This window comes from Enterobacter cloacae complex sp. 394I7 (assembly GCF_057320345.1).
Map to the genome: position 1 here is coordinate 57,672 of NZ_JBXWCR010000005.1, position 55,897 is coordinate 113,568.

Below are 55,897 nucleotides of genomic sequence, written 5' to 3' on the forward strand. Positions count from 1 at the left end.
GCATGGGCATTCACTATAACAAGGGCGCGGAACTGCTCGACTTTGTGAAAAACAAAGATGATTTCAGCATGGAAGGCGGTTTCTTTAAACCGTTAACGAAGCCGGGCCTTGGCGTGGATATCGACGAAGCCAAAGTCATTGAGCTGAGTAAAAACGCGCCTGACTGGCGCAACCCGTTATGGCGTCATGAAGATGGCTCTGTCGCTGAGTGGTAATTCAGCCTAAGCACATCGCCACTAAAAAGTAATTTCAACAATAACAAACACACCCTCTGTAAATTACAGGGCATGGTGAGCGGCTTCGCTATGCCCAAAATCTGGAGACAGATTGCGATGGATATTCCTGTTACTGCTGCAAAAACCGGGCGTCGGCGCTACCTGACGCTGGTCATGATTTTTATTACTGTGGTCATCTGTTACGTTGACCGCGCCAACCTTGCCGTGGCTTCAGCCCATATTCAGGAGGAGTTTGGGATCAGCAAAGCGGAAATGGGCTACGTCTTTTCGGCGTTTGCCTGGCTGTATACGCTGTGCCAGATCCCCGGCGGCTGGTTCCTTGACCGCGTCGGCTCGCGCCTGACCTATTTCATTGCCATCTTCGGCTGGTCGGTGGCGACCCTGTTCCAGGGCTTTGCCACCGGGCTGATGTCGCTGATTGGCCTGCGTGCGATCACCGGGATTTTCGAAGCCCCGGCGTTTCCGACCAATAACCGCATGGTGACCAGCTGGTTCCCGGAGCATGAACGCGCCTCGGCCGTTGGGTTCTACACCTCCGGGCAGTTTGTCGGCCTGGCATTCCTGACGCCGCTGCTGATCTGGATCCAGGAACTGCTGAGCTGGCACTGGGTCTTTATTGTGACCGGGGGGATCGGCATTATCTGGTCGTTGATCTGGTTCAAGGTCTATCAACCGCCGCGTCTCACCAAAAGTATCAGCAACGCTGAACTGGACTATATCCGCGACGGTGGCGGTCTGGTGGATGGCGATGCGCCGGTGAAAAAAGAGGCGCGTCAGCCGCTGACCAAAGCCGACTGGAAGCTGGTTTTCCACCGCAAGCTGGTGGGGGTTTATCTGGGGCAGTTCGCGGTGACCTCCACGCTGTGGTTCTTCCTGACCTGGTTCCCGAACTATCTGACCCAGGAAAAAGGCATCACCGCGCTGAAGGCGGGCTTTATGACCACCGTACCGTTCCTGGCGGCCTTCTTTGGTGTGCTGCTTTCCGGCTGGCTGGCGGACAGGCTGGTGAAAAAAGGGTTCTCGCTGGGTGTCGCGCGTAAAACGCCTATTATCTGCGGGCTGCTGATCTCCACCTGCATCATGGGTGCAAACTACACCAACGATCCGGTCTGGATTATGACGCTGATGGCGATTGCGTTCTTCGGGAACGGTTTTGCCTCCATCACCTGGTCGCTGGTCTCCTCGCTGGCCCCGATGCGCCTGATTGGTCTGACCGGTGGCGTGTTCAACTTTGTCGGCGGCCTGGGGGGGATCACGGTTCCGCTGGTCATCGGTTATCTGGCTCAGGACTATGGCTTTGGCCCGGCACTGATCTATATCTCCGCAGTGGCCTTGCTCGGTGCGCTCTCCTACATCCTGCTGGTGGGTGACGTCAAACGTGTAGGCTAATTCCCCGCAATGTTTTACCCTGATGCGATAACTGCGCATCAGGGTAACGCCATGAAACAAATCACCTTCGCCTCCCGTCATCACCAGCTTACCAATATCAATACCTGGACGCCGGACAGCCAGTGGCTGGCCTACGATGTGCGTCCGTCCGGCGCATCGTTCACCGGTGAAACCATTGAGCGGGTCAATGTTATTACGGGTGACGTCGAGGTGATCTATCGCGCCAGTCACGGTGCGCATGTTGGCGTGGTGACCGTTCATCCGCAGCAGGACAAATATGTCTTTATCCACGGCCCGGAAAACCCGGATGCAGACTGGCACTACGATTTTCATCATCGTCAGGGCGTGGTTGTACACAACGGTCAGGTGAGTAACCTGGATGCCATGGATATCACGCCGCCTTATACCGCAGGCGCGCTGCGTGGCGGCAGCCACGTGCACGTTTTTAGCCCTGACGGACAGTTCGTGAGCTTTACCTACAACGACCATGTATTGCATGAGCGTGACCCGAAGCTCGATTTACGCAACGTCGGCGTCGCAGCGCCTTTTGGCCCGGTGACGCCGCAAGGGACGCATCCACGTGAATATTCCGGCACCTTCTGGAGCGTGCTGGTGAGCCGCACGACGCCCGCGCCTCAGCCCGGCAGCGATGAGATCAACCGAGCCTATGAAGAGGGCTGGGTGGGCAATGACAGGCTGGCGTTTATCGGCAATACCGTGTCTGCGACAGGCGAGAAAGTGCCAGAACTGTTTATTGTGGATCTGCCCAACGACGAGCAGGGATGGAAACGCGCGGGCGATGCGCCGCTGCAGGGGACTCCTGAGACGCTGCCTGCGCCCCCGGCGGGTGTCATGCAGCGCCGGCTGACCTTTACCCACCAGCGGGCTTTCCCGGGGCTGGTAAACGTGCCGCGTCACTGGGTGCGCTGTAACCCGCAGGGGACGCAGATTGCGTTTCTGATGCGTGATGATAAGGGCATTGTGCAGCTGTGGCTTATCGCTCCAGAAGGCGGTGAACCACGCCAGTTGACGCATAACGAAAGTGACATTCAGTCGGCATTTACCTGGCACCCAGCCGGTCACCGTCTTGGATTTGTGCTGGAAGAGCGGATTGCCTGCTGTGATGCGCAAACCGGAGAGGTGACGTTTTTGACGTCCGATCACGGCAATCCACCGTCTGGTGATGCGGTCGTGTTTTCCCCGGACGGGCGTTTTATTGCATGGATGGAAGAGACAGAAGGTTTCCGTCAGCTTTGGCTAACGGAAACCGGGCAGCGTTAACGCGTTGGCGTTAAGCGGGCGGAATGACGGAATTGGTGGCCAGATTTTGCTGCTCGCTTTTCTCTACCCGCGAGCGCACGGAGCTGTCCTTACGGAACATATCCCACGGCAGCAAAAGCGTATCGGCCACAGCCGTAAACGGCATATCCAGGATGACCAGGGATTTTGTGCCCCAGTTGGTATCGTCATCGGAGATCATCTCAGCGCTGGCACGCGTCCCCGGATATGTTCCTTCTTTACCGCCGGTGTGAGACATCACGCTCGAACACCCGCAAAGTAAAACAACCCCGCTGAACGTCGTCAGCTTTATCAGAACATTTTTCATCATCACTCAGTCATCGTTAATGGCACTGCATAAACCTGCAACTCAGGGTTATAGCGAGCCTCGTTCAAAATGGATAGCCCGATAACCCCGCACTGTGGCAGCCATCGCAATTTAACCCTTTGTGCTGTTGTCCCAGTCTAAGCGAGATGCACGAAAGTGCAAAAAAAAGTGCGCCTGCTGCGCTTGAAAAGACCGGTTCTAGACCCATTTTAAGAATGTAACCCGATAACGAACACGCCTGAGGGGTGTTCAGGGGCACACTGGCCTGTCCATGGTGGAAGGCTACAATTTCTCGCTGATTTCAGGAGCTTTTATTTATGCGTAACTTCGATCTTTCCCCGCTATACCGTTCTGCAATTGGTTTTGACCGCCTGTTTAACCATTTAGAAAATAACCAAAGCCAGAGCAACGGCTACCCTCCATACAATGTTGAACTGGTTGATGAAAACCACTACCGCATCGCCATTGCCGTCGCCGGTTTTGCAGAGAACGAACTGGAGATCACCGCGCAGGACAACCTGCTGGTGGTGAAAGGTTCACATACGGCCGAGCAGAAAGAACGCACCTACCTTTATCAGGGTATCGCCGAGCGCAACTTTGAACGCAAGTTCCAGTTAGCCGAGAACATTCACGTGAAAGGCGCGAACCTGGTCAACGGCCTGCTGTTTATCGAACTGGAACGTGTGATTCCGGAAGAGAAAAAACCGCGCCGTATCGAGATCAACTGATTATGCGGGTCGCGCGAGCGGCCCACCCAGAATTGCTTGCCGTAATGGGAGCATATGTGAATCCATGAGGATTTGCAGGAACAACTGCGCACAAAAATAAACTGTGCCGAACTCGCTTCTCAGAAGGAGATTTAGTATGCGTAACTACGATTTATCCCCCCTGCTGCGTCAGTGGATTGGTTTTGACAAACTGGCTAATGCCCTGCAAAGCACCACCGAGCAACAGACGTTTCCGCCGTACAACATCGAAAAAAGCGATGACAACCACTATCGCATCACCCTTGCGCTGGCCGGGTTCCGCCAGGACGATCTGGATATTCAGCTCGAAGGCACGCGCCTGACCGTGAAAGGTACGCCGGAAAAACAAGAAACCGAGACCAAATGGCTGCACCAGGGCCTGGTTAATCAGCCGTTTAGCCTGAGCTTTACTCTGGCTGACCATATGGAAGTGTCCGGCGCGACATTTACCAACGGGCTGCTGCATATCGACCTGACCCGCAACGTGCCGGAAGCCATTGCACCGCAGCGTATCGCCATTAGCGAGCGTCCTGCGCTGAACAGTTAACCCTCTGCGGGTTGTTGCCTCTCCCACAGGGAGAGGATGAAAAGATAACGCCCTGCCCCGGCAGGGCTTTTTTGTGCGCCATCACCCATACAACCGCGTGCGGCTCTGAGAGAATCCGTAGCATAACTAAGGTTATGCACAGGAAGTGGATCATGAGTGATATCGCGTTAACCGTTAGCGTGTTGGCCCTGGTCGCAGTGGTGGGTCTGTGGATTGGCAATGTTAAAATCCGCGGCGTCGGATTTGGGATAGGCGGGGTGCTGTTCGGCGGGATTTTTGTCGGCCATTTTGCCGACCAGCTTGGGCTGGTGCTCAGCGCCGAAATGCTCCATTTCATCCAGGAATTCGGTCTGATCCTCTTCGTCTACACCATCGGTATTCAGGTGGGGCCTGGCTTTTTCGCTTCCCTTCGGGTCTCCGGATTACGGCTGAACCTGTTTGCCTTCGGCATTGTGGTGATGGGAGGGCTGGTCACCGCCATTCTGCATAAGCTCTTCGATATTCCGCTGCCGGTGGTGCTGGGTATTTTCTCCGGGGCGGTCACCAATACGCCTGCACTGGGTGCGGGTCAGCAAATTCTGCGCGATCTTGGCATCTCTCCCGGTATTGTCGACCAGATGGGGATGAGCTACGCCATGGCCTATCCGTTTGGGATTTGCGGCATTCTGCTCTCCATGTGGCTGGTGCGGGTACTCTTTCGCATTAACGTCGAAAACGAGGCGAAAGACCACGAAAACACGCTCACCAACGGCCATATGCCGATCAAAACCATCAACATTCGCGTCGATAACCCCAACCTCAACAATATGGCGATTCAGGATGTGCCGATCCTGAACAGCGCCAATATTATCTGCTCGCGCCTTAAACGTGACGATATGCTGATGGTACCCGCGCCCGGGACCATTATTCAGCAGGGTGACCTGCTGCACCTGGTCGGACAGCCCGGGGATTTAAACAACGCGCGGCTGGTGATTGGCCAGGAGGTGGAGACCTCACTTTCCACACGCGGCACCGATATGCGCGTAGAGCGCGTCGTGGTGACCAACGAGCACGTGCTTGGCAAGAAAATACGCGATTTGCAGGTTAAAGAGCGCTATGACGTCGTGATCTCCCGTCTTAACCGTGCTGGGGTGGAACTGGTCGCCAGCCCGGAAGCCAGCCTGCAGTTCGGCGATATCCTGAACCTGGTTGGGCGCCCGTCATCCATTGATGCGGTAGCGGACATGGTGGGTAACGCCCAGCAAAAACTGCAGCAGGTGCAGATGTTGCCGGTCTTTATCGGTATCGGGCTGGGAGTGCTGCTTGGCTCTATTCCGCTGTATGTCCCGGGTTTTCCGGTTGCGCTCAAGCTGGGCCTGGCGGGTGGACCGCTGATTATGGCACTGATCCTCGGGCGTATCGGCTGTATCGGTAAGCTCTACTGGTTTATGCCGCCAAGCGCCAACCTGGCGCTGCGCGAGCTGGGGATTGTGCTGTTTCTGGCGGTGGTCGGCCTGAAATCCGGGGGCGATTTTATCGATACCCTGGTGAAGGGCGAGGGGATGAGCTGGGTCGGCTACGGGATATTTATCACGGCGATTCCGCTCCTGACGATGGGGATCCTGGCGCGGATGTTCGCCAAAATGAACTATCTGACGCTCTGCGGCATGCTCGCCGGATCAATGACTGACCCACCCGCACTGGCCTTTGCCAACAACCTGCACGCCACCAGCGGCGCGGCGGCGCTGTCATACGCCACGGTCTACCCGCTGGTGATGTTCCTGCGTATTATTACCCCGCAGCTACTGGCGGTGCTGTTCTGGGGGATGAGTTAGCAGATCGTCCGGGTGGATGCGCCGCAGATGGTAGTCCACCTGGTAATCACGGGTATTACGGAACATCACGGAATAATTGAGAAATTCGCCGCTGTCGCTGTAGGAGAGAGACGTTATCCGCAGCAGCGGCGTCTGTTCCGGCAGGTTCAGGTAACCGGCGAGCTGTTTATCTGCCAGCACCGGCGTCAGGCTCTCGTAGTTGCCGCTGATGGTTATTCCGCACTCCTTCTCGATGTAATCAAACTTCGACCCCTCCAGATGTGCCAGTGAAAGCGTGCGGAACAGCTTCACGGGCATAAAGCTGTCCTCCAGCATCAGGGGCTTTCCGTCGACATAACGCACCCGGCGCGAGAAGTAGATACGCTCATCCACCTGAATGCGGAGCTGGCTGGCGATAGCGGGCGGGGCGGGCATCACTTCGAACTGTAGCACCTTGCTCTGCACCTCTTTTCCCTGCTGGCGCAGCACCTCCACCAGCCCGGTCAGATTGGTGGTTTCGTGGTGGACATCTTTACGCGCCACGAATGTCCCGCTACCGTGTCGGCGTTCAACCAGCCCCCAGTTCACCAGCAGATCCAGCGCCTTTCGAATGGTCATCCGCGCCACGCCAAACTCCTGCGCCAGCGCTTTCTCACCCGGCAGCGGACTCCCGATATTGTAGTCCGACGAATTCAGCCGCAGCCGCAACCTGTCAGCGATAGATTTGTAGATCACCAGTAGACCTCTCTGCCCGTATTAACGCGTGGATTGCGTCCTGACATGTCCATATTAACAACGAAAAGTAGACCTGACTGGTCAAAATAAAACCATGAATGCGATCACGAATCGCAGCGGCATGCCATGTTCGCCCATGGGTAAATTCTTATGCTCACTTCAGGCCCAGCAAAAAATCATAAAGGCCTCTACCCCCTACAGGTTGTCACGTGAGGATTTAAAAATGCTCAGTCAAATACAACGTTTTGGCGGCGCCATGTTTACCCCGGTGTTGTTATTTCCCTTTGCCGGGATCGTGGTCGGGATCGCCATCATGCTTCGCAACCCGCTGTTTGTGGGCGAGGCCTTAACCGCCCCCGATAATCTGTTCGCGCAAATTGTTCACATCATTGAAGAGGGCGGCTGGGCGGTGTTTCGCAATATGCCGCTGATTTTTGCCGTGGGTTTACCGATTGGTCTGGCGAAGCAGGCGCAGGGCCGCGCCTGCCTGGCGGTGCTGATCAGTTTTCTGACCTGGAACTACTTTATCAATGCGATGGGGATGACATGGGGTCATTTCTTTGGCGTCGACTTCGCCGCTGAGCCCACTGCCGGCAGCGGACTGGCCATGATTGCCGGTATCAAAACGCTCGATACCAGCATCATTGGGGCGATTGTGATTTCGGGGATTGTCACCGCTATCCACAACCGCTATTTCGACAAGCAGTTGCCTGTTTTCCTGGGGATTTTTCAGGGCACCTCGTTTGTCGTTATCCTCGCCTTCTTTGTGATGATCCCCTGCGCCTGGCTGACGTTGATGGGCTGGCCGAAAGTGCAGCTCGGCATTGAGTCCCTGCAGGCCTTTTTACGCTCTGCCGGTGCGCTGGGGGTGTGGGTTTATACCTTCCTGGAACGCATTCTGATCCCTACCGGATTACACCACTTTGTCTACGGTCCGTTTATCTTTGGCCCGGCAGCGGTCGAGGGCGGCATCCAGGTTTATTGGGCGCAGCATCTTCAGGAATTTAGCCAAAGCACGTTGCCGCTGAAAACCCTGTTCCCGGAAGGCGGTTTTGCGCTTCACGGCAACGCCAAAGTGTTTGGCTCTGTCGGGATTGCGCTGGCGCTCTGGTACACCGCATCACCGGAAAACCGCGTCAAAGTGGCAGGCCTGCTGATCCCGGCCACGCTGACCGCCGTGCTGGTGGGCATTACCGAGCCGCTGGAATTCACCTTCCTGTTCATTTCGCCGCTGCTGTTTGCCGTCCACGCTGTTCTGGCCGCCACGATGGCGACGGTGATGTACATCTTCGGCGTCGTGGGCAACATGGGCGGCGGACTGCTGGACCAGTTTCTGCCGCAAAACTGGATCCCCATGTTCCACAACCACGCCTCGACGGTATTCACCCAGATGGGTATCGGTCTTTGCTTCACCGGCCTCTATTTCGTGGTCTTCAAAACGCTGATTGAACGGCTGAACCTTAAAACCCCGGGCCGTGAAGAGAGCGAAGTCAAACTTTACAGCAAGGCGGATTATAAAGCGGCGCGCGGGCAAACCACCGCACCGGCTGCCGCCAGCCAGCAGGTTGGGCAAGCCGCCGGATTCCTGCAGGCGCTGGGCGGCGCGGCCAATATCGAAAGCATTAATAACTGCGCCACCCGCTTACGTATCGCGCTGGTCGACATGGCGCAAACCCAAAGCGACGACGTCTTTAAGGCCCTGGGCGCACACGGTGTGGTGCGACGCGGCAACGGCATTCAGGTGATTGTTGGACTGCACGTCCCTCAGGTGCGAGACCAGCTTGAATCGCTGATGAAAACCCCTTCAACAAACGAACAAACTACCCTGACAGAGGCTATATCATGAAAAAATTCTCAGTTGTCATTGCAGGCGGCGGCAGTACCTTCACGCCGGGGATCGTCCTGATGCTGTTAGCCAACCGCGACCGTTTTCCGCTGCGCGTGCTGAAATTCTATGACAACGACGGCGCACGTCAGGAGACCATCGCCGAGGCGTGCAAGATCATCCTTAAAGAGCAGGCTCCGGAGATTGAGTTTAGCTACACCACCGATCCTGAAGCGGCCTTTACCGACGTCGATTTTGTGATGGCACATATCCGCGTGGGGAAATACCCGATGCGTGAAAAAGACGAGAAAATCCCCCTGCGTCACGGTGTGCTGGGTCAGGAGACCTGCGGACCCGGCGGGATCGCCTACGGCATGCGCTCTATTGGCGGCGTGCTGGAGCTGGTCGATTACATGACGCAATACTCCCCGAATGCGTGGATGCTGAACTACTCCAACCCGGCGGCTATCGTGGCTGAAGCGACCCGTCGCCTGCGACCCAACGCCAAAATCCTCAACATCTGCGATATGCCCATCGGCATTGAAGGGCGTATGGCGCAGATAGTCGGCCTTAAAGACCGTAAAGAGATGCGCGTGCGTTACTACGGGCTGAACCACTTCGGATGGTGGACATCCATTGAAGATTCAAACGGCAATGATTTAATGCCGAAACTGCGCGAATATGTCGCGAAAAACGGCTATGTGCCGCCCTCTGACAATGCCCATACCGAAGCCAGCTGGAACGACACGTTCGCGAAGGCAAAAGATGTGCAGGCGCTGGATCCGAACACCATGCCAAACACCTATCTGAAATATTACCTGTTCCCGGACTACGTGGTCGCGCACTCCAATCCGGAACGCACGCGCGCTAACGAGGTGATGGATCACCGTGAGAAGCATGTGTTCAGCGCCTGCCGGGCGATTATCGAAGCCGGTGTATCGTCCGCCGGGGAGCTGGAAATCGACGAACATGCGTCGTACATCGTCGATCTGGCGACTGCGATTGCCTTCAACACTCAGGAGCGCATGCTGCTGATTGTGCCCAACAACGGTGCCATTCATAACTTTGATGCCGACGCGATGGTAGAAATTCCGTGCCTGGTTGGTCATAACGGGCCGGAGCCGTTAACGGTGGGCGATATTCCACACTTCCAGAAAGGGTTGATGAGCCAACAGGTAGCGGTGGAAAAACTGGTAGTGGATGCCTGGGAGCAGCGCTCGTACCAGAAATTGTGGCAGGCGATTACGCTGTCGAAAACGGTGCCGAGCGCCTCCGTTGCGAAAGCGATTCTGGATGATCTGATCGAGGCCAACAAAGCGTACTGGCCAGCGCTGCATTAATTGTCCTGACCGGCATCGCCCGATGCCGGTCTCCTTGTCCTTGTCGATTTACGCTATGCTGGAACCTGCCTGTAGCAGACAAGGAATCTTCATGAAAATTTCTCGCCTCGGTGAAGCCCCTGACTACCGCTTCTCGCTGGCTAATGAGCGTACGTTCCTCGCATGGATCCGCACCGCGTTGGGCTTTCTCGCCGCGGGTGTGGGGCTTGACCAGCTCGCGCCTGATTTTGCCACGCCGCTGATCCGCGAAGTGCTGGCGTTGCTGCTGTGCCTGTTTGCCGGTGTGCTGGCCATTTACGGCTACCTGCGCTGGCTGCGTAACGAAAAGGCGATGCGGCTCAAGCAGGATCTCCCGTATACGCGTGGGTTACTCATCATCAGCATGATTTTGCTGGCGGTAGCGGGTGTGATGATGGTGCTGGTGTTGTATGGTGGATAACCGCAAAGCGCGACGCGAAGCCGACCCCGGCCTGCAGCCGGAGCGGACGTCGCTGGCCTGGCTGCGTACGTTACTGGGGTATGGCGCGCTGATTGCCCTCGCCATCAAGCACAACTGGCATCGCACAGGCGTGCCATTCTGGATCTCACTGGTCGTGCTGGCGCTTGTGGCGATCGTTTTGTGGCGCTATACCCGCAGTCGCAACGTAATGGATGTGACGCAGGACGATTTTGTACAGCCGAAGGCGGTGCGCGATAAGTTCCTGATCGCCCTCGCGGTGCTGTCGTTGTCACTGCTGTTTGCGGTCACCCATCTGCAGTTTATTTTTTCCCTTTAGCCAGGTACTTCGCCATCTCGTCTTCCGGCACCATTCCGCCGCCGGTTGCCCAGACCAGATGGGTCGCGTTCGCGGATGCGACAGGAACACGCAGCGGCCCGGCCATGCCCGCCAGCGCCGACGGCTCAAGGCGAATGCCTTCTTCCTGCGCCAGCCAGCCGAGCATGTCGTACATGCTCTGATCGGAAAGGGTATAGAACCCGTCAAGCAGCCGCTCCATCGCCCGGCCCACAAAGCCAGACGCGCGTCCAACCGCCAGCCCGTCGGCGGCCGTCACGTTGTCGATACCCAGATCCTGCACGGCGATGGCATCATGCAGCCCGGTGTAGACGCCCAGCAGCATGCACGGGGAGTGCGTCGGCTCGGCGAAGAAACAGTGTACGTTGTCGCCAAAGGCCAGCTTCAGGCCAAACGCCACGCCGCCAGGGCCGCCACCGACGCCACAGGGCAAATAGACGTACAGCGGATGTTCTGCATCCACCACGCGGCCCTGCGCGGCAAACTGCGCTTTTAGCCGCTCGCCTGCCACCGCATAGCCGAGGAACAGCGTGCGGGAGTTCTCATCGTCGATAAAGAAACAGTTCGGATCGCTCTCCGCGGCCTTACGTCCTTGCTCCACCGCCACGCCGTAATCCTGCTCATATTCCACAACGATCACACCGTGGCTACGCAGTTTGGCTTTTTTCCACTCACGGGCATCGGCAGACATGTGCACCGTAACCTGAAAGCCGATGCGTGCGCTCATGATGCCAATGGACATCCCAAGGTTGCCGGTGGATCCCACCGCGATACTGTACTGGCTGAAGAACGCTTTAAAACGCGGCTCCAGCAGGATGCTGTAATCGTCTTCGACGCTCAGCAACCCTGCTTCCAGCGCCAGTTTCTCGGCGTGAGTCAGCACTTCATAGATGCCCCCGCGCGCTTTGATGGAGCCAGAGATAGGCAGATGACTGTCTTTTTTCAGCAGCAGCGTGCCGGGAATGGCCACCCCCGATTCGTTCTCCAGCCTTTTCTGCATCGCCGGAATAGCCACCAGTTCGGACTCGATAATCCCCTGCGTGGCCGCCGTTTCGGGGAACGCTTTTGCCAGATACGGCGCAAAGCGGCTAAGGCGTGCATGCGCGTCGTCCACATCGGCTTTGCTCAGCCCGACATACGGTAACCCTTCAGCAAGCGAGGTGGTGCGCGGGTTTAGCCAGGTGGTCTCTTTCAGGGCAATCAGATCCTCAATCAGAGGGAACTGTGCGGTTAAGGTGCTGATAGTTGCGTTTTCCATAGTACGTCTCTTCGCGCTCAGATAATGAAAGAAAGCAGGAATGTGCTGCCAAGTGCAAGTACCGAGGCGATAAACGTCGCCGTCGTATAGTACTTCAGGGTCTCGTTCAGGCTGGCACCGCAGTACTGCTTCACCAGCCAGAAGAGGGAATCGGTCACGATCGTGCAGCCAATGGCACCGGAACCGATGGCAATGGTGATGATCTCCGGACTGACGTTAGGATAGAGCGGCAGCATGGGGGCGACGATGGCGGTTGCGCCCATCATCGCCACCGTGGCCGACCCCACCGCCGCGTGCAGAACCAGCGCCACCAGCCACGCGAGCAGGATCGGGTGCATATTCAGGTTCGACAGAATGTGCGCCAGGGTATCGGCCAGGCCGCTGGTTTTGAGGATGGCGTTAAACGCGCCGCCCGCGCCGATTATCAACAGAATGTTGGCGATGGCGCCAAAGCCATGCTCGGTATGGGTCAGCATCGTACCCATCCCCATATGCTGGCGCAGCCCCAGCAGGTAATAGGCGACGAACACGGCGATGAACATGGCGGTGATCGGGTTACCGATAAATTCCAGCAGCGTATACAGCGTGCCTTCTCTTGCCATATTCAGCTCGGCGAGGGTCTTCACCAGCATCAGGCCGATGGGCAGCAGCACGGTAAACAGCGTGGCTCCCAGCGAGGGCAGCGTATGTTCTTCACGAACATTGAGGTCAGAAAATTCAGCCGGGACGGCTTTGAAGGGCAGGCGATCGCCCAGCAATTTCAGGAACAGCGGGCCGCCAACCAGCGAGGCCAGCAGGCCAACCATCAGACCGTAGACGATAACCGTCCCCACGTCCGCCCCCAGCTTATTCGTGACAAACAGGGCCGCCGGGTGCGGCGGAACCACGCAGTGCACCGCCATCAGCGCGGTACAGAGGGGAATGGCCAGCTTCAGCAGCGAGGTATGGGTCTTTTTGGCGATGGAGAAGGCCAGCGGGATCAGCAGGACGACGCCGACTTCAACAAACAGCGTAATGCCGCAGATAAGCCCCACCAGTACCATGATGACATCGGCTGACAGCCAGCGGCAACGCTGAAGCGCTATCCCAATGCGTTCTGCCGCACCGGACACTTCCATCATCTTGCCGAGGATGGTGCCAAGCCCGATCACCGCCGCCAGGAAGCCGAGCGTGCCGCCAATACCGCTTTCAATGGCATTTACCATGTCCAGCGGGCGCATTCCCATCATGGCACCGACAAAAAAGCTCGCCAGCAGCAACGCCAGGAACGGGTGAAACTTCAGTTTTACGATAGTTAATACGATTAACGCGATGCTGATGAGCAGCGTCGCCACAACCCAGACCTGAGCACCCATATCTCCCCTCACCCTTATGTTATTTACGGGTATTGGACGAAAAATCAGCGGGTGCTGACAAACGATATAAATTGCCTTTCAGATGAGCCAGATTGGATCAAACACGTGACTGGACTCAAAAAAGCGCACTTAATGCGTATTTGGTTCACATAAATTCAACTTTGAGCGGTATTCTGAGCAGCAAAAGTCCGTGTGAGAAGTGCGATGAATGACGCAAATGAAGGCCGAAACCGGCTGTTAAACGGCTGGCAGCTGTCAAAAATGTATACGTTTGAAGTGGCCGCCCGCCACGAGTCCTTCGCGCTGGCGGCGGAGGAGCTGTCGCTCAGCCCCAGTGCGGTGAGTCACCGTATCAACCTGCTGGAAGAGGAGTTAGGGATAGCGCTGTTTGTCCGCTCCCACCGTAAAGTGGAGCTGACGCAGGAGGGGAAACGCGTCTACTGGACGCTGAAATCGTCGCTGGATACGTTGAACCAGGAGATCCTGGATATCAAGAACCAGGCGCTGTCCGGCACGTTGACGGTTTACTCTCGCCCGTCGATTGCCCAGTGCTGGCTGGTGCCTATGCTCGGGGATTTCACCCGGCGTTATCCCGCGATCTCGCTGACCATCCTGACCGGCAATGAAAACGTCAATATGCAGCGAACCGGTATCGATCTGGCGCTCTATTTCGACGATACGCCGCCAGCCAATTTGACGCATCACTTCCTGATGGACGAGGCGATTTTACCCGTCTGCTCGCCGGCGTATGCCCGGGAACATGACCTGCTGAAAAATCCCGCCCACCTCAGCCACTGTACGCTCCTGCACGATCGCCAGGCCTGGAGTAACGATTCCGGTATCGACGAATGGCTCAGCTGGGCGGCACATTTTGCAGTGAACATGCCATCATCATCGGGCATTGGCTTCGATCGTTCTGATTTAGCGATTGTCGCGGCAATGAACCATGTCGGGGTCGCGATGGGGCGAAAACGGCTGGTACAAAAGCGGCTCGAACGCGGTGAGTTGATTGCACCGTTTGGGGAGAAAACGCTTAAATGCCATCAGCATTACTACATGTCGACCCTGCCAGGACGACAGTGGCCGAAAATTGATGCCTTTATTAGCTGGCTGAGAGAACTGGCTGGCTGAAGAATTATTACGCTTTGGCGCTACACCAAATGTGAAAAAGCGTGCTAAATACAGGTAATGCTTTTGATTTCTCGCAAGGTACACCGTGTTAAAGCCTTTGATTGCCACTGCGTTACTGTTCTCTTCCGGCTGGGTGATTGCCGCTGAGCCCCCGCTGACGGCTGCGCTTTATGCGCAAAAGCTGGGCGTGGGGATGGACGTAGACTGGGCGCGCACCGAGCGCGGCATTCGGGAGTTCGATCCGCTGGTGGTTCGCGATTTTCGTGCGAAGGGTATCAGCCACGTGCGTATCCGCGTGGCCGATGAACCGACGGAGGCGCGGCTGATTCATCTGCGTAAGCTGGTGGAAGCCTGCGAGCAATACGGGGTGATCCCGATTATCGCTTATCAGGCCGATGAATATAAAAACGACCCGAAAGCCGAGACGGAAAAAGAGGTGATTAACTGGTGGATTGCCGTGGCGCACTACTTCGGCCAAAGCTATCCCCTGCTGGGTTTTGACCTGATTTATGAACCGGCGGACAAGCTCAACCATAACGCCGCGTCGCTTAACCGGGTTTACGAGAAAACTGTCAAAGACATTCATGCAATTGATGCTAATCGCATGATCTTCATCGCGCCACGTCTGCGGGCTGCGCCAGAGGACCTCTCCAGCCTGAAACTCCCGGCGCACAGCCAAAATTATCTGCTGGCGGAGTGGCACATTTTCCCGTGGGGTCCGCTAAAGAGTAACGGTAAATATCCGTGGACGTCCGGGACGGCGGCGGAGAAAGCGGCTATCCATAATCGCATTGCGACCGCGCTGCACTGGCAGCAAAAAACCGGTCACGTCAGCTGGGTGGGCGGCTGGGGCGTGGGTGAATCAAATCACTTCACCCCAACCGCATCGCAAATGGCGTTTGCCTCGTTTATGGCCTGCGAACTGCAAAAGGCCAACATTCCCTACGCTATCAACGCGGATATTCAGTTTTACGACGGGGAAGAGGGCGCCTGGCGTCCTGCGCCAGAGCCGCTGCTGCAGGCCATGATCGCGCCTGTTTGTGAAAAGCCCGGCGAGAAGCCGGGCCATCATGCGGTTAAACCGGCTGCTCGTGATGGGGAACACGCGACGCCAGCGGCAGCCAGCACAGTAAAATCAGCAGCCCCATCAGCGTCATCAGCAAACCCAGACTAGCCTGGCCAGTTTGCGGCATCATCGCCGAAAGCCAGGCCAGCGCGCCGGAACCGATGTTCTGCAGTCCCCCCACCAGTGCGCCCGCCGTGCCTGCGAGGAACGGGAACGGCTCCATTGCGCCGCTGGTGGCGAGCGGGAACAGCATCCCCGCGCCGAAGAAGAACAGCGCCGCCGGGATCAGCAGCGTCCAGACGGTCATCACGCCAAACAGCCCCGGGATCCACATCATCAGACCTGCCAGCAGGCAGCTGATCACCGACTGCCACATCAGCGTTGAGAAACGCTTGTTCTGACGGCCGGCAAACCAGGCACCAAAGAACGCGGCCGGGATGGGCAGAATAAACAGGATACTGACCACCATGCTGCTCAGGCCAAGCCCGGCACCCAGCAGCACGCCGGAGCAGGCTTCAAACACGGCAATACCCGCCAGGCCACCAACCAGCATCAGCAGATAACAGGTAAACGCACCGTTGCCGAACAGCGTTTTATAGCTGGTGATAAGGCGGGTGCGTGGCGCGTCCGTTGGCCGGGTTTCCGGCATCCACCGCGCCATGCTGAAGGTCACAATCACGCACAGCACCAGCAGGAAAGCGTAGCAGGCACGCCAGGACCACATCGTATCGAGCAGGCCACCAATCAGCGGCGCCAGCAGCGGGCTCACCAGAATCCCCATATTTAACAAACTGTTGGCATGGCGGAGCTGGGTGCCCTGATAGAGATCGCGTGGCAGGGTTCGCGCCATCACCCCTCCGACGCCGGTGCCGACACCCTGCAGGGCGCTGGCGGCAATCAATATGGTCAGGTTATGGGTGGTAATGGCAATCACCGTCGCCACCATGAAAATGGACATACCCACCAGAATCACCGGGCGACGCCCGACGCGGTCAGACAGCGGTCCATAGAACAGCTGCGAAACGCCATAGGTCAGCAGATAAGCTGCCATTACGCTCTGTACTGCGCCCTCGCGGACGTTAAGTTCCTTTGCCATATCGGCGATCGCCGGAATGTAGATGGTTTGCGCCATCTGACCGACGGCCACCAGTAACACCAGCATCAACAATAAGTTAACGTTCCTGTGTTTTTTCATGTCGCTGAATACTTTTGCCAAAAGAGAGAAATAAAGAATAAGTGACTACGCATTCCCATAAATGCGCGAGGAATCTACCACAGAGAGATGACAAATTAAGCATTCCTGTGATGAATGTCAGAAGGGGTAAAGGCAGGATTTGTAAACAAGATCGGCAACTAATGTTGCCAGTGATTTATGCCAGGCGCAGCAGGATCGCCCCGCCCGCAATTCCCACTGCGGCCGCGATACGCAGGCCCGCAACCTTCTCTTTTAACAGCACAAATGCGATCAGCGCCCCGAAGAGGATGGATGTTTCACGCAGGGCGGCGACCACGGCCAGCGGAGCCTGGGTCATCGCCCAGAGCGCCAGCCCGTAAGAGCCCATGGTGCCGATACCCCCGATCAGCCCTTTTTTCCAGTGCGTACGCAGGTATCTGGAAGCTTCGCGTCGGCGTGCCATCATCGCCCAGAAGAGCAGGCAGAAGCCATTCATAAAGAAGGTCCACAGCGTATAGCCCAGCGCGGTGTCTGATAACCGCACGCCGGTGCCATCGACCAGCGTATACCCGGCGATAAAGCAGGCATTGAGCAGTGCAAGCCAGACCCCCTTACGCGACGTCATGCGGCCGTTCATGGCCATAGCCAGAATCGACAGGCAGATCACGGCGATGCCGGACCACGCGAGCCATGACAGGCTATCTCCCAGCACCAGCACGCTTATCAATGCCACCAGCAGCGGTGCCGTACCGCGCATCAGCGGATAGGTCTGGCTCATATCGGAGACCTGGTAGGTCTTTGCAACCAGCACCGTGTACACCACCTGCAGCGCGCAGGAGCCCCCTAAAAACGGCCAGCTGGCAGCAGACGGCTGTGGGGAGAAGGGCAGTAATACCAGGGCGATAAACGCGGCGGAACCGCTAACGCTGATTGCTGAATAGAGCTTGTCTGTACCGGCTTTAACAATGGCGTTCCAGCTGGCATGCAGCAGCGCGGCGAACAGTAAAATGCAGAAGACGGTAATGGTCATGGCGTATCTGGCGGTGAATTGTCACTCAACTGTAACATTCACAACCTGATGCTGCCAGCCGGTCACACCGCGCAAAACAGACGGTGTGTGACCCGTGGTTCATCCGAGACCAGCGTAAAGCCCGCCTGATGATAAAACCCGTATGCAGCGTCCGGCGCGTGGGTATTGAGAAAATCAAACCAGATGCTGGCATCGGCCATTACCACGGTCAGAAGCTGCTTACCAATGCCCAGCCCGCGGCACTTCTCGCTGACGTAGAGATGACGAATGCGGCCGGCGCGCGGTTGCTGGCTGAAGGGATCGCGGTTAAGACCGCATACGCCCACCAGCTTGCCGTTCAAAAAGGCGCCCAGCAGCTTTTCGCCCGGTGCGTTAAAACGGTTTTCACCGCGCTGCCAGTTCTCTTCCAGCCGGCGCAGCATGTTGAAATTCGATGCGATACTTTCGGCCTTTAAGGCGATATAGCCTGGTTCTTCTGGCGTGACAGGCTCAATTAACAGACGCGACATAGCATTCCCTCGTTATTAAAGAGGGGCGGTTGCCCGCCCCTCTCAGGTGCGACTTGAACCTGAATCACCGAAGGTATTTCAGGACAGCATCAAGTAGTTGCAGTACAGCAACAATGAGTTTGAGGATAAGTATCACCATATCCACTACGCTCATACGCGTCTCCTTTTGGTTAAAAGGAGCACGATGCTGGCGTACCTTTCCGCCGCCTGTGACCAGCACCTGGATTGACGTAACACAGTGTGCTCACTTCAGGGGGTTAAGGCACTGACGGCACCACCCGTTTCAGCCAGGACTTCGTTGCGCCGGTAGAACTGCGGCCCCCTCGCTCACTGCGAACACCCTCAGTATAGATAAATACTGTATGCATGAACAGTATTTTTTGGACAAAATTCAGAAGGCGGTCCATACTCAAAAACGTCAAAATCCGTGCCTGAATTGCGCGTTCGTCTTCGATCGCGTATACTTTTTGCGTTGACGTAACACAGTGTGTTCTGCGGCAACCAACCGCAAAACCTCTGAAAAAAAACCTCGCTCAGGCGAGGTTTTTTGTTTTCTGCACGCAACAAACGAAACGTGATCTTCGACGCATTTTTGCGCAGATGAAAATATTTCCATTGTCATGCCCGAAAAGCTGTGTTTGTATAAATTCTATCAATAGATTCCAAACACAGGTCCCCAATGACAGCATCCATGTTCACCTCGACCCTACTAGCAACTGCGCAACCAGCCGCAGTGGTCGTCGTGCGTGTGGTGGTGGTCGTCGGCAATGCGCCGTAGGGACTGGATCAACACACGAATCCAAAACCCCGCCGGCGCAAACCGGGCGGGGTTTTTCGTTTAAGGACCCTCCCCGGAAAGTCGGCTCAGAAGAAAAGGACTGGAGCATGGCAAGTTCGGGCACAACATCCACCAAAACGCGTTTCACGGGCGCGCAGTTAATCGTTCATTTGCTGGAACGACAGGGCATCACCACGGTTGCGGGGATCCCGGGCGGCACGGTGCTGCCGCTGTATGATGCGTTAAGCCAAAGCACGCAGATTCGTCACGTTCTGGCGCGTCACGAGCAGGGCGCGGGGTTCATCGCTCAGGGCATGGCGCGTACGCAGGGCAAACCCGCGGTCTGTATGGCCTGCAGTGGCCCGGGTGCAACTAACCTGGTCACCGCTATCGCTGACGCGCGCCTGGACTCAATTCCACTGATCTGCATCACCGGCCAGGTGCCGTCCTCCATGATCGGTACCGATGCGTTTCAGGAAGTGGATACCTACGGCATCTCTATCCCCATCACTAAACATAACTATTTAGTTCGCGATATCGCCGAGCTTCCTCAGGTTATCAGCGATGCGTTTCGTATTGCGCAATCCGGCCGTCCCGGCCCGGTGTGGATAGACATTCCTAAGGATATTCAGACCGCAGAGATCGAGATTGACGTGCTGCCGGAGCCGGGTGAACGTGCGCCAGCGCCGCAGTTCAGCGCAGAGAGCGTGCAGGCTGCAGCGGCGATGATTAACGCCGCCAGACGCCCGGTGCTTTATCTGGGTGGCGGGGCGATTAATGCCTCCGACGCGGTACGCCAGCTCGCAGAGAAAGCCAGCCTGCCCACCACCATGACCCTGATGGCGCTGGGTATGTTGCCAAAAGCGCACCCGCTGTCGCTGGGTATGCTGGGGATGCACGGCGCGCGCAGCACGAACTACATTCTGCAAGAAGCGGATTTGCTGATTGTTCTGGGTGCACGTTTTGATGACCGGGCGATTGGCAAGACCGAGCAGTTCTGCCCGAACGCCAAAATCATTCATGTGGATATCGACCGTGCCGAGCTGGGTAAAATCAAGCAGCCGCACGTGGCGATTCAGGGTGATGTTGCCGAGGTGCTGGCGCAGTTGATTCCGCAAACGGACGCTTCCGATCGCGCCGACTGGCGTCAGCTGGTTGCCGATCTGCAAAAAGAGTTCCCGGGCGCTATCCCAACCGAGGGGGATCCGCTGAGCCATTACGGGCTGATTAACGCCGTGGCCGCCTGCGTTGATGACAGCGCGATTATCACCACCGACGTGGGCCAGCACCAGATGTGGACCGCCCAGGCCTACCCGCTGAACCGTCCGCGTCAGTGGCTGACCTCGGGTGGGCTGGGGACCATGGGCTTTGGCCTGCCGGCGGCAGTGGGCGCGGCGCTGGCCAACCCCGATCGCAAGGTGATCTGCTTCTCCGGTGACGGTAGCCTGATGATGAACATTCAGGAAATGGCGACGGCAGCCGAAAACCAGTTAGACGTGAAAATCATCCTGATGAACAACCAGGCGCTGGGGCTGGTGCACCAGCAGCAGAGTCTGTTCTATACGCAGGGCGTGTTTGCCGCGACCTATCCAGGAACGATTAACTTTATGCAGATTGCCGCCGGTTTTGGCCTGCATACCTGCGATTTGAACGCCGAAGCGGACCCTCATGCGGCGCTGCAGGCGGCGATTTCTCGTCCTGGTCCGGCGCTGATCCACGTGCGTATCGATCCTGAACAAAAAGTGTACCCGATGGTGCCGCCAGGTGCGGCAAATACTGAGATGGTGGGGGAATAAGCCATGCAGAAACAACATGATAACGTCATTCTGGAACTCACCGTCCGCAACCACCCTGGCGTGATGACGCACGTCTGTGGGCTTTTTGCCCGCCGCGCGTTTAACGTGGAAGGTATCCTCTGTCTGCCCATTCAGGGCAGCGAGCACAGCCGCATCTGGCTACTGGTGAATGACGATCAGCGTCTGGAGCAGATGATTGCGCAGATCGACAAGCTGGAAGATGTCGAGAAAGTGGTGCGCAACCAGTCCGATCCCACCATGTTTAACAAAATTGCGGTGTTCTTCGAGTAAATAGCGCAAAGCTTGAACCCCCACGCGCTTATCGTTAAGGTAAGCGCGTTTTTTAACCCGCCAGGAACGCGCCATGACCACCATCGCCCTTATCGACGACCATCTCATCGTCCGCTCCGGATTTGCCCAGCTGCTGAACCTTGAGCCTGATTTTCAGGTGGTGGCGGAGTTCGGCTCCGGTCGCGAGGCGCTGGCAGGTTTGCCCGGGCGCGGTGTCCAGGTCTGTATCTGCGATATCTCGATGCCGGATCTCTCCGGACTCGAGCTGCTGAGCCAGTTACCGAAAGGGATGGCGATCGTGATGCTCTCGGTCCATGACAGCCCGGCGCTGGTTGAGCAGGCACTGAACGCAGGCGCACGTGGATTTCTTTCCAAGCGCTGCAGCCCGGACGAACTGATCGCTGCCGTGCGCACGGTCTCCACCGGCGGGTGCTACCTGACGCCGGATATCGCCATCAAGCTGGCGGCAGGGCGACAAGACCCACTCACCCGACGCGAACGTCAGGTCGCAGAAAAACTGGCGCAGGGGATGTCGGTGAAAGAGATTGCCGTGGACCTGGGGCTGTCGCCAAAAACCGTTCACGTTCACCGCGCTAACCTGATGGAAAAACTCGGCGTCAGTAATGACGTTGAACTGGCGCGCCGCATGTTCGACAGCTGGCAATGAATCCGCTGTTTTCACGGCTGATCGCCGTTGCTGCCAGTTTTTCCATTTTCTCCGCCGCCTGGTTCTGCCTGTGGAGCATCAGCCTGCATCTGGTTGAACGCCCGGAGCTGGCGGTGCTGCTTTTCCCGTTTGGCCTGCGTCTGGGGCTGATGCTGCAATGTCCGCGCGGTTTCTGGCCGGTACTGCTGGGCGCCGAATGGCTGATGCTGGTCTGGCTGGCGCAGGAGGTGGCGCTGGCGCACTTGCCTTTACTGCTGACGGGCAGCGTACTCACGCTGATCCCGGTGGCGCTGATCTCCCGTTATCGTCACCAGCGCGACTGGCGCACGCTGCTGCGTCAGGGGGCTGCGCTGATTGCCGCCGCGCTGTTGCAGTCCCTGCCGTGGACAGGCGAGGAGGAGATGCTTAACGCCCTTCTGCTGACGCTGACCGGCGGTCTGACGCTGGCTCCCACCTGCCTGGTTATCTGGCACTACCTCACCAGTACCGTCTGGCAGCCGCTCGGACCGGCGCTGGTCTCTCAGCCGGTAAACTGGCGCGCCCGGCATCTTATCTGGTATCTGCTGCTGTTTGCGATCAGCCTGTGGCTGCAGCTTGGCCTGCCCGATGAGCTGTCGCGCTTTACCCCGTTTTGCCTGGCGTTGCCGATTATTGCCCTTGCGTGGCACTACGGCTGGCAGGGCGCGCTGATTGCCACCCTGATGAACGCTATCGCGCTGATTGCCAGCCAGACCTGGCACGATCACCCCGTCGATTTACTGCTCTCCCTGCTGGCCCAGAGCCTGACCGGGCTGCTGCTGGGGGCCGGGATTCAGCGCCTGCGTGAACTTAACCACTCATTACAAACCGAGCTGGCGCGTAATCGCCGTCTGGCAGAACGCCTGCTGGAAACGGAAGAGAGCGTCCGGCAGGAGGTGGCCCGCGAGTTGCACGATGACATCGGCCAGACCATTACCGCCATTCGCACTCAGGCAGGCATCGTTCAGCGTCTGGCGGCCGAAAACGCCGGCGTAAAGCAGGGCGGGGCACATATCGAACAGCTCTCTCTTGGCGTGTATGACTCGGTGCGGCGACTGCTTGGCAGGCTGCGACCGCGCCAGCTGGACGATCTTACGCTTGAGCAGGCGGTACGGTCGCTGATGCGCGAGATGGAGATGGAAAGCCGCGGGATCGTCAGTCATCTTGACTGGCGCATCAATGAATCTTTGCTGAGCGAGGGTCAGCGCGTCACGCTGTTCCGCGTCTGTCAGGAAGGGCTGAATAATATTGTTAAGCACGCCAGCGCCAGCGCGGTAACGCTGCAGGGATGGCAACAGGATGAACGCCTGATGCTGGTGATTGAAGATGATGGCTGCGGTCTGCCGCCGGGCTCCGGCCAGCTGGGTTTTGGCCTGGCGGGCATGCGTGAGCGCGTCAAGGCGTTGGGTGGCACCCTGACCATCTCCTGCACCCACGGCACGCGCGTCAGCGTCAGTTTACCGCTGAGGAGTCAGCATGTTTAAAACCCCGGCGAATGCCGCCCCGCTAAACGATAAACGTGAAATTGACGCCCGCTATCGTTACTGGCGTCGCCATATCCTGATCACCATCTGGCTGGGGTATGCGCTTTTTTACTTTACCCGCAAAAGTTTCAATGCCGCCGCGCCGGAAATCCTCGCCAGCGGGGTGATGACACGCACCGATATTGGCCTGCTGGCGACGCTGTTTTACATCACCTACGGCCTGTCGAAGTTCTTCTCCGGTATCGTCAGCGACCGCTCGAATGCCCGTTATTTTATGGGCTCTGGACTCATTGCCACCGGGGTGGTGAACATTCTGTTTGGCTTCTCCACCTCGCTATGGGCCTTTGCGCTGTTGTGGGCGTTGAACGCCTTTTTCCAGGGATGGGGCGCGCCGGTGTGTGCCCGTCTGCTCACCGCCTGGTACTCGCGCAACGAGCGTGGCGGCTGGTGGGCTATCTGGAACACGGCGCATAACGTCGGGGGGGCGCTTATTCCGATGGTGGTCGGGGCGGCGGCGCTGCACTACGGCTGGCGCACGGGAATGATGATTGCCGGCGGGCTGGCGATCGTTGCCGGGCTGTTTCTTTGCTGGCGACTGCGTGACAGGCCACAAACCGTGGGCCTGCCCGCGGTAGGCGACTGGCGGCGCGACGAGATGGAAGTCGCTCAACAGCAGGAAGGTGCAGGGCTGACGCGTAAAGAGATCCTCACCAAATATGTGCTGTTAAATCCCTATATCTGGTTACTCTCCCTCTGCTACGTGCTGGTCTACGTGGTGCGTGCGGCGATCAACGACTGGGGCAATCTGTATATGTCCGAAACCCTGGGCGTCGATCTGGTGACCGCCAACTCGGCGGTGACGATGTTCGAGCTGGGCGGCTTTATCGGCGCGCTGGTGGCGGGCTGGGGCTCGGATAAGCTCTTCAACGGTAACCGCGGGCCGATGAACCTGATCTTCGCCGCCGGGATTTTGCTTTCCGTTGGTTCGCTATGGCTGATGCCGTTTGCCAGCTACGTGATGCAGGCGGCGTGTTTCTTCACCACCGGCTTTTTCGTCTTTGGTCCACAGATGCTGATCGGCATGGCGGCGGCGGAGTGTTCGCACAAAGACGCAGCGGGGGCAGCGACGGGCTTTGTCGGGCTGTTTGCTTACCTCGGCGCATCGCTCTCCGGCTGGCCGCTGGCGCGGGTGATCGACGTCTGGCACTGGAGCGGTTTCTTCGCCGTGATCGCCATCGCGGCAGGAATTTCGGCCCTGCTGTTGCTGCCGTTCCTGCATGCGCAGGCGCCGCGCGAGGCACACGAAGCGTGATGTGCTTCACCTTTTCATCCCGAATGGCGCAAAACTAAGAAATTTTCCTGGTTTCACCTGGACGCTGTCTCAGGCGTCGCTCCCGGCTGGTTTTTACAATGCTGCAAAAATCAGCTCAGGAGTAAACCAATCATGCTGGCCTTCTTAAATCAGGTGCGCAAACCGACCCTGGATCTGCCGCTCGATGTGCGGCGTAAAATGTGGTTCAAACCGTTCATGCAGTCTTACCTGGTGGTCTTTATCGGCTACCTGACCATGTACCTGATCCGCAAAAACTTTAACATCGCGCAGAATGACATGATCTCAACCTACGGGCTGAGCATGACGCAGCTGGGGATGATTGGCCTGGGCTTCTCTATCACTTACGGCGTGGGTAAAACCGTCGTCTCCTACTACGCGGACGGCAAAAACACCAAACAGTTCCTGCCGTTTATGCTGATCCTCTCCGCCATCTGTATGCTCGGCTTCAGCGCCAGCATGGGCGCGGGCTCCGTCAGCCTGTTCATGATGATCGCCTTCTACGCCCTGAGCGGTTTCTTCCAGAGTACCGGCGGGTCGTGCAGTTACTCCACCATCACCAAATGGACCCCTCGCCGCAAGCGTGGTTCGTACCTCGGCATGTGGAACATCTCCCACAACCTCGGCGGGGCGGGTGCGGCAGGCGTGGCGCTGTTCGGCGCAAACTACCTGTTCGACGGCCACGTGATCGGCATGTTTATCTTCCCGTCGATTATCGCCCTGATCGTCGGCTTTATTGGCCTGCGCTACGGCAGCGACTCACCGGAATCGTACGGCCTCGGCAAAGCCGAAGAGCTGTTCGGCGAGGAGATCAGCGAAGAGGACAAAGAGACCGAAGAAAACGAGATGTCCAAATGGCAGATCTTTGTTGAGTACGTGCTGAAAAACAAAGTGATCTGGCTGCTCTGTTTCTCCAACATCTTCCTGTACGTGGTGCGTATCGGTATCGACCAGTGGTCCACCGTGTATGCCTTCCAGGAGCTGAAGCTCTCCAAAGAAGTTGCGATTCAGGGCTTCACCCTGTTCGAAGTGGGCGCGCTGGTCGGCACGCTGCTGTGGGGCTGGCTCTCGGACCTCGCCAATGGTCGCCGCGCGCTGGTAGCCTGCGTCGCGCTGGCGCTGATTATCGCCACGCTCGGCGTCTACCAGCACGCCAGCAACCAGTACATTTACCTGGCGTCCCTGTTCGCGCTCGGCTTCCTGGTGTTTGGACCGCAGCTGCTGATCGGCGTGGCAGCAGTCGGCTTCGTACCGAAAAAAGCGATCGGCGCTGCCGATGGAATTAAAGGCACCTTCGCCTACCTGATCGGTGACAGCTTCGCCAAGCTGGGTCTGGGTATGATCGCCGACGGCACGCCGATTTTCGGCCTCACCGGCTGGGCGGGCACCTTTGCCGCGCTGGATGCCGCCGCCATCGGCTGTATCGTCCTGATGGCGATGGTCGCGGTGCTGGAAGAACGTAAGATCCGCCGTGAAAATCGGATGCAGAAATTAAAAGTAGCCTGAGTGTGCAGGTAACTTCTTTGCCCGGTTGACCGCCGGGCTTTTTTTTACATCCCACCTTTACCCCCCTTTACAGACCCGCTCCCTGCAATGCTCTACATTTTAATTTTGCTGCCGCACCCCGCGGCTTTTGTCCGTTTTGTTATGGAGAGCTTGCATGGTAAACCGACGACTATCCTGTCTTGCGCTATTGGTGGCGCTTGCCTCCCCCGCCCTGGCGGCGGATGCGCCGACGTACGGCGAGAAGCTGGAGGGGTTTGATTACGCCTGGCCGGTTAAGCATTTCACCTTTAACTCGCAACATCAGCCGCTTGATATGGCCTATCTGGACGTTAAGCCAGAAAAACCCAACGGCCGCACCGTGGTGCTGATGCACGGTAAAAACTTCTGCGCCGGAACGTGGGAGGGGACTATCCGCGCGCTTTCCGCCAGCGGATACCGCGTGGTGGCACCAGACCAGATTGGTTTTTGTAAATCCACCAAACCCGAGCATTACCAGTACACCTTCCAGCAGCTGGCGGATAACACCCACGCGTTGCTTAAGCAGCTCGGCGTCGATCGCGTGACGGTTATTGGGCACTCGACCGGCGGCATGCTGGCGACCCGCTACGCGCTCATGTGGCCACAGGAAGTGGAACAGCTGGTGATGGTTAACCCGATTGGTTTAGAAGACTGGAAAGCCCGCGGCGTACCGCATATTACGGTCGATCAGTGGTATCAGCGTGAACTTAAAACCAGCGCCGATGGTATTCGTCAGTACGAGAAAAATACTTACTATGCCGGGGAGTGGAAGCCGGAGTATGAGCGTTGGGTGACGATGCTGGCCGGGCTGAACAATGGGCCGGGCAAAACGCGTGTCGCCTGGAACTCAGCCCTGCTCTACGACATGATTTATACCCAGCCGGTGATCTACGAATTTGGTGAACTGAAGATGCCGGTATTATTGATGATCGGCACCAAAGACAACACCGCCATCGGGAAAGACCTCGCCCCGCCGGCGATCCGCAAGACGCTGGGCAACTATGCAGTACTGGGTAAGGAGACGGAAAAACGCATTCCGCATGCGACGCTGGTTGAGTTTAACGACATGGGCCATGCGCCGCAGATGCAGGACCCTCAGCGCTTCCATGACGCGCTGCTGAAAGGGCTGCAGGCACGCTGACCGGTCTAAAGCAACAGCCCCGCAGCCCGTTCTGCGCGGGCTGTCTTCGGCGCACTACACGCCAGCATGCCTGGCGCTGCCCTCATAACGATTTTCCACCTTTTTTCACTGTACTATTATGGCCTTGACCGCTGTCGACGCCGCGCGTTTCCCGCTATGATGAGTGGCTGACGTAGAGGAGAACGCATGGTCTGGATAATGCTGGCAACGCTTGCCGTGGTGTTTGTGGTGGGATTTCGGGTCCTGACCTCAGATTCACGTCGCGCAATTAAACGCCTGAGCGAGCGGCTGGGGATCACCCCGGTTCCTGTAGAATCGATGATCGATCAGTTCGGTAAAACGCCCGGCAATGAGTTTATCCGCTACCTTGAACGCCCGGACGAAGCGCATCTGCAAAACGCGGCGCAGGTGCTGCTGATCTGGCAGGTCTGCATTGTCGACGGCAGTGAAGAGAATTTGCTTGCCTGGCACCGTATGCTGCGTAAAGCCCGTCTGGCCGCGCCGATCACGGACGCGCAGGTCCGTCTGACGCTGGGTTTTATGCGTGAAATGGAGCCCGATCCGCAGGAGCTAAACGCCTTCCAGCTGCGCTATAACCAGCTTTTCCTGCCGGAAGAGGGCGTGTTTTACCTGCATTAAGCCGTTTTCCCGCATAACACATTCTGTGCGTTAAGAATCTCCTTTCTATTTTCATTGAGGCGAGTGGCGGCATAGATATCTATGTTTAACCTTTTTGCCTCGGCGTCCGTGAGTTCACGGTAGCAAAGTCCTTCCTGATTAAAGGTGCATTTCGACTGAGGCAGTAGCGCAAATCCTTTCCCTCTTGCGATACGGCTTAGCATCACAAGGGTATCATCCGGCTCTTTTATCCGCTTCAGAGGCGTTTTCAGCGTATCAAAGTAGCTTTCGCATTTGTCGTAAAATGACGGGTTGGCACTTCTGGAAAACCAGAAAATGGGAAGATCGCTAATATCCTCCAGCGCGACTTTCTCTTTCAGGCTGGCAGGGTGTAAAGAGGGCATTGCGATGAGCAACGGTTCCTGGCAGACCCAGCGGTATTGAACAATGTCTTCATGACCCGTTCCTTTTTCACCGGTCAGCACCAGATCCAGCATGTTTTTAGACAAGCTTTGCAGCAGTTGGGCTGACGTCAGGTCCGGCGTTTCGACATCATCTCCCGCGTTCATTTTGTGAAGCTGGGTATTCACGGGTTCAATATATTCAAAATTAAGGGTCCGTGTGAGTCCAATACGCAGGCTCGTTTCAGAAGAGAGAGGATCTTCTTTTAGGTTACTGATGTCTTTGAGTATTTTTTCAGCCTGAACAACCAGCGCACGGCCTGCTTCTGTGAGGCTAACGTCATGCGTGTTGCGGCTGAACAACTGACGTTTCAGAACCGCTTCAAGGCATTTTATCTGACGCGTCAATGGCGGTTGAGTCATGCGTAGGCGTTCGGCAGCCTTACGGAAGTTCAGTTCATGTGCGACAGCGAGAAAGCATTGTAATTGTTTGATACTGGGCAGGTTATTGCTGATTAAATGTTCTGCTGTGGCCATACGTGGGTCCTGAATGCGAAAAGGTATTTCGTCTTTTTTCCATTTCGATATTACACGCTAAATGCGGGCAGTAAACCCATTTCAACAGTAATACCAAAAATATATTACAAATTTAACAATTCCAATTGTTTCCTATATTGATAAATTTCTACCCGAATCCTCACTCAATCAATATTCGGAGTAATTATGTCGTCTAAATATGTACTGGTATCACGCTTCCCGTTAAAAAATACTTTTACAGAGAAAGATTTTACCTCCTTAAAAAGCAATGAAAACGTTCGCTAGTTTTCCTGTGAAGAAAACGGTGTTAATGAACTGCTGGAACTGCGCGCTTTCAATGACATTAAAGAAATTGCGTGTGCTGAGAGTGAAATGGAATCCATGTTCCATCGTTTCTCTGCTGTTCTTTCTACCGATATTCGTCGCGAACTGCTTAAGTTTGTTGAATCCCCAATCGATAATAAAAAGAGTTTACCCGAATCTAATTATATTCAGTTTCGTCACGTTGAGGTGCCCGCCCATAACTATCAGTAGTATCGTCAGTGGCGCGATGAAACCACGCCGCATTTTTTGACGTTGATGAGACGCTAATAAATATTAAAAGCATGTTTGATTTCTATGACTTCTGGTGCAGGGAAAATAATCAAAACGATCGTCTTCAACGCTATATGTCTCGCTTTCGCGTCGACGTTAAAAACGGTGTGCCAAGGGAGACGCTGAACAGAGAGTATTATCGCCAGTTTAAAGGTGTGTCTTGTCGTTATCTGGAAGAAATGGGCGATGAATGGTTCAGGCGTAAGCCAGAAAACGAATTTTTTATTGAGAATGCCGTTTCAGCACTTAAAAGCCATCAGAGACAGAACATGTACATCGTATTTATATCGGGCTCTATGCTTCCGATTCTGTCACCCATTGCGAAATATCTTGGGGTAACGGACATACTCTGTGCTCCGTTAATAATAAATGACGCAGGCGAGTTGACGGGGGAAATCGGCCTGCCCGAAACAATTGGAGCGGGTAAAAAAGACGCCCTGATGACGTTTTGCCGGGATAAGGAGATTAATCCAGCGGATTGTTATGCCTAAGGTGACGATCTTTCGGATATTCCAATGCTCGAAGCCATTGGGCATCCCGTCTGTGTGGGAGAGCATTCCGCGCTTACCCGATATGCAGCAGAAAAAAATTGGCACATTATTTAAACCATTATTGAGGTAAGTAGTATGACTTCAGAACTCTCTCCGCAAAATATGATGTTAAGGTCATGGCTTGCGTTATTCATTCTGGCTATTTCAACGTTTACTATTGTCACTACCGAACTGGCGCCGGTCGGATTATTAACGCCAATCGCAGAGGGATTACGGTCTTCGGAATCCGCGGTGGGCATGACCGTGTCGCTTTATGCCTGGGTGGGGGCGTTGAGTGCGCTGTTTGCCTCCGTCTTTTTAGGCAATGTGGCTAAGAAGCGGCTTTTACTCGTGCTCACCGTGGTGCTTCTGATCTCTAACGTCATGGCCGCGACGGTAAACACCTACGGAATGCTGCTTAGTGCCCGCGTGCTGGGCGCGCTTGCTCACGGTGCATTCTGGGCGATGATCGGCGCAACGGCGGTTGCCATGGTTCCTGCCAGATATATTGGTGCGGCGACGTCAATCGTATTTGGTGGCGTTTCCGCAGCAAGCGTTTTTGGCGTACCGGTTTCCAACTACATTGGTATCCACTTCGGCTGGCGGCAGGCATTTTGGCTGATGGCCGCGCTGAGCGTAATTGCCTTTGTGGGTATTAGCGTGCTTGTTCCCCAGATCGCCAGCAAAAGCGCGCTTGGCCTGGATGCGCTTAAGGGCGTGCTGAAATCGTCTACCCTATGGAAAATTTACTCAGCAACCCTGCTAGCTGTTACGGCGCACTTTGCCGCCTTTACGTACATTGAACCCTGGCTTCACACGCAGAGTTTACTGTCCACCGCCTTTATTCCCGCCGTGCTTTTTGTTTACGGCATCGCGGGTCTGGCCGGTAATTTCCTGACCGGCGTGATGATTGATAAGTATCTCAAGCTGACGGTTTCGCTGTCTGTACTGCTGATCTGTGCAGTGCTGCTGTTCCTGGGCCTGTCAGGTTCCTCGCTCTCTGCTGCGCTGATATTCACCAGCATGATTATCTGGGGCGTTGCCGTGTCAGGAATATTTGTCGGCTTCCAGACGTGGGTTTTACGTATGGCTGAAGATAAAGCCTTCCCGGCCTCCGCAATCTACGTTTCGTTTTTCAATACCGCCATTGGTATCGGCGCGTCGGTCGGTGCCTGGATGGTTTCATCATTTTCAATGCCGCTCCTGTATATCGTCGCCGGCACGGCTATCGGCCTGTCCGTTCTGCTTGTCGCGGTTATTCCTGCAACCTTGACCGCAAAACAATCCCGTATGGAGAAATCTTATGAGTCAAATTAATGACCGCACGCGCTATGGCAGAGAGATCATGGACCGTCTTGAAGCAGGGCTCGCGGATAAAGTCACCCGCCGCCTGAGCGAACTGGACCCGGGCCTGCCCGCCCTGATAACCGACTATGCGTTCGGGGATGTGGTGGGACGTCCGGGACTGGAACTCAAAACGCGCGAAATGCTGACTGTCGCCTCGCTTGTGACGCTGGGTAATGCTATGCCGCAGCTGGAACTGCACATGAGAGGCGCGCTCAACACCGGCGTGACGCCGGAAGAGCTGCTTGAAATTGTGATACAGATGGCGGTGTATGCCGGCGTTCCCGCCTGTATGAACGGTCTTACCGCCTACCGCGCGGCAATCGCTGCGACGGGTCATACGTTGCCGGGACTGAAAGGGAGTGACGCATGAGCGAGGTTGTCATTATTGCAGCCCGCCGCACGGCGACGGGCGCATTTCTGGGCGCGCTTGCGGAGCATTCCGCCGCTGACCTGGAAAGCCGGGTCATTCAGGCGCTCCTGAAAGAATCTGGCGTAGAGGCCAGTAATATCTCTCAGGTCATTATGGGTCAGGTTCTTACGGCGGGGCAATCGCGCTTGGGCATGCGATAGGCGCATCCGGCTGCCGGATTTTGATGACGCTGGTTCATGCCCTGGTCCGTAATGACGGGAAGTGTGGCGTCGCCGCGCTGAGCGTTTATCGCTAACGGCACGGCGTATCCGATATAAAAAAACCGGGAAAAGCCGGTTTTTTTATTTTCATGATGAGGTATCAGGCGTTCACGCCCTTCATACCTTCGGCAGAATAGCGATCGCCTTTAATTGCTATCCGGCGATGCAGGTTGTTCAATGATTCAATATCGCTCTTCTCAAGCTCAATGTTGGCAGCGTGCGCGTTCTCGGCCAGATAGCCGGTGTGCTTAGTGCCCGGGATGGGAACCAGCCGATCGTATTGCGCTAACAGCCAGGCAAGGGCAATCTGACCCGCGGTACAGCCGTATTTCGCCGCCAGCGGGTGGATGACATCGAGCAGCTGGCGATTATGATCGAGGCTGGACTGCATAAAGCGCTCGTTATTTTTACGGAAATCACCCTCTGCAAATTCGCTATTGTTCAGGTATTTTCCCGTCAGGAAGCCTCTGCCAAGAGGCGAGTAGGGCACCAGACCAATGCCTAACGCTTTCACGACCGGCAGAATGCTTTCCTCGATATCGCGTGTCCACAGAGAATATTCCGTTTGCAGCGCGGTGACCGGATGTACCGCATGGGCCCGTTGCAGCGTTGACGCCGACACTTCGCAAAGGCCTATGTGGTTGATCTTGCCCTCTTTCACAAGGGTGCGCAGACAATCCATACTCTCTTCGACCGGGGTGGTGTTACTCAGTCTGTGTAGATAAAAGAAGTCGATTCGCTCCACGCCAAGCCGCTTGAGGGACTCATTACAGCAGCGGATGATATAGTCAGGCGTATTGTTGATGGTGCGGGCATAAGACTCGTCGGGAGAGCGATCGATGCCGCATTTCGTGGCTATTTTGAACTGCTCGCGAGTGCTTTTATCCAGCCCGGCAAGAAAATGACCGATTAGTCTTTCATTATGACCACGACCATATAAATTTGCGGTATCAATAAACGTCACGTTCAGATCGATGAGGCTATGCAATACCCGCAGCGAGGCGTTGTCATCAGTCTGGCCATAAAATTCACTCAGCCCCATGGCACCGTAACCGACGGCACTGACGGTAAGATTTTGAGATAAATTACGTGTTTTCATAGTTTCTCCTTTTCAGACGCTATGATTGTTTCACCTCAAATGTGGATACTGAATTTTCATTTTCGTTATGCAGAAAAGGTATCAGTCGACGACGCGCTCTCTCCAGGCTCATTAAAAACGACAAAAGTTGTCAAATCGTTAAATCCGTCACACTTTTGATGATAAACTGCGCGACTTTTCCGCACGTTTTTATCTTCAGGTGACGCCATGACAGAACACATTCAGCCCACACCCAGACCGCAGACCCAGGAGGTCACTCGCCCCAACTGGTCGGCGGTTTTCTCCGTGGCATTTTGCGTTGCCTGCCTGATTACCGTTGAGTTTCTGCCGGTGAGCCTGCTGACGCCGATGGCGCAGGATCTGGGCATTTCCGAAGGGGTGGCGGGGCAGTCCGTCACTGTGACCGCCTTTGTGGCGATGTTCGCGAGCCTGTTTATTACCCAGGTGATCGGCACCATCGACCGCCGTAAAGTGGTCATTCTGTTCAGCGTGCTGCTGACGCTCTCCTGCCTGCTGGTCTCTTTTGCCAATAACTTCACCCTGCTGCTGCTGGGTCGCGCCTGTCTGGGGCTGGGATTAGGCGGCTTCTGGGCGATGTCGGCCTCGCTCACCATGCGTCTGGTTCCCGCGCGCGCCGTGCCGAAAGCCCTCTCCGTGATCTTTGGTGCTGTTTCGATTGCGCTGGTCATAGCTGCGCCGTTGGGCAGTTTCCTTGGCGGGATCATCGGCTGGCGTAACGTCTTTAACGCTGCCGCGGTGATGGGGGGGCTATGCATTCTCTGGGTCTGGAAAGCGCTGCCGTCCTTACCGGGGGAGGCGGCACACCATAAACAGAATATGTTCAGCCTGCTGAAGCGCCCGGGCGTGCTGGCGGGGATGACCGCCATCTTTATGGCATTTGCCGGACAGTTTGCCTTTTTCACCTATATCCGCCCGGTATTCATGAACATGGCCGGGTTTGATGTGGATGGCCTGACGCTGGTGCTCCTGAGCTTCGGTATCGCCAGCTTTGTCGGCACCTCGCTGTCGTCCGCGTTCCTGAAGCGTTCCCTGAAAGTGGCGCTGGCGGGCGCGCCGCTGGTGCTGGCAATTAGCGCTGCGGTGCTGGTGCTGTGGGGCAGCGATAAGTGGGTTGCGTCGGCGATTGCGATTATCTGGGGCTTTGCTTTTGCGCTGGTGCCGGTGGGCTGGTCGACGTGGATCACCCGCTCGCTCGCCGATCAGGCGGAAAAAGCCGGGTCGATTCAGGTCGCGGTGATCCAGCTGGCGAACACCTGCGGTGCGGCGATCGGCGGCGTTGCGCTGGACCATCTGGGGCTGACGTCACCGCTGGTGATTTCAGGAACCCTGATGTTGCTGACGGCGCTGCTGGTGGCGAGTAAGGTGAAAGCAAAATAAGTAAATCCCCTCTTCCCACAGGGAAGAGGGGGATATCAGGCTACGCCGATGTCTGAACCCGTCTTCTCGAATCCATCGAAATCAGCACCACCGACGACACAATCAACAACGTGCCCAGCCAGTCCGGCAGCGTAAACGCCACTCCAAGCAAAATCACCGACAGCAGGGCGCTGCTCAGCGGCTCGGCACAGCTCAGAATGCTCGCCTTCGGCCCGCCAATCATCTGCGCGCCTTTCAGATACAGGCTGAACGTCAGCGCCGTGCCAATCACCACCAGATAGAAAAACGCCAGCAGCAGGCTGCCATCAATCACAAAGGTGGTCCCGCGTCCGGCGTAGAACGGCGTCAGCACGACCCCCGCGATTAACATACTCCAGCCAACAATCGGCAGCGTGCCGTAGCGGGCGATAAGCGTCGACGGATAGGTCGTATAAAACGCGGCGGCAAAGGCCGAGGCGATACCGAAGAACAGGGCGGCAGGGGAGATGGAGAGCGAGGTTGGATCGCCGTGGGTGACCAGCAGGAAGGTGCCGACAAGTGACGTCAAAATGGCGGATAAAACAAACACGCCGGGACGTTTTTTCCTCGCCAGCGCGAACCACGCGACGATGATCGTTGGCGAGAGAAACTGCAGCACGGTGGCCGTCGCCGCGTTGGATTTTTCAATCGTCAGCAGGAAGGTGAGCTGGACGGTGAGCGCACCAACCAGCGAGAAAAACAGCAGGCTGAGGGCGTCTTTACGATGTTTGATGACTGAGAAAATCTTGTCGCCATGCACGAAGGAGAGGGTCAGCAAGATGACGCCGGTAAACAGCAGGCGAATCATCGTCAGGTAAGGGGACGAGATCTGGCTTTTCTCCATGATGTACTGCGCGCAAACCCCTGAGCTGCCCCATAAAACGGCGGCGATCAGAACGTTGAGCATTCCTTTACGTGTGGAACCCATGTTCTCCCCTGTTATATTGGTTTTTGTGTAGCATAACATGGGTCTTGCCGGGTGCGGTGTGGCCTGATGCCCTCACCCCGACCCTCTCCCACAGGGAGAGGGTGCAAACACGAAAAACGGCAACGTGCGTTGCCGTTTTGCTTTTACCTTGCTTAGAACCACGCTTCCCACATCGCGCCGACGTTGAAATCATCCAGCGTCTCATCTTTTGTACCGTTCACACGGGCGGTGCGTTCGTTATCCACTTTGCCGCCGGTCACGTAGAAGCGCAGCATTGGGCGGAACTCTGGCCCCATGGCGATAGACATGTTCTGCGACAGGGTCAGCTTCCAGCCTTTGTTATCACCGCCATTGTCGTAATCCACGTGCTGCCAGCCTGCTTCCAGCCAGGTGGAGTGAACGTCGTTCCACCAGTGCATCGGACGCACGATGGCGTTGTAGTTCTTACGGTTGTCGGTTTTATCGCGGCTGTTGTCGTAGTCGTGGAAGGCGAGGATGTACTCCACCTGCGTGGCCTGGGTGAATTTGTACAGCCCTTCGAAGCTGGCGTAGACCGTGGTCAGATCCTCGGTTTTGTTGAATACGCTGTTATCCGCGTTATCAGAATAACGGGCAATCACCTTATTCACGCCGCTGTCGTTGGTGTGGCTCAGCACCACGCCGCCCTGCCAGGCCTTCAGACGTTCTTCACTCTCAATGGCTTTGGAGTCAAAACCGTAGTTCGCGTACAGCTCCAGATCCAGCGGGCCGACTTTCATGCCGTGGATTTTTGAGGTCGCAGCGTAGTTACCCTTGTCGCCCGTGCCGGAACCGCCGGTACAGGTAATGCGCGACGGGTTCGCCTCATCTTCCATCACTTCCGGGCTACAGGATTCCACCGCGGCCACCGCGGCAACGTCAAACTGCACGCCGCCGATGTCGAAGTTTTTCACCCCGGCACCCTGGCCGTCGTGGTTCATCCAGAAGTAATCGTTGATACCCTGCTGTGGACGCTGGTGGAAGTCACGGCCGGCCCAGAAGTAGGCGTTCGGGTTGGAGGCCATAATGTTGGTCACACCGGCATAGGCTTTTTTCAGGTTAACCTCGTCGCCCCAGTGGTCGATCATCACGTTGATGTCCCAGATGGCACCGTTGTCGCCCTTGAAGGCTTTGGAGAGCTGGAATTCACCGCCGTTGCCTTCGTTACCCAGACGACCGATTGCGGATGCGCCGTTATAGGAACCGTCTACCGCCACGTATTTCTGATCGGCTGCCTGGAAGTGCGCGCCGTAGCGGGCATAGCCGGTAAATTTAACCCCAAACGGAATCGCGAGGTCCGGTGATTGCACCGCGCTTTGCGGTTCGGTGACCACGTCCGCTTTTTTCGCGACGGCAGCGTCCATTTTGGCCTGACGTTCGGCCAGCGCTTTATCTACCGCTTTCGCCACGATGGCGTCGATTTGCTCTTGCGTAAATTCTTGTGCGAGTACAGAAATTGGGCAAAGCGCGGCGACAACCGCCATGGTTAATGGAAGTTTTTTAATATAATTCATGGTTATCTCAATATAGTTTAATTTTATTCAGACAATAACCATCCCGCTCCGATCTGACAGAGTTTGTCGCTATCATCAGAACAAGTGGATTTCTATTTTAGGTACAGAGTGATTACATTAACGTTTTTTCGCCATACATTATCTCTGATATAAATGGATTATTTCTTCGGATAATTCACGTGCCAGCAGGGAATTCATTAAATGATCCTGCGCGTGAACCATTATTAAGGTCATCGGCTGGCGGGCTTCGCCCGCATCCTGTTCGATCAGTTTGGTCTGCATTTTGTGCGCCTGGCGCGCGTAGCCATCGGCTTCGCGCAGCAGGCTTTGGGCTTCGTCAAGGTTGCCCTGACGCGCCGCATGCAGGGCTTCAAAGCACAGGCTACGCGACTGACCGGCGTTGACGATAATTTCCATTACGGCTTCTTCTAATGCGATCATTACACTGACTCTCTGTCAAAACTGTTATTTAATGCGGTGGCGGCAAACCACTCGCCGCTTTTCTTGATGGTGCGCTGCTGGGTAGTTAAATCGAGCTGGATAAATCCGTAGCGATTTTTATACGCATTACACCACGACCAGTTATCAATAAAGGTCCACATATGGTAGCCAAGACACTGGCACCCTTCGCTAATACCTTTATGCAGCCAGGCCAAATGTTCGGAAATAAAATCGATGCGGTATTGATCGTTTATCTGACCATTCTCAATAAAGCGCTGTTCATTTTCGACACCCATACCGTTCTCAGAAATAAAGCAGCGTGGGTTACCGTAATTGTCGCGCAGGTTAATCAGAATATCGTAAATACCCGGCTCATAAATTTCCCAGCCACGGTATGGATTCATCTTGCGGCCAGGCATTTCGTAATTATCAAAGAACCACTCCGGCATAAACGGTGCCTGTGGGTTCACCGCACTGTCACGGCATTTCACGCGACGCGGCTGATAATAGTTAATGCCGAGCAGGTCGATTTTTCCTTCCGCAATCAGGAAACTGTCTTCCGGTTTGCAGGCGGGGAGCTGATCGTAAGATTTCAGCAACGCCACCAGATCCGCCGGGTATTCGCCGCGCAGGACGGGGTCAAGGAAGCTGCGGTTAAACATCAGGTCCGCAATGTGTGCCGCTTTGAGGTCAGCCGGGTTTTGCGAGCGCGGATAGGACGGCGTCAGGTTCAGTACGATACCGATCTCCCCGGCGTAGTGCCCGGCACGGTAAGCGCGTACCGCCTGCGCATGCGCCAGCACGGTGTGATACGCCACGGTGGCCGCACGACGAAAATCCACCACGTTGGGATAGTGGAAATCGTACAGATAGCCGCCTTCCACCGGCACAATCGGCTCGTTGAAGGTAAACCAGTGCAGCACGCGATCGCCAAACAGATCGAAGCAAATCTGCGCATAACGGGCGTAAGCGTCCACCACGTTGCGGTTTTCCCAGCCGCCAATCTCCTGCATCGCCATCGGCATGTCGAAGTGGAACAGGGTGATAAACGGGGTAATACCCTGTTCAATCAGCTCATCAATGACCTGATGATAAAAATCGACCGCTTCCGGGTTCACTTCACCGATACCGTCGGGGATCAGGCGCGCCCAGCTAATCGAGGTGCGAAAGCTGTTGTGGTTCAGCTGCTTTAACAGCTGAATGTCCGTTTTCCAGTGTTGATAAAACGTGGAGGTGTGCTGCGGTCCCACGCCATTATGAAAACGGTTCGGCTCGCGGGCAAACCAGTAATCCCAGGTGGTTTCACCCTCTCGTGTCCCTTCGGTCTGGAGGGCGGAGCTTGCGCTGCCCCACCAGAAATTATCGGGAAATGCGTATTTCATGACCTTTCCTCTTTGACTTAATGACTTGCTGTTTCAGCGGCACCGACGGTTGCCTGGGCTTTCTGCTCTTCGTTTTTCATCAACGTACGCTCGTAAGCACGCAGGAACGGCAGGTACATCAGCGCTGACATCACCATACACACCAGACACATCACCACCGGGCTCAACGCCCAGTTTGCCGCCCACGATGCGCCAATAGGGGCCGGTGTCGTCCACGGGGTTAACGACACCACCTGTGCCAGCCAGCCCATTTTGGTGGCGCCGTACGCCAGGCAGGCGTTCACCAGCGGAACAAACACGAACGGGATAAACAGCATCGGGTTCATGATGATTGGCGCGCCGAACAGAATCGGTTCGTTGATGTTAAAGAAGCTGGGCACAACGCCCATTTTGCCGATGGTGCGCAGGTGTGTGACGCGGCTGCGCAGCAGCAGGAAGGCCAGCGGAAGCGTGGAGCCGACGCCGCCAATCAGCAGGTAGTGGTCCCAGAAACCCTGCAGGTAAACGTGTGGCAGCGCCGCGCCAGCCGCCAGTGCCGCCTGGTTTGCGGACAGGTTGGCCATCCAGAACGGGTTCATGATGCCGGTGACAATCAGCGAGCCGTGGATACCGGCAAACCAGAAGATCTGGCACAGCAGCACGGAGAGCAGAATGGCAGGCAGGGAGTCAGACGCAGAGACCAGCGGTTCCAGCAGGTGCATAATCGCCTGCGGGATAATCATCCCGGTTTGTGCTTCGATAAACAGGTTCAGCGGGTGCAGGGTACCGATCACCACCATGACCGGGATCAGGATCTCAAACGAACGCGCCACACCGGTCGGCACTTCTTTCGGCAGACGGATGGTCACGTTGTTCTGCTTCAGCCACGCATACACGCGGGTGGAGTAGATGGCGGTAATCAGCGCGGTGAAAATCCCCTGGCCGGAGAGGTACTGGGTCGAGATCTTGCCGTCGGCATACGGAGCCGCCACCAGCAGGAAGGCCATAAAGGCCAGCAGACCGGACATCACCGGATCGAGGTTAAACTGACGCCCCAGGCTTGCACCAATCCCCACCGAAATGAAGAACGTCATCACGCCCATGCTGAGGTTGAACGGCAGCATCAGCTGTTCACGGTAAGTCTGGGAGAAATCCAGCCAGCCGCGGGCAAAGCTGTTTGTCGTATCCGCGGAGAAGGGCGGGAAGATGAACACCAGCATAAACGAGCCGATGATCATAAACGGCAGCGCGGCGGTAAAGCCGTCGCGGATGGCAATCACATACTTTTGCTGGCCGAGCTTCGCGGCCAGCGGGGTAATTGACTGCTCAATAACCGCGACCATTGATTGATATAACGAACTCATGTGAACACCTTTTAGTGTGCCGCGTCGATGAGCGACAGAGCATAGTCCAGTACTTTATCGCCACGTTGCATACCGTAATCCATCATGTCGATGGGTTGGACCGGGATGCCCTTTGTAGCCGCCTTGTCTGAGAGTGTCTGTAACATGTACTTCACCTGGGGTCCGAGAAGGACAACCTGGTACTGCGGAAACTGCGTATCAAATTCGGAAACGCCATACGCGTCTATTTTTACCGGCAACCCGCGCTCTTTCGCGACATCGACCATTTTGCTGACCAGCAGGCTGGTGGACATCCCGGCAGAGCAACACAGCATAATCTTGAACATCGACAACCATCCTCTAAATGTAAAAAGTTATTGCGAGGATGATTGGACATTATACGGAAACCGGTTTCCATTTATAAAAGACAGAAGTGTGACAACCATCAAGATCCACTACTTATGACGCTAATTAACCAGATGCATGTCACATAATTTGCGCGTTTTGACATCATTTTGAGTTGAAATGGAAAATCGGTTTCCATGAAAAACGGAAAAGGATATACTCCATTCTGGCTATAATATGAGCCGTAGCGGTGATGGAATTTGCAGGTGCGAAGTAAGCCTGCCAGGGGAAAGAGATGTCGACAATCAATGATGTATCACGTCTTGCCGGGGTGTCTAAAGCCACGGTATCGCGAGTGTTGAGTGGGTCGCGTGGCGTAAAGGAAGCCAGCCGCCAGGCCGTTTTAAAAGCGGTTGATGAACTGAACTACCGGCCCAATGTAATTGCGCAGTCGCTGCTGAGCCAGTCGACGGGGTGTATTGGGGTGATTTGCGCGCAGGAGAATATTAACCAGACCACCGGTTATCTTTACGCGCTGGAAAAGCACCTCAGCCAGCATCAAAAACATCTGCTGTTGCGCTTCGCGCATACCAAAGCGGAAGTGATGCACGCCCTGGAAGAACTTTCCTGTGGGTTATGTGATGACATCCTGGTGATTGGCGCGCGTTTCCCGCTGGACGTCGAGATGGACAATGTCATTCTCGTTGACTGTATGGAGTCCGATAATTCCAACAGCATCCAGTTCGATCACGCCTTTGCCGCCGAAACCGCCTGTAACTATCTGACCAGCCAGGGGCGACGCCAGATAGCCCTGATCCATCCGCAAGGCAGCGGTTTCGCCGACCAGGTGTTGCTGGGCTATAAACACGCGCTGGAGAAAAATTTCCTGCCCTTTAATCGCAACCTCGTCTTTATGGATGCCACCTCCTCATCCGTTGCGCTGCAGGAGTTGCTTAACAATGCGAGCACGCTGAATTTTAACGCGCTGCTGGTGGCGGACGAACAGGAAGCTCAGCGGGTGATCCCGCAGCTGCAGGCGTTTAATAAATCCGTTCCGGACGACATTATGGTCTTTAGCCTTGCCGGATCGCTGCATCTGCCGGGTATCCCGGTGATCCCGGCCATCGAATACTCGATGGATGCTATGGCGGCACGTATTGTGGGCTGGCTGACGGAGAAAACGCAGATGCTGGGGTCCTATGTTCTGCGCGGGGATTTGATTATTCCGGATGTACGAAAGCGCTAAAAAAAGCGTGAAGCCTGGCTTCACGCTTAATAATCTTCCATACAATCCACCTGACTGACCGCGTCCCAGTAAGCATCCAGATTGTCGCGCTTCACGGCCGTGATGGCGTTTTTGATCAACAGTTGATTGGCCTCAGACGACAAAATCATCGCCTGCCAGGCTTTATCGCTCTGCTTTTTCTGGGGCGTGCAGGCCTTCTTCACATCTTTAAGGATCTGCTGCTTTATCTGGGCCTCTTTCACGGGATCGTCTTTTTCCTGGGCATGGACAAACGCGGCGAAGAGCAGACAAACGAGCAGGCAAACCAGGTGTGCAGCTTTCATCAAAATCCCCTTTAGACGTCACAGGCTTCCCATGAAATATATCGTTACATTCAGTGTAGCGACGCCAGCCGAAAGTATGAATTTTTGTCTTCCTGCGTATGAGAACCCTGCACCCGGACCGGCACCGGCGGTTATTGAATCCCTCCCCCCAGCGACTGCCACAGCGTAATACGGTTTTCAAAGTCGGTCTGCTGCAGGGCAATCAATGATGCCCGTGCCGACCACAAGGCGCGCTGCGCGGTGAGAACGGTCAGGTAATCACCCGCACCCACCTGATAGCTGCGCGTTGCCACATCCAGCGTTTTTTGCTCTGCCGCCACGTATTCACGTTGCGCATCAAGCTCTTCACTCAGGGTTTCGCGGCGCGCCAGCGCATCGGCTACATCTTTGAACGCGCTCTGGATGGTTTTCTCATAGGTGGCAATCAGCCCTTTTTTCTCCGCTTCGGCATAGCGCAGTTGCGCCATGTTATTGCCGCCGCTGAACAGCGGCAGGGAGATGGACGGCGCGAACGACCAGACCTTCATGCCGTGGCTGAACAATGACGAGAGCGAATCGCTGCCGACCCCGGCGCTGGCGGTAAGCGAAATCGTCGGGAAGAAGTTGGCGCGCGCAGCACCGATGTTGGCATTGGCGCTCAATAGGTTATGTTCAGCCTCCTGAATATCCGGGCGACGCAGCAGCGTGGCGGAGCTAACGCCCGCCGGGATCAGGGTGATGGCGTTATCGCTCAGGCTCTCCAGCGTACCGGGTAGCAGGTTTTCCGGTACCGTCTCGCCCGCCAGCAAATTCAGGGCGTTTTTGTCCTGCATCACCAGCGTCTGATAGCTGGCGACGCTGGCGCGGGCCTGCTGATAAACCGCCATTGCTTCGCTGACATCCGTTGCGGCGGCGACCCCGACGTCCTGCTGACGCTGCACAATCTTGAGCGAGTTCGCTGCGCTCTCCTGAGTGGATTTTGCCAGCGCCAGATTGCTGTTATCTGCCGCCAGAGTAATCCAGGCGGTGGTCAGCTCGCTGACCATTGTCAGGCGCGTGTTCTGCGCCGTGAACTCGCTGGCAAGCCAGGTTTCACGCGCGGCGCGCGAGAGGCTCTGGTTGCGACCAAACAGATCCAGCTCGAAGCTGGAGACGGCGCCGTTAGCCTCATCGCTGGTGCTCACGCCGCTGGCCAGCGTGCGGCTGCGGGTATGGCTCAGGCTGGCATCCACCGACGGGAACAGAGACGAGCGCGTCTCACCATACTGGGCGCGGGCGGCGTCGATATCAGCAATCGCTTTTTGCACATCGCGGTTGCTGGTGAGTGCCATTGTTACCACCCTGTTCAGGCGGTGATCGTTCATCACCTGCTGCCACTGGCTGACCACGGCGGTGGCTTCGCCGTGGGCGCCCGGCAACGTGGCCGGGACGGGCGCGTCAGGACGCTGATAGGTAGGGTCTAACGAAACACAACCTGCGCTCAGCAGTGCCAACACTAAAACAGATACACGAAACATTATGACCTCCGGTTTGCGTGCTTACCGGAGAAGAGACGTTTCACCAGTACGAAGAATAATGGAACAAAGAAGATGGCCAGCAGCGTTGCCGCGAGCGTCCCGCCGATGATGCCGGTCCCAATCGCCACGCGGCTGTTGGCGCCTGCACCGGTGGCGACGGCCAGCGGTGTTACCCCGGCGATAAACGCCAGCGACGTCATGATGATCGGACGCAGTCGCGTCTGAGCCGCACGCAGCGCGGCACGCGTCAGGGAGTAACCTTCCGCGACTTTCGCCTCCGCAAACTCAACGATCAAAATGGCGTTTTTCGACGACAGGCCGATGGTGGTCAGCAATGCCACCTGAAAATAGACGTCGTTGCTCAGCCCGCGCAGCGAGGCGGCCAGCGCCGCACCCAGCACCCCAAGCGGGATCACCAGAATGACTGAAATCGGCACCGACCAGCTCTCATACAGCGCGGCCAGGCACAGGAATACCACCAGGATGGAGAGGGCATACAAGCTCATTGCCTGGCCGCTCGCCAGTTTCTCCTGTAACGACAACCCGCTCCACGCCCAGGTTGTGCCGGCCGGCAGGTTGTTCGCCAGCTGTTCCATCCGGGTCATCGCCGTACCGGAGCTGGCACCACTGGCGTTCTCGCCCTGAATTTCATAGGCCGCCGAGCCGTTGTAGCGCACCAGACTCTCCGGGCCATACTCCCAGCGCGTAGTGGCGAAAGCGGAGAACGGCGTCATGGTGCTGTCGCTGCCGCGCACGTACCATTTGTTGAGATCGGAAGGCACGGCGCGGTAATCGCTGTCTCCCTGGATGTAGACCTTTTTCACGCGGCCCCGATCGATAAAGTCATTCACGTAGGTTCCGCCCCAGGCGCTGGAGAGGGTATCGGTGACGTCGCTCAGGGAAAGCCCCAGCGATACGGCTTTGTTGTTGTCGATATCCACCTGCAGCTGCGGCATCTGCGGCAAATCATTGGCGCGAACGGCATGCAGGGAGGTGTCCTGATTCGCCTGGCCGATCAGCTGATTACGCATCTTCAGCAACGTGTCGCGATCGGTGCTACCGCTGGCCATGAGCTCGAAGGTAAAACCGTTGCTCTGGCCGAGGCCGTCTACGGCCGGGGGCGTCATGGCAAAAACGGTGGCATCGCGAAGGGAGCCGAGTTCCTGAGTGGCGCGCAGGGCAATCGCCTGAGCGGTGTTCTCATCGCCTTTACGCTCGGACCAGTTTTTCAGGGAGACAAACGCCATCCCGGCATTCTGGCCGCTGCCGCTAAAGCTAAAGCCCTCGACCGTAAAAATCACATCGGTGTTGGCTTTCTCTTTAGTGAGGAACCATTCGCGAACCTGACGACTGATCTCCGCGGTACGTACCGCTGTCGCACCGGCAGGCAGGGTGTACTGCACCATGATTTCACCCTGGTCCTCCGTGGGCAGGAAGCTGCCGGGCAGCTTCAGCATTGCCACGGCCATCGCGCCACAGAGCAGGGCGTAGACCACCAGCATGCCCGCAGAGCGGCGCAGCGCGCGCAGGACTTTATTCTGGTAGCCATGCTCGGTCTTACTGTAGAAGCGGTTAAACGCGCCGAAGAACCCTTTTTTGTGAGGAGGCGTATGGCGCAGTACCGAGCCGCAGAGCGCGGGTGTCAGGGTCAGCGCCACCACCACCGAGAGGATCATCGCTGAGATAATGGTGACCGAAAACTGGCGGTAGATGACGCCGGTTGAGCCGCCGAAGAAGGCCATCGGCAGAAACACGGCGGAAAGCACCAGCGCAATGGCGACCAGCGCACCGGAAATTTCGCCCATCGATTTTTCGGTGGCTTCGCGGGCGGGCAGACCTTCATCGCGCATAATGCGCTCGACGTTTTCCACTACCACGATGGCGTCATCGACCAGCAGACCTATCGCCAGCACCATCGCAAACAGCGTCAGGGTATTGATGGAATAACCGAACAGCGCCAGCACGCCAAAGGTGCCCAACAGAACCACCGGCACCGCCAGCGCGGGGATGAGCGTGGCGCGAATGTTCTGCAGAAACAGATACATCACCACCACCACGAGGATAATGGCCTCAAACAGCGTCTGAATCACATCTTCCACCGAGATCTTAATGAACTCGGTGCTGTCTTTCGGATAGGCCACATCATAGCCTTCCGGCATTGCCCGTTTGAATTCGGCAATTTTATCTTTCACCGCGGTAGCGGTATTGAGCGCATTTGCGCCCGGCGAGAGCATCACCGCCATACCGGCTGCCGGGTGGCCATTCAGCCTGGCGGTAGCCGTGTAATCCTCGCTGCCCATCTCCACGCGCGCCACGTCGCCGATACGCACCACTGCGCCGCTGGACTGGCTCTTAACGATGATATTTTTAAACTGATCGACCGTCTGCAGGCGCGACTGGGCACGCACGGTGGCGGTCAACTGCTGGGTACCGGACGCGGGTAACGCGCCGATTTTACCGGCGGAAACCTGCACGTTCTGCGCTTCAATAGCGCTCTGAACGTCGGATGGCATCAGCGAGTACGACGCCAGCTTTGCCGGGTCAAGCCAGATGCGCATGGCGTATTCCGCACCAAACACCTGCAGGCTGCCGACGCCCTCTACGCGTGCCAGCGGATCCTGCATATTACTCACCAGCCAGTCGGCGATATCCGAACTGCTGGCATGGTCGGTTTTATCGTACACGCCCATGATCAGCAGGAAGTTACTCTGCGATTTTTGCACCGTAATGCCGGCCTGCTGTACCTCGGTCGGCAAGCGCGACTCGGCCTGCTGAACTTTGTTCTGCACCTGAACCTGCGCGGTATCCGGGTCGGTTCCCTGTTCGAACGTGACGGTGATGCTTACCGAGCCGTCCGAGCTGCTGGTGGAGGTAAAATAGAGCAGGTTATCCAGCCCGGTCAGCTGTTGCTCAATGACCTGGGTGACGCTGTTTTCCAGAGTCTGTGCCGACGCGCCAGTGTAGGTGGCTGAAATTTTGATCGACGGCGGAGCGACGTCGGGATACTGCGCGACGGGCAGGGTACGGATTGCCAGCACCCCGGCGAGCATAATCAGAATAGCAATCACCCAGGCAAAAACCGGGCGACGCACGAAGAAGCGGGAAAACATCAGGCGTTTCCTCCCGCGGTTTTCATCTCTTCGGCGTTAACTTGCTGACCGGCGGTCACTTTATCGGTGCCTTCCACAATCAGCTTATCGCCAGCCTTCAGTCCACTCAGCACCAGCCATTTGTCGCCGTAGGTGTCACCCGTTTCCAGCTGACGTTGTTCCACCTTATTGCCGGCCCCCACCACCAGCGCGGTGGCGTTGCCTTTGGCATCACGGGTAATTCCCTGCTGCGGGGCGAGAATGGCCTCGCTCATTACCCCTTCATCCACTCTGGCGCGAACAAACATCCCGGGCAGAAGCTGATGCTGCGGGTTGGGGAAGACAGCGCGCAATGTGACCGAACCGGTGGATTCGTCCACTGCCACTTCAGTCAGGGCCAGACGGCCTTTTTCCTGATAGGTGCTGCCATCTTCAAGGATCAACGACACGCTCAATGTCTCGCTGTTGCTGGCAAGCGTTTGTTTGCGTAATCGCAGAAGATCGGCGCTGGAGCGGGTTAAATCGACGTACATATTGTCCAGGCCGCGAATGGTGGCGAGCGCGGTCTCTTGCTGGGCAGTGACCAGTGCGCCGGGGGTGACCGAAGAGATGCCAATACGTCCGGCAATCGGGGCGGTCACCGTGGTCCAGTTGAGGTTAATGCGCGCGCTTTCCTGGGCTGCTTTTTTCGACTCCACGCTGGCCTTGTCCTGCGCGCAGGTGGACTTTGCATCTTCGGCATCCTGACGCGATACGCCGTCGTCTTTCACCAGTTGTGTATAGCGTTGAGCTTTCTGGCAATCGGCCTGCACCAGCGCCTGCGCCTGTTTCAGGGCCGCGGCGGCTTCATCGTAGGCGGCGCGGTAGCTGGAAGGGTCAATTTGATACAGCGCCTGTCCGGCTTGCACGGTATCGCCTTCGGTAAAGAGCCGTTTCTGAATAATGCCGCCCACCTGAGGACGCACTTCCGCGCTCATGGCGGCCGTGGTGCGTCCGGTCAGTTCACTGACCACGGAAACGGGTTGGCTCAGGAGCGTAACAATCCCCACTTGCGGGAGGGGATGTTGAGGAGCAGATGTTTGTGCATTATCGCACCCCGTCAGGAGGAATAATGCTGCGATGGAGGTTGTTATGGCTTTCATAATTTTTTCCAGGGTGAACGATGCCTGCCCTGTTAATGGCTTAACAAGGAAGGGGGCTATTTAAAGGCACAGCGATACCGCATCTCCGGCAAAGCCGGAAATGTTAATAAGGGAATAACGTCTTCCCGCTAATTATTCACATGCGATTACTTCGCAGAGAAAAGCATATTTAAAATATTTTGATAAAGAGGCTCTAATTGTTCAGAGGGTACGTTTAAGGGGGTGAGTCGACGGTAAATAGACCCCTCAATCATTACCGCGGTAATCTCCACGCAGCAGCGAATATGATCATCACTCAGGTGGGGAAACTGTTTTTTCAGGTGTGCGCAGGCATTAGCAAACATCCGCTGTTCCGCTTCGACCAGCATGGCCGCCACCTGGGGATTACGCGTGGCTTCAGCCGACATCTCAAGCATCAGCGCATCGTCATCTTCATTCAGGGTCTGTCGCCAGGCGAGCGCCTGAGGCATCCCCTCGACCAGCGTTTTACCCTGAATCTCTTCGATGCGTGAGTCGATGATACGGCGAATCATCTCTTCAATAATCGCATCTTTGTTACTGAAATAACGGTAGATTTGCCCGACGCTGAGCTTTGCCTCGCTGGCGATCTGCGACATGCTGGCCGCATGAAAACCGCTGGTGCGAAAGCACTGACGCGCGGCAGCGATGATGTCGTCCTGACGCTGTTTTTGGCGTTCTTCCAGTTTTGTGCTCATCGTCGGTTACCCTATAAAAGTGAGAATGATCGTTCTCATTATACGTTTCAGGTGCGTATTGGAAAGACTTTTTTTAAGTACTTATTGAATGAATATTTCAATGTTTAAAGAATGGAGAAAAAAAGGAGTTTTGATGAAGGAAAGGCTGTGCAATATTAATATTGCACAGAAAATAAGGAGAAAAATATGCATCTGAGCACGACGGATAACGTCACACACGATGAAAAAGAAGAATTATTAACAGGACTTCGCGCCTACAACGGACAATTTTTAGATCTCTCAAACTTTAGCGGCGACATTGGCGTTTATGTGCGAGACGATAAGGGCGTGATGCTGGGTGGGTTAATTGGCGTGCGCAAAGGCGACTGGCTAAACATCGATTTTCTGTGGGTCAGCGACACCGTGCGGGGATCGGGCGTCGGCAGCCAGCTTATCAAAACGGCGGAAGACGAAGCCCGACGCAAAGGCTGCACCCATGCGCTGGTGGATACGGTCAGCTTCCAGGCACGTCCATTCTATGAAAAGCAGGGCTATCAGCTGCAGATGTCGTTGCCGGATTACCCGTACCCGGGTATGCAAAGGCATTATCTGACCAAATCCCTTTAACCGCCGATGCCGTTGCCCATCACGGCCAGCGCATGACGCACAATGATCTCTGGCGAGAGGGCGTGTAGCCTCTCGTCGTTGCGCATTCTTGAGAACGGCACCAGCACCAGGCTTAGCAGCGTGGTGAACAGCAGTTCTGGCGCGAGTGCCCGGTTCAGTTGCCCTTCCTGCTGCCAGCGTTTAAGGGTGGCGAGTGTTGCCTGGTATTTGTCGTCACCGAACCGCGCGTGCAGATGCGTGCGCAGTACAGGCATCTCCCCGATGACCTCCTGCATCCACAGCGGGGCAAACCAGCGGTGCTGCTCCGCCAGCTCGGCCAGTACCTTCACCATTTGCGTTAATGCGTTGACCGGCGAGTCGGGGTTTTCGGCGAAAATTGCGCCGATCCGGTTACGTAAGGGCAGGAAGCGCTCCTCAATCATCGCGTCGAGCAATTGTTCTCGTGAATTGAAGTAGTAATGCAGCATCGCTGGCGTTACGCCCGCTTCTTTGGCGATGGCGTTCAGCGAGGTTTGAGCGATTCCCTGGCGGGAAAAGAGGCTCAACGCAATATCCAGCAGCTGTTCGCGGCTGGCGGTTGCCCGCTTTCCGCCGCGTGGTCGACCGGGGCGGCGCGGTTCAGAATTGTCCTTATGTGCTGGCATAGTCGCAGGATCTCTTGATCTTATTCATCACTTACTTAAATATTAATTATCCAGTTAATTAATTTCAAGCGATCTCTTATGGAGTCCGACGTAATGACTCAACCTGCGCAAAACGCGCCGTCGATAAAGCTGCTGTTCAGCGCGCTGCTGCTGGTGATGCTGCTTTCGGCGCTGGACCAGACGATTGTTTCCACGGCGTTGCCCACCATCGTTGGGGAATTGGGTGGCCTGGATAAGCTCTCCTGGGTGGTGACGGCCTATATCCTCAGCTCGACCATTGTGGTACCGCTGTACGGAAAATTCGGCGATCTGTTTGGGCGTAAAATCGTCCTTCAAATCGCTATTGTGCTGTTTCTGGCGGGGTCGGTGCTCTGCGGTCTGGCGCAAAACATGACCCAACTGGTGCTGATGCGCGGCCTGCAGGGGCTGGGCGGCGGCGGTCTGATGGTCATCAGTATGGCCGCCGTGGCGGACGTTATTCCGCCTGCGGAGCGTGGCCGCTATCAGGGGCTGTTTGGCGGCGTGTTTGGTCTGGCGACGGTGATCGGGCCGCTTATCGGCGGGTTTATCGTGCAGCATGCCTCCTGGCGCTGGATTTTTTATATCAATCTGCCGCTCGGTCTCTTTGCCCTGCTGGTGATAGGCGCGGTGTTCCACGGCAGCGCACGGCGCAACAAGCACGAGATTGATTATCTGGGGGCGATTTACCTCAGCATGGCGCTGCTGTGTATCATCCTGTTTACCACTGAAGGCGGGACGATACGCCAGTGGAACGACCCGCAGCTGTGGTGCATTCTGGCCTTTGGCCTGACGGGTATCGCCGGGTTTATCTATGAGGAGCGTCTGGCCTGGGAGCCGATCATTCCGCTCTCGCTGTTCCGCGATCGCAGCTTTCTGCTCTGCAGCCTGATTGGCTTTATTATCGGGATGTCGCTCTTTGGCTCGGTCACCTTCCTGCCGCTCTATCTGCAGGTTGTGAAAGACGCCACGCCGACTCAGGCCGGTCTGCAGCTGATCCCGCTGATGGGCGGACTGCTGCTAACCTCGATCATCAGCGGGCGGATTATCAGCCGTACCGGAAAATACCGTCTGTTCCCGATCGCCGGTACGCTGCTTGGCGTGGTGGGCATGGTGCTGCTGACGCGTATCTCGATCCACTCGCCGACCTGGCAGCTGTACATTTTTACCGGCGTGCTGGGGATGGGTCTGGGGCTGGTCATGCAGGTACTGGTGCTGGCCGTGCAGAACAGCGTCTCTGCCGATCAATACGGGGTAGCGACTTCCGGGGTCACGCTGTTTCGTTCCATTGGCGGGGCCATCGGCGTCGCGCTGTTTGGCGCGGTCTTCACCCACGTTTTGCAATCGGGTCTGATGGACCGTTTACCGCAAGGGGCGGAGTTACCGCATGAGCTCAATCCAGCGGCCATTCACCGGCTGCCAGAGGCCCTGCGGCTCGATTACCTTGATGCGTTTGGCTCAGCCATTCACGCGGTGTTCCTGCTGGCGGCAAGCATTATGGTGCTGGCGTTTGTACTGTCGTGGTTTTTACGTGAAACGCCGTTACGCCGTGCGGGCATGCTCAGGTCGGATCAATAGCGCCCCCGCATATATAACTTATCCGTCTTATTGATGCTTTTTCGTTTTTTAGCCAGCCGTACCGTTGTCGATATAGTCACTGAAACGTTTATCAAAAGGATATGTCTCGTGAAACTTCGATTGGGTGCTCTGGTTCTCGCGGGCCTGCTGCTGGCAGGTTGCGATCAAGGCGGCAGCGATGCCAAACACATCAAAGTCGGCGTGATTAACGGCGCTGAGCAGGACGTGGCGGAAGTCGCTAAAAAAGTGGCGAAAGAGAAATACGGTCTGGATGTGGAACTGGTGGGGTTCAGCGGCTCGCTACTGCCCAATGATGCCACCAGTCAGGGCGATCTTGATGCCAATGTCTTCCAGCATCGCCCGTTCCTGGCAGAAGATAACAAGGCGCATCACTACAAGCTGGTTGCTGTAGCGAACACCTTTGTTTTCCCGATGGCCGGCTACTCCCGCAAGATAAAATCCGTGTCTGAGCTGAAGGACGGCGCGACCATCGCCATTCCAAACGATCCGACCAACCTTGGCCGCGCACTGCTGCTGTTGCAAAAAGAGAAGCTGATTACCCTTAAGCCGGACGTTGGCCTGCTGCCGACGGCGCTGGATATCACCGCCAATCCGAAGCATTTGAACATTATGGAGCTGGAAGGGGCGCAACTGCCGCGCGTGCTGGATGATCCGAAAGTGGATGTTGCCATTATCAGCACCACCTATCTCCAGCAAACCGGGCTGTCGCCGGTGCATGACAGCGTGTTTATTGAAGATAAAAACTCGCCGTATGTGAACATCGTGGTGACGCGGGAAGACAACAAAGACGCGGAAAACGTGAAGGAATTTATCCAGTCGTATCAGTCGCCGGAAGTGGCGAAGGCCGCAGAGACCCTCTTTAACGGTGGCGCGGTGCCGGGCTGGTAGTCAGGACAAAGGCGTATAACAGGGTGTTATACGCCTTACCGGGTTATTTCAGGTTGGCTTTAAAGAACGAGGCCAGTTTTGCAAACGGGATCAGATCCGTGCGGTCATACAGGTCAACGTGGCCTGCATTCGGCACGATATACAGCTCTTTCGGTTCACCGGCGCGTTTATAGGCGTCTTCGCTAAACTCTTTCGAATGCGCTTTATCACCCGTGATAAACAGCATCGGACGCGGTGAAATGGTTTCGATATCGTTGAACGGATAGAAGTTCATAAACTTACCGATGCTGCTCATCATCGGTTTCGTCGTCAGCGCCTCTTTCTCGCCCTGTGGCGTGTACCCGCCGCGTTCGGTGCGATAGAAATCGAAGAACTCACGCTGGATAGCCGGCGTAGAATCATCCAGCTTATTTACCGTCCCGGGAATGTAGGCTGTCTCTGCACCCTGATACTCTTTCAGACGCTGCTCAGCGGCAGAGGCAATCATCGCTTTACGCTGTTCAACCGTCACGGAATGGTTGAGACCGTTGCGGAAGGCGGAGCCCATGTCATACATGCTGACGGTGGCGATCGCTTTCATGCGCGGGTCAATTTTCGCCGCGCTAATAACGAAGCTGCCGCTGCCGCAAATGCCCAGTACCCCGATGCGCTGTGGATCGACAAAAGACTGAGTGCTCAGATAATCCACGGCCGCGCTGAAATCATCGGAATAGATTTCTGGTGAGATCAGATGCCCCGGTTTACCTTCGCTTTCCCCCCAGAATGAGAGATCAATCGCCAGGGTGACAAAGCCCTGTTCCGCGAGCTTTTGCGCATAGAGACTGGCGCTTTGCTCTTTCACCGCGCCCATCGGATGGCCGACCACGATCGCCGGCAGTCTGGCGTTTTTATCCGCCTCTTTTGGCCTATACAGATTGCCGACGACGTTCATCTGATACTGGTTTTTAAAGGTCACCTTCTGCTGCGTAACCTTATCGCTTTTGTAGAAATTATCTGCGCCCCGGGACATATCGGCAGCGCTGGCGGCGAAGGCGCTGACTAACAGCCCGAGCGCCATGGTGAATCTTCTCATGATTAACTCCTGTGAAGTGTGTCGTTGTGTGAGGTGTAAAACGTGAACATGGCAGCGGCGATAAGCAGTACGCCGCTGAGTGCAAAGGTGCTTTGCCAGCCGCTGTGGTCAAAGGCCAGGCCACCGAGCGTGGAGCCGAGCGCAATGGAGAGCTGCACCATTGCCACCATCAGTCCGCCACCCGCTTCGGCATTTTCAGGAAGCGTTCTGGCAACCCAGGTCCACCAGCCGACGGGGGCGGCCGTCGCGACCAGTCCCCAGAGGCCGAGCAGGGCGGTGACGGCGGCAAGGTGATGGCCGAAGGCCATCAGTGCCGCGGCAATCAGCGCCATCACCACGGGAATGGCGACCAGCGTGGTGTAAAATCCGCGGCGCAGAAACGTGCCGATCAGCAGGGTGCCGATAAAACCCGCCACGCCAATCACCAGCAGGATTAACGATAACTGCGTCGCGCTGGCGAAAGTCACGGTTTCCAGGAACGGACGCACGTAGGTAAACAGCGCGAACTGCCCCATGAAAAAGACGCCGCACGCGACCATTCCTTTTGCCACCAGAGGGTTTTTCAGCAGGCCGAAGGCGCTGGTGGACGACGCGGTGCGCTTTTCCACGGACATGGAAGGCAGGCTGAACCACTGCCAGATAAACGCGAGCAGGCTCACGGGCACCAGGCAGTAAAAGGCACCGCGCCAGCCGATTGTCGCCCCCAGCCAGCTGCCGAGCGGAGCCGCAACGACGGTCGCCAGTGCGTTGCCACCGTTAAAAATGGCGAGCGCACGTTGAACCTGATGCGGTGGCACAAGGCGAATTGCGGTCGCCGCGGAGAGCGACCAGAAGCCGCCAATGGCCACGCCAAGCAGTGCGCGTCCCAGCATATAAAGGGGATAGCTCTCAGCCACGGCGATAATCAGACCGGAGACGGCCATTAACGCCGTCAGGCCCAGCAGCAGCGATTTGCGGTTAATGCCTCCCGCAAGAGAAGAGAGAAACAGGCTGGTCAATACGGCCAGCGCGCCGGATATCGCGATCCCGAGGCCCGCCAGGCCTTCACTGACGGCGAGATCCCGCGAAACGGGCGTCAGCAGACTTACAGGCATAAATTCTGAGGCGACCAGCGTAAAAGCGCAGAGGGTCATTGCCAGCACGCCGCTCCAGCAGGCACGGGACTGGCGCGCTGATGTTTCGTTCACCATAGCGGACATCGTGTTTACCTTGTTATTCGTTCGGCCAGATTCGGACAAGCCGGGGCCGGGCGCTATTCACGGGAATAACGCATGCAGATGAAGGGTTGGAATGTGGTTGACGTCAGGTCACAGTGAAAATTTTACACGGCGGGTGTATTCTGACTAGCTAATCAATGCTTAATGAGCTTATAAGTATGGCTTATAAATGAGGGTGTGATGAAGCGTAACCTGAACGATCTTTTTGCTTTTGTCACCGTGGCGCGTGAGGGCAGTTTTACCCGTGCCGCGGCACAGTTGGGCGTGACCCAGCCCGCGTTAAGCCAGGCCATAACCGGGCTGGAGAACCGGATGCAGATCCGCCTGCTGACCCGCACCACCCGCAGCGTTTCCCCCACCGCAGCCGGTGAACGCTTGCTTAACGCGATTGGCAGCCGTTTCGATGAAATCGAAGCGGAGCTGGACATGTTGACGGAGCTTCGCGACAAGCCCGCCGGCACGGTGAGGATCACCTGTGGACCCGATGTGTTATCGCGTACTCTGTTACCTAAGTTGACGCCACTTTTGCGGAAATACCCCGACATTCACATCGAGTTCGACGCCAATCACGGTTTTCGCGATATCGTTGCCGACCGCTTCGATGCGGGCGTTCGTATGGGAGATACCATCGATAAAGACATGATTGCGTTGCCGATAGGCCCGCAGTTGCGTATGGCCGCGGTCGCCTCGCCGGACTACTTCGCCCGTCATCCTGTTCCGCAAACGCCGCATGAGCTGACGCAGCACCAGTGTATTAACCAGAGGATGATTAAATCCGGCGGGATTTACGTCTGGGATTTTGATCAGGACGGTGGCGATCTGAACGTGCGCGTGAATGGCCAGCTGACCTTTAATACTTCCTGGCATATTGTCGAAGCTGCCCTGGCGGGATTCGGGATTGCTTTCCTGCCCGAAGACGAGTTTGGCGATCATATTGCTGAAGGCCGGTTAATCCGCGTGCTGGAACCCTGGTGTCTGCCCTTCCCGGGGTATTATCTCTACTACCCGAGCCGAAAGCAGCCGTCGCCGGCCTTTTCGCTGGTGGTGGATGCGTTGCGGATGCGATAACGTTGACCCGATTTCATCGATCATCGCCCTGTGGCCCACATCGTTACGCGCGGCATCGGGCTATTCTCCTCTTCACACTATGAGGAGA

The 55,897-nt window shown here is 56.3% G+C and carries 55 protein-coding genes, 2 pseudogenes and 1 other annotated feature (1 of these 58 running past the window's edge); of the genes and pseudogenes, 33 read left to right on the top strand and 24 right to left on the bottom strand.

Annotated elements, in window-relative coordinates; all coding sequences use genetic code 11:
- From dgoD to AC2FAP_RS17475, 3 genes are all read left to right on the top strand, one after another.
- Positions 1-215: the 3' portion of a galactonate dehydratase gene (dgoD, locus tag AC2FAP_RS17465; protein WP_014167964.1), read on the top strand. 934 nt of this gene lie to the left of the window's left edge; the window shows 215 of its 1,149 coding nt (coding positions 935-1,149); its start codon lies off the left edge, out of view; its stop codon occupies positions 213-215.
- Positions 216-287: 72 nt separating this feature from the next.
- The gene (locus tag AC2FAP_RS17470; protein ID WP_078775102.1) at positions 288-1,625 is read left to right on the top strand and encodes an MFS transporter; all 1,338 of its coding nucleotides are present in this window, start codon (positions 288-290) and stop codon (positions 1,623-1,625) included.
- A 51-nt stretch (positions 1,626-1,676) separates the two neighbouring features.
- Positions 1,677-2,906 carry a YidR family protein gene (locus AC2FAP_RS17475; RefSeq protein WP_449541941.1) on the top strand — a complete coding sequence of 410 codons (1,230 nt, stop codon included), beginning with the start codon at positions 1,677-1,679 and terminating at the stop codon, positions 2,904-2,906.
- Positions 2,907-2,916: 10 nt separating this feature from the next.
- Here the strand turns inward: AC2FAP_RS17475 and AC2FAP_RS17480 are convergent, their stop codons facing one another.
- Positions 2,917-3,234 (bottom strand): YceK/YidQ family lipoprotein, encoded by a 318-nt coding sequence (locus AC2FAP_RS17480; RefSeq protein WP_025202651.1) that lies wholly within the window; start codon positions 3,232-3,234, stop codon positions 2,917-2,919.
- Positions 3,235-3,482: 248 nt separating this feature from the next.
- Positions 3,483-3,555, top strand: a sequence feature (ROSE (Repression Of Heat Shock gene Expression) occurs in the 5'-region of heat shock genes and acts as an RNA thermometer to modulate expression.).
- Here AC2FAP_RS17480 and ibpA point away from each other — a divergent pair.
- From ibpA to AC2FAP_RS17495, 3 genes are all read left to right on the top strand, one after another.
- Positions 3,549-3,959, top strand: a complete 411-nt coding sequence (gene ibpA, locus AC2FAP_RS17485; RefSeq protein WP_008500162.1) for a small heat shock chaperone IbpA — start codon at positions 3,549-3,551, stop codon at positions 3,957-3,959. It overlaps the preceding feature by 7 nt.
- Before the next feature lie 136 nt (positions 3,960-4,095).
- Positions 4,096-4,524 (top strand): small heat shock chaperone IbpB, encoded by a 429-nt coding sequence (ibpB, locus tag AC2FAP_RS17490; protein WP_025202652.1) that lies wholly within the window; start codon positions 4,096-4,098, stop codon positions 4,522-4,524.
- Positions 4,525-4,676: 152 nt separating this feature from the next.
- Positions 4,677-6,338 (top strand): putative transporter, encoded by a 1,662-nt coding sequence (locus AC2FAP_RS17495; RefSeq protein ID WP_449541940.1) that lies wholly within the window; start codon positions 4,677-4,679, stop codon positions 6,336-6,338.
- Here AC2FAP_RS17495 and AC2FAP_RS17500 read toward each other — a convergent pair.
- Complete coding sequence (locus AC2FAP_RS17500) at positions 6,306-7,052, bottom strand: GntR family transcriptional regulator (RefSeq protein WP_014167973.1); 747 nt, start codon at positions 7,050-7,052, stop codon at positions 6,306-6,308. The two genes, AC2FAP_RS17495 and AC2FAP_RS17500, sit on opposite strands and share 33 nt — an antisense overlap.
- A 223-nt stretch (positions 7,053-7,275) precedes the next feature.
- Here AC2FAP_RS17500 and AC2FAP_RS17505 point away from each other — a divergent pair, with 223 nt between their 5' ends.
- The 4 genes from AC2FAP_RS17505 to AC2FAP_RS17520 all read left to right on the top strand — a co-directional run bounded on the left by AC2FAP_RS17505 (position 7,276) and on the right by AC2FAP_RS17520 (position 10,993).
- The gene (locus AC2FAP_RS17505) at positions 7,276-8,898 is read left to right on the top strand and encodes an alpha-glucoside-specific PTS transporter subunit IIBC (RefSeq protein WP_020882743.1); all 1,623 of its coding nucleotides are present in this window, start codon (positions 7,276-7,278) and stop codon (positions 8,896-8,898) included.
- A complete protein-coding gene (locus AC2FAP_RS17510; protein ID WP_449541939.1) occupies positions 8,895-10,217 on the top strand; it encodes a 6-phospho-alpha-glucosidase in 1,323 nt (440 codons plus the stop codon). Before AC2FAP_RS17505 ends, AC2FAP_RS17510 begins: the two co-directional genes overlap by 4 nt.
- A 91-nt stretch (positions 10,218-10,308) precedes the next feature.
- Positions 10,309-10,656: a YidH family protein gene (locus tag AC2FAP_RS17515; RefSeq protein ID WP_449541938.1), complete on the top strand. Its 348-nt coding sequence runs from the start codon at positions 10,309-10,311 to the stop codon at positions 10,654-10,656.
- Positions 10,646-10,993 carry a DUF202 domain-containing protein gene (locus AC2FAP_RS17520; RefSeq protein ID WP_014167977.1) on the top strand — a complete coding sequence of 116 codons (348 nt, stop codon included), beginning with the start codon at positions 10,646-10,648 and terminating at the stop codon, positions 10,991-10,993. Before AC2FAP_RS17515 ends, AC2FAP_RS17520 begins: the two co-directional genes overlap by 11 nt.
- Here the strand turns inward: AC2FAP_RS17520 and dsdA are convergent.
- Together dsdA and dsdX are read right to left on the bottom strand one after the other, a co-directional pair.
- Positions 10,977-12,269, bottom strand: coding sequence for a D-serine ammonia-lyase (dsdA, locus tag AC2FAP_RS17525; RefSeq protein WP_134179721.1), 1,293 nt, complete (start codon positions 12,267-12,269; stop codon positions 10,977-10,979). The genes AC2FAP_RS17520 and dsdA overlap by 17 nt on opposite strands.
- A 17-nt stretch (positions 12,270-12,286) precedes the next feature.
- The gene (gene dsdX, locus AC2FAP_RS17530; RefSeq protein ID WP_014167979.1) at positions 12,287-13,624 is read right to left on the bottom strand and encodes a D-serine transporter DsdX; all 1,338 of its coding nucleotides are present in this window, start codon (positions 13,622-13,624) and stop codon (positions 12,287-12,289) included.
- A 204-nt stretch (positions 13,625-13,828) separates the two neighbouring features.
- On the opposite strand from dsdX, the gene dsdC reads away from it, so the two are divergent.
- Both dsdC and AC2FAP_RS17540 read left to right on the top strand, forming a co-directional pair.
- The gene (gene dsdC, locus AC2FAP_RS17535; protein WP_449541937.1) at positions 13,829-14,755 is read left to right on the top strand and encodes a DNA-binding transcriptional regulator DsdC; all 927 of its coding nucleotides are present in this window, start codon (positions 13,829-13,831) and stop codon (positions 14,753-14,755) included.
- Positions 14,756-14,840: 85 nt separating this feature from the next.
- Positions 14,841-15,929: a cellulase family glycosylhydrolase gene (locus AC2FAP_RS17540; RefSeq protein ID WP_438369414.1), complete on the top strand. Its 1,089-nt coding sequence runs from the start codon at positions 14,841-14,843 to the stop codon at positions 15,927-15,929.
- Here the strand turns inward: AC2FAP_RS17540 and emrD are convergent.
- From emrD to tisB, 4 genes are all read right to left on the bottom strand, one after another.
- Positions 15,832-17,016: a multidrug efflux MFS transporter EmrD gene (emrD, locus tag AC2FAP_RS17545; protein ID WP_020882737.1), complete on the bottom strand. Its 1,185-nt coding sequence runs from the start codon at positions 17,014-17,016 to the stop codon at positions 15,832-15,834. The two genes, AC2FAP_RS17540 and emrD, sit on opposite strands and share 98 nt — an antisense overlap.
- A gap of 175 nt (positions 17,017-17,191) precedes the next feature.
- Positions 17,192-18,025: an EamA family transporter gene (locus tag AC2FAP_RS17550; RefSeq protein ID WP_449541936.1), complete on the bottom strand. Its 834-nt coding sequence runs from the start codon at positions 18,023-18,025 to the stop codon at positions 17,192-17,194.
- A 62-nt stretch (positions 18,026-18,087) separates the two neighbouring features.
- The gene (locus tag AC2FAP_RS17555) at positions 18,088-18,534 is read right to left on the bottom strand and encodes a GNAT family N-acetyltransferase (protein ID WP_014167984.1); all 447 of its coding nucleotides are present in this window, start codon (positions 18,532-18,534) and stop codon (positions 18,088-18,090) included.
- 64 nt (positions 18,535-18,598) lie between these two features.
- Positions 18,599-18,688 carry a type I toxin-antitoxin system toxin TisB gene (tisB, locus tag AC2FAP_RS17560; protein WP_020684667.1) on the bottom strand — a complete coding sequence of 30 codons (90 nt, stop codon included), beginning with the start codon at positions 18,686-18,688 and terminating at the stop codon, positions 18,599-18,601.
- 525 nt (positions 18,689-19,213) lie between these two features.
- Here tisB and ivbL point away from each other — a divergent pair.
- From ivbL to AC2FAP_RS17605, 9 genes are all read left to right on the top strand, one after another.
- Positions 19,214-19,312, top strand: coding sequence for an ilvB operon leader peptide IvbL (ivbL, locus tag AC2FAP_RS17565; RefSeq protein ID WP_071605430.1), 99 nt, complete (start codon positions 19,214-19,216; stop codon positions 19,310-19,312).
- 107 nt (positions 19,313-19,419) lie between these two features.
- Positions 19,420-21,108: an acetolactate synthase large subunit gene (ilvB, locus tag AC2FAP_RS17570; protein ID WP_438369415.1), complete on the top strand. Its 1,689-nt coding sequence runs from the start codon at positions 19,420-19,422 to the stop codon at positions 21,106-21,108.
- Between the two features lie 3 nt (positions 21,109-21,111).
- Entirely contained in the window at positions 21,112-21,399 is a 288-nt protein-coding gene (ilvN, locus tag AC2FAP_RS17575; protein ID WP_014167986.1) for an acetolactate synthase small subunit, read from the top strand.
- Positions 21,400-21,472: 73 nt separating this feature from the next.
- On the top strand, positions 21,473-22,066 hold the full coding sequence (uhpA, locus tag AC2FAP_RS17580) for a response regulator transcription factor UhpA (protein WP_014167987.1): 594 nt from the start codon (positions 21,473-21,475) through the stop codon (positions 22,064-22,066).
- Positions 22,063-23,568 carry a signal transduction histidine-protein kinase/phosphatase UhpB gene (uhpB, locus tag AC2FAP_RS17585; RefSeq protein ID WP_063925790.1) on the top strand — a complete coding sequence of 502 codons (1,506 nt, stop codon included), beginning with the start codon at positions 22,063-22,065 and terminating at the stop codon, positions 23,566-23,568. The genes uhpA and uhpB overlap by 4 nt, the downstream gene beginning before the upstream one ends.
- Positions 23,561-24,880 carry an MFS transporter gene (gene uhpC, locus AC2FAP_RS17590; protein ID WP_032679295.1) on the top strand — a complete coding sequence of 440 codons (1,320 nt, stop codon included), beginning with the start codon at positions 23,561-23,563 and terminating at the stop codon, positions 24,878-24,880. The genes uhpB and uhpC overlap by 8 nt, the downstream gene beginning before the upstream one ends.
- Positions 24,881-25,012: 132 nt before the next feature.
- Positions 25,013-26,404: a hexose-6-phosphate:phosphate antiporter gene (gene uhpT / locus AC2FAP_RS17595; protein WP_047355947.1), complete on the top strand. Its 1,392-nt coding sequence runs from the start codon at positions 25,013-25,015 to the stop codon at positions 26,402-26,404.
- Between the two features lie 154 nt (positions 26,405-26,558).
- Complete coding sequence (locus AC2FAP_RS17600; RefSeq protein ID WP_449541935.1) at positions 26,559-27,563, top strand: alpha/beta fold hydrolase; 1,005 nt, start codon at positions 26,559-26,561, stop codon at positions 27,561-27,563.
- 186 nt (positions 27,564-27,749) lie between these two features.
- Positions 27,750-28,202: a DUF1198 domain-containing protein gene (locus AC2FAP_RS17605; protein ID WP_014167992.1), complete on the top strand. Its 453-nt coding sequence runs from the start codon at positions 27,750-27,752 to the stop codon at positions 28,200-28,202.
- Here the strand turns inward: AC2FAP_RS17605 and AC2FAP_RS17610 are convergent.
- Positions 28,199-29,119 (bottom strand): LysR family transcriptional regulator, encoded by a 921-nt coding sequence (locus AC2FAP_RS17610; protein WP_449541934.1) that lies wholly within the window; start codon positions 29,117-29,119, stop codon positions 28,199-28,201. The two genes, AC2FAP_RS17605 and AC2FAP_RS17610, sit on opposite strands and share 4 nt — an antisense overlap.
- A 372-nt stretch (positions 29,120-29,491) precedes the next feature.
- Between AC2FAP_RS17610 and AC2FAP_RS17615 the strand changes: the two genes are divergently transcribed.
- From AC2FAP_RS17615 to AC2FAP_RS17640, 6 genes and pseudogenes are all read left to right on the top strand, one after another.
- Positions 29,492-29,653 carry a hypothetical protein gene (locus tag AC2FAP_RS17615; RefSeq protein WP_219372563.1) on the top strand — a complete coding sequence of 54 codons (162 nt, stop codon included), beginning with the start codon at positions 29,492-29,494 and terminating at the stop codon, positions 29,651-29,653.
- Between the two features lie 38 nt (positions 29,654-29,691).
- Positions 29,692-30,204 (top strand): annotated as a pseudogene (locus AC2FAP_RS17620) (HAD family hydrolase); the annotation flags it as partial.
- Positions 30,205-30,339: 135 nt separating this feature from the next.
- The gene (locus tag AC2FAP_RS17625; protein WP_449541933.1) at positions 30,340-31,560 is read left to right on the top strand and encodes an MFS transporter; all 1,221 of its coding nucleotides are present in this window, start codon (positions 30,340-30,342) and stop codon (positions 31,558-31,560) included.
- Entirely contained in the window at positions 31,547-31,960 is a 414-nt protein-coding gene (locus AC2FAP_RS17630; RefSeq protein WP_025206518.1) for a carboxymuconolactone decarboxylase family protein, read from the top strand. The genes AC2FAP_RS17625 and AC2FAP_RS17630 overlap by 14 nt, the downstream gene beginning before the upstream one ends.
- Positions 31,957-32,160 carry a thiolase family protein gene (locus AC2FAP_RS17635; protein ID WP_047742716.1) on the top strand — a complete coding sequence of 68 codons (204 nt, stop codon included), beginning with the start codon at positions 31,957-31,959 and terminating at the stop codon, positions 32,158-32,160. The genes AC2FAP_RS17630 and AC2FAP_RS17635 overlap by 4 nt, the downstream gene beginning before the upstream one ends.
- Positions 32,130-32,255, top strand: a pseudogene (locus AC2FAP_RS17640) (acetyl-CoA C-acetyltransferase); the annotation flags it as partial. The gene AC2FAP_RS17635 and the pseudogene AC2FAP_RS17640, both read left to right, overlap by 31 nt.
- 65 nt (positions 32,256-32,320) lie before the next feature.
- Here AC2FAP_RS17640 and AC2FAP_RS17645 read toward each other — a convergent pair.
- The gene (locus tag AC2FAP_RS17645; protein ID WP_449541932.1) at positions 32,321-33,319 is read right to left on the bottom strand and encodes an aldo/keto reductase; all 999 of its coding nucleotides are present in this window, start codon (positions 33,317-33,319) and stop codon (positions 32,321-32,323) included.
- 207 nt (positions 33,320-33,526) lie between these two features.
- Here AC2FAP_RS17645 and nepI point away from each other — a divergent pair, with 207 nt between their 5' ends.
- On the top strand, positions 33,527-34,717 hold the full coding sequence (nepI, locus tag AC2FAP_RS17650) for a purine ribonucleoside efflux pump NepI (RefSeq protein WP_047742720.1): 1,191 nt from the start codon (positions 33,527-33,529) through the stop codon (positions 34,715-34,717).
- Positions 34,718-34,757: 40 nt separating this feature from the next.
- Here nepI and AC2FAP_RS17655 read toward each other — a convergent pair whose 3' ends face one another.
- The 6 genes from AC2FAP_RS17655 to AC2FAP_RS17680 form a co-directional block, all read right to left on the bottom strand.
- Entirely contained in the window at positions 34,758-35,663 is a 906-nt protein-coding gene (locus AC2FAP_RS17655; protein WP_020882723.1) for a DMT family transporter, read from the bottom strand.
- A gap of 152 nt (positions 35,664-35,815) precedes the next feature.
- Positions 35,816-37,195 (bottom strand): carbohydrate porin, encoded by a 1,380-nt coding sequence (locus tag AC2FAP_RS17660; RefSeq protein ID WP_449541931.1) that lies wholly within the window; start codon positions 37,193-37,195, stop codon positions 35,816-35,818.
- 138 nt (positions 37,196-37,333) lie between these two features.
- Positions 37,334-37,636 (bottom strand): PTS lactose/cellobiose transporter subunit IIA, encoded by a 303-nt coding sequence (locus tag AC2FAP_RS17665; RefSeq protein WP_279258738.1) that lies wholly within the window; start codon positions 37,634-37,636, stop codon positions 37,334-37,336.
- A complete protein-coding gene (locus AC2FAP_RS17670; RefSeq protein ID WP_032680028.1) occupies positions 37,636-39,018 on the bottom strand; it encodes a glycoside hydrolase family 1 protein in 1,383 nt (460 codons plus the stop codon). The genes AC2FAP_RS17665 and AC2FAP_RS17670 overlap by 1 nt, the downstream gene beginning before the upstream one ends.
- Positions 39,019-39,035: 17 nt before the next feature.
- Positions 39,036-40,361 carry a PTS cellobiose transporter subunit IIC gene (locus AC2FAP_RS17675; RefSeq protein WP_014168008.1) on the bottom strand — a complete coding sequence of 442 codons (1,326 nt, stop codon included), beginning with the start codon at positions 40,359-40,361 and terminating at the stop codon, positions 39,036-39,038.
- Positions 40,362-40,372: 11 nt separating this feature from the next.
- Complete coding sequence (locus AC2FAP_RS17680) at positions 40,373-40,687, bottom strand: PTS sugar transporter subunit IIB (RefSeq protein WP_078775090.1); 315 nt, start codon at positions 40,685-40,687, stop codon at positions 40,373-40,375.
- Positions 40,688-40,980: 293 nt separating this feature from the next.
- Between AC2FAP_RS17680 and AC2FAP_RS17685 the strand changes: the two genes are divergently transcribed.
- Positions 40,981-41,931, top strand: coding sequence for a LacI family DNA-binding transcriptional regulator (locus AC2FAP_RS17685; protein WP_014168010.1), 951 nt, complete (start codon positions 40,981-40,983; stop codon positions 41,929-41,931).
- A gap of 26 nt (positions 41,932-41,957) precedes the next feature.
- Here the strand turns inward: AC2FAP_RS17685 and AC2FAP_RS17690 are convergent, their stop codons facing one another.
- From AC2FAP_RS17690 to AC2FAP_RS17710, 5 genes are all read right to left on the bottom strand, one after another.
- On the bottom strand, positions 41,958-42,254 hold the full coding sequence (locus AC2FAP_RS17690) for a YicS family protein (protein ID WP_020882719.1): 297 nt from the start codon (positions 42,252-42,254) through the stop codon (positions 41,958-41,960).
- A 131-nt stretch (positions 42,255-42,385) separates the two neighbouring features.
- Positions 42,386-43,750: an efflux transporter outer membrane subunit gene (locus AC2FAP_RS17695; protein ID WP_032679302.1), complete on the bottom strand. Its 1,365-nt coding sequence runs from the start codon at positions 43,748-43,750 to the stop codon at positions 42,386-42,388.
- A complete protein-coding gene (locus AC2FAP_RS17700) occupies positions 43,750-46,860 on the bottom strand; it encodes an efflux RND transporter permease subunit (RefSeq protein ID WP_047954863.1) in 3,111 nt (1,036 codons plus the stop codon). Before AC2FAP_RS17700 ends, AC2FAP_RS17695 begins: the two co-directional genes overlap by 1 nt.
- The gene (locus tag AC2FAP_RS17705) at positions 46,860-47,981 is read right to left on the bottom strand and encodes an efflux RND transporter periplasmic adaptor subunit (RefSeq protein ID WP_032679304.1); all 1,122 of its coding nucleotides are present in this window, start codon (positions 47,979-47,981) and stop codon (positions 46,860-46,862) included. Before AC2FAP_RS17705 ends, AC2FAP_RS17700 begins: the two co-directional genes overlap by 1 nt.
- 146 nt (positions 47,982-48,127) lie before the next feature.
- The gene (locus AC2FAP_RS17710) at positions 48,128-48,697 is read right to left on the bottom strand and encodes a TetR/AcrR family transcriptional regulator (protein WP_073397528.1); all 570 of its coding nucleotides are present in this window, start codon (positions 48,695-48,697) and stop codon (positions 48,128-48,130) included.
- 186 nt (positions 48,698-48,883) lie between these two features.
- On the opposite strand from AC2FAP_RS17710, the gene AC2FAP_RS17715 reads away from it, so the two are divergent.
- Positions 48,884-49,303 (top strand): GNAT family N-acetyltransferase, encoded by a 420-nt coding sequence (locus AC2FAP_RS17715; RefSeq protein ID WP_014168016.1) that lies wholly within the window; start codon positions 48,884-48,886, stop codon positions 49,301-49,303.
- Here AC2FAP_RS17715 and AC2FAP_RS17720 read toward each other — a convergent pair.
- Complete coding sequence (locus AC2FAP_RS17720) at positions 49,300-49,947, bottom strand: TetR/AcrR family transcriptional regulator (RefSeq protein WP_025206509.1); 648 nt, start codon at positions 49,945-49,947, stop codon at positions 49,300-49,302. The two genes, AC2FAP_RS17715 and AC2FAP_RS17720, sit on opposite strands and share 4 nt — an antisense overlap.
- 78 nt (positions 49,948-50,025) lie before the next feature.
- Here AC2FAP_RS17720 and AC2FAP_RS17725 point away from each other — a divergent pair, with 78 nt between their 5' ends.
- Together AC2FAP_RS17725 and nlpA are read left to right on the top strand one after the other, a co-directional pair.
- Complete coding sequence (locus tag AC2FAP_RS17725) at positions 50,026-51,543, top strand: MDR family MFS transporter (protein ID WP_014168018.1); 1,518 nt, start codon at positions 50,026-50,028, stop codon at positions 51,541-51,543.
- 108 nt (positions 51,544-51,651) lie between these two features.
- The gene (nlpA, locus tag AC2FAP_RS17730) at positions 51,652-52,452 is read left to right on the top strand and encodes a lipoprotein NlpA (RefSeq protein ID WP_020882712.1); all 801 of its coding nucleotides are present in this window, start codon (positions 51,652-51,654) and stop codon (positions 52,450-52,452) included.
- 43 nt (positions 52,453-52,495) lie between these two features.
- Here nlpA and AC2FAP_RS17735 read toward each other — a convergent pair whose 3' ends face one another.
- Positions 52,496-53,524, bottom strand: coding sequence for an alpha/beta hydrolase (locus AC2FAP_RS17735; RefSeq protein WP_032679306.1), 1,029 nt, complete (start codon positions 53,522-53,524; stop codon positions 52,496-52,498).
- A gap of 2 nt (positions 53,525-53,526) precedes the next feature.
- A complete protein-coding gene (locus AC2FAP_RS17740) occupies positions 53,527-54,723 on the bottom strand; it encodes an MFS transporter (protein WP_032679307.1) in 1,197 nt (398 codons plus the stop codon).
- A gap of 198 nt (positions 54,724-54,921) precedes the next feature.
- Between AC2FAP_RS17740 and AC2FAP_RS17745 the strand changes: the two genes are divergently transcribed.
- A complete protein-coding gene (locus AC2FAP_RS17745) occupies positions 54,922-55,809 on the top strand; it encodes a LysR family transcriptional regulator (RefSeq protein ID WP_485453000.1) in 888 nt (295 codons plus the stop codon).
- Positions 55,810-55,897 lie beyond the last annotated feature (88 nt).

Bases quoted from the DNA above. Each gene is read 5' to 3' on its own strand.
- AC2FAP_RS17740 (WP_032679307.1), bottom strand. From the start codon at position 54,723: ATGTCCGCTATGGTGAACGAAACATCAGCGCGCCAGTCCCGTGCCTGC.
- ibpB (WP_025202652.1), top strand. From the start codon at position 4,096: ATGCGTAACTACGATTTATCCCCCCTGCTGCGTCAGTGGATTGGTTTT.
- AC2FAP_RS17695 (WP_032679302.1), bottom strand. From the start codon at position 43,750: ATGTTTCGTGTATCTGTTTTAGTGTTGGCACTGCTGAGCGCAGGTTGT.
- AC2FAP_RS17635 (WP_047742716.1), top strand. From the start codon at position 31,957: ATGAGCGAGGTTGTCATTATTGCAGCCCGCCGCACGGCGACGGGCGCA.
- AC2FAP_RS17625 (WP_449541933.1), top strand. From the start codon at position 30,340: ATGACTTCAGAACTCTCTCCGCAAAATATGATGTTAAGGTCATGGCTT.
- AC2FAP_RS17710 (WP_073397528.1), bottom strand. From the start codon at position 48,697: ATGAGCACAAAACTGGAAGAACGCCAAAAACAGCGTCAGGACGACATC.
- AC2FAP_RS17720 (WP_025206509.1), bottom strand. From the start codon at position 49,947: ATGCCAGCACATAAGGACAATTCTGAACCGCGCCGCCCCGGTCGACCA.
- uhpB (WP_063925790.1), top strand. From the start codon at position 22,063: ATGAATCCGCTGTTTTCACGGCTGATCGCCGTTGCTGCCAGTTTTTCC.
- uhpC (WP_032679295.1), top strand. From the start codon at position 23,561: ATGTTTAAAACCCCGGCGAATGCCGCCCCGCTAAACGATAAACGTGAA.
- AC2FAP_RS17555 (WP_014167984.1), bottom strand. From the start codon at position 18,534: ATGTCGCGTCTGTTAATTGAGCCTGTCACGCCAGAAGAACCAGGCTAT.
- AC2FAP_RS17645 (WP_449541932.1), bottom strand. From the start codon at position 33,319: ATGAAAACACGTAATTTATCTCAAAATCTTACCGTCAGTGCCGTCGGT.
- AC2FAP_RS17515 (WP_449541938.1), top strand. From the start codon at position 10,309: ATGAAAATTTCTCGCCTCGGTGAAGCCCCTGACTACCGCTTCTCGCTG.
- dsdX (WP_014167979.1), bottom strand. From the start codon at position 13,624: ATGGGTGCTCAGGTCTGGGTTGTGGCGACGCTGCTCATCAGCATCGCG.
- AC2FAP_RS17745 (WP_485453000.1), top strand. From the start codon at position 54,922: ATGAAGCGTAACCTGAACGATCTTTTTGCTTTTGTCACCGTGGCGCGT.
- AC2FAP_RS17660 (WP_449541931.1), bottom strand. From the start codon at position 37,195: ATGAATTATATTAAAAAACTTCCATTAACCATGGCGGTTGTCGCCGCG.
- AC2FAP_RS17615 (WP_219372563.1), top strand. From the start codon at position 29,492: ATGGAATCCATGTTCCATCGTTTCTCTGCTGTTCTTTCTACCGATATT.
- AC2FAP_RS17550 (WP_449541936.1), bottom strand. From the start codon at position 18,025: ATGACCATTACCGTCTTCTGCATTTTACTGTTCGCCGCGCTGCTGCAT.
- AC2FAP_RS17495 (WP_449541940.1), top strand. From the start codon at position 4,677: ATGAGTGATATCGCGTTAACCGTTAGCGTGTTGGCCCTGGTCGCAGTG.
- AC2FAP_RS17630 (WP_025206518.1), top strand. From the start codon at position 31,547: ATGAGTCAAATTAATGACCGCACGCGCTATGGCAGAGAGATCATGGAC.
- AC2FAP_RS17685 (WP_014168010.1), top strand. From the start codon at position 40,981: ATGTCGACAATCAATGATGTATCACGTCTTGCCGGGGTGTCTAAAGCC.
- AC2FAP_RS17475 (WP_449541941.1), top strand. From the start codon at position 1,677: ATGAAACAAATCACCTTCGCCTCCCGTCATCACCAGCTTACCAATATC.
- AC2FAP_RS17520 (WP_014167977.1), top strand. From the start codon at position 10,646: ATGGTGGATAACCGCAAAGCGCGACGCGAAGCCGACCCCGGCCTGCAG.
- AC2FAP_RS17735 (WP_032679306.1), bottom strand. From the start codon at position 53,524: ATGAGAAGATTCACCATGGCGCTCGGGCTGTTAGTCAGCGCCTTCGCC.
- AC2FAP_RS17470 (WP_078775102.1), top strand. From the start codon at position 288: ATGGTGAGCGGCTTCGCTATGCCCAAAATCTGGAGACAGATTGCGATG.
- AC2FAP_RS17715 (WP_014168016.1), top strand. From the start codon at position 48,884: ATGCATCTGAGCACGACGGATAACGTCACACACGATGAAAAAGAAGAA.
- dsdA (WP_134179721.1), bottom strand. From the start codon at position 12,269: ATGGAAAACGCAACTATCAGCACCTTAACCGCACAGTTCCCTCTGATT.
- AC2FAP_RS17610 (WP_449541934.1), bottom strand. From the start codon at position 29,119: ATGGCCACAGCAGAACATTTAATCAGCAATAACCTGCCCAGTATCAAA.
- ibpA (WP_008500162.1), top strand. From the start codon at position 3,549: ATGCGTAACTTCGATCTTTCCCCGCTATACCGTTCTGCAATTGGTTTT.
- AC2FAP_RS17605 (WP_014167992.1), top strand. From the start codon at position 27,750: ATGGTCTGGATAATGCTGGCAACGCTTGCCGTGGTGTTTGTGGTGGGA.
- AC2FAP_RS17700 (WP_047954863.1), bottom strand. From the start codon at position 46,860: ATGTTTTCCCGCTTCTTCGTGCGTCGCCCGGTTTTTGCCTGGGTGATT.
- ilvB (WP_438369415.1), top strand. From the start codon at position 19,420: ATGGCAAGTTCGGGCACAACATCCACCAAAACGCGTTTCACGGGCGCG.
- AC2FAP_RS17655 (WP_020882723.1), bottom strand. From the start codon at position 35,663: ATGGGTTCCACACGTAAAGGAATGCTCAACGTTCTGATCGCCGCCGTT.
- AC2FAP_RS17510 (WP_449541939.1), top strand. From the start codon at position 8,895: ATGAAAAAATTCTCAGTTGTCATTGCAGGCGGCGGCAGTACCTTCACG.
- AC2FAP_RS17725 (WP_014168018.1), top strand. From the start codon at position 50,026: ATGGAGTCCGACGTAATGACTCAACCTGCGCAAAACGCGCCGTCGATA.
- AC2FAP_RS17480 (WP_025202651.1), bottom strand. From the start codon at position 3,234: ATGATGAAAAATGTTCTGATAAAGCTGACGACGTTCAGCGGGGTTGTT.
- AC2FAP_RS17690 (WP_020882719.1), bottom strand. From the start codon at position 42,254: ATGAAAGCTGCACACCTGGTTTGCCTGCTCGTTTGTCTGCTCTTCGCC.
- ilvN (WP_014167986.1), top strand. From the start codon at position 21,112: ATGCAGAAACAACATGATAACGTCATTCTGGAACTCACCGTCCGCAAC.
- ivbL (WP_071605430.1), top strand. From the start codon at position 19,214: ATGACAGCATCCATGTTCACCTCGACCCTACTAGCAACTGCGCAACCA.
- AC2FAP_RS17665 (WP_279258738.1), bottom strand. From the start codon at position 37,636: ATGATCGCATTAGAAGAAGCCGTAATGGAAATTATCGTCAACGCCGGT.
- dsdC (WP_449541937.1), top strand. From the start codon at position 13,829: ATGAATGACGCAAATGAAGGCCGAAACCGGCTGTTAAACGGCTGGCAG.
- nepI (WP_047742720.1), top strand. From the start codon at position 33,527: ATGACAGAACACATTCAGCCCACACCCAGACCGCAGACCCAGGAGGTC.
- emrD (WP_020882737.1), bottom strand. From the start codon at position 17,016: ATGAAAAAACACAGGAACGTTAACTTATTGTTGATGCTGGTGTTACTG.
- AC2FAP_RS17600 (WP_449541935.1), top strand. From the start codon at position 26,559: ATGGTAAACCGACGACTATCCTGTCTTGCGCTATTGGTGGCGCTTGCC.
- uhpA (WP_014167987.1), top strand. From the start codon at position 21,473: ATGACCACCATCGCCCTTATCGACGACCATCTCATCGTCCGCTCCGGA.
- AC2FAP_RS17680 (WP_078775090.1), bottom strand. From the start codon at position 40,687: ATGTTCAAGATTATGCTGTGTTGCTCTGCCGGGATGTCCACCAGCCTG.
- tisB (WP_020684667.1), bottom strand. From the start codon at position 18,688: ATGAGCGTAGTGGATATGGTGATACTTATCCTCAAACTCATTGTTGCT.
- AC2FAP_RS17705 (WP_032679304.1), bottom strand. From the start codon at position 47,981: ATGAAAGCCATAACAACCTCCATCGCAGCATTATTCCTCCTGACGGGG.
- uhpT (WP_047355947.1), top strand. From the start codon at position 25,013: ATGCTGGCCTTCTTAAATCAGGTGCGCAAACCGACCCTGGATCTGCCG.
- AC2FAP_RS17670 (WP_032680028.1), bottom strand. From the start codon at position 39,018: ATGAAATACGCATTTCCCGATAATTTCTGGTGGGGCAGCGCAAGCTCC.
- AC2FAP_RS17675 (WP_014168008.1), bottom strand. From the start codon at position 40,361: ATGAGTTCGTTATATCAATCAATGGTCGCGGTTATTGAGCAGTCAATT.
- AC2FAP_RS17505 (WP_020882743.1), top strand. From the start codon at position 7,276: ATGCTCAGTCAAATACAACGTTTTGGCGGCGCCATGTTTACCCCGGTG.